We start from the raw sequence: 57,671 nt of genomic DNA, 5'->3' as shown, positions 1-57,671 counted from the left end.
TGAGGGAGATTCCGCCGGTGTCAAAGGTGATCCCCTTGCCCACGAGGGCAACCTTGGCGGTGGCCTTGGCGGGGGAGTATTCGACCTTAACCAGCCGCGGCTGCCGGGCGGAGCCCTTGCCCACGCCCATGATGCCGCCGAAGCCTTCCTTTTCAAGGCGCTTCTCGTCCCAGACCGTGACCTTGACGGGCAGGCCCTTGGCCAGGTCCTTGGCAGCCTCAGCGAACGATTCGGGGTAAAGGTGGCTCGGCGGGGTGTTGACCAGGGACCGGGTGGCGTTGACGGCCTTGGCTACCAGCCCGGCCCGCTTGAGTGCCGCTTCCAGCTCCGGGGTGCCGGCCAGTTCGGTGAAGATGACGGCGTTGCGCACCGGGTCCTTGAGTCCATCGGAGGAGGAGCGGAACTCGGTGAAGGAGTAGGCGCCCAGGGCGGCACCCTCGGCGACGGCCGCGACGTCCTGTACCGTCGCCGTCGGGAATGCCAGGGTGACCGTGGCCAGGCCGGCCAGCTGCCGGACGGCCGATCCTGCTGCCCGGCGCAGCGACTCGCCCGTGAGCGGCCCGGTGGCGGGAACCTTGCCGACGCCGGCCAGGACCAGGATGCCGGCCCCGGTTTCGGGCAGGCCCGGCAGGCGGACCAGCTGGTCGGCGGCGCCGGTTACGCCCAGCGCCTTGAGTGAGTCCCCGAGGGCCTCCGCGGACTTCGCCGTCAGGGGGTTGTCCAACAGGACCGGCCCGTCGGTTCCCTGGCCCACCCCGATGACCACTGCATCACTGGGGTTCTTCTTCAGGTCCCGCGCGACGGTACTAAGGTTGACTTCAGTATTCTTGACCACAGGGATGAGTCCTCAATTCTCGAAACGTTCGGGCAGGGATGCATGTTGGGCGCTCTGCCATGGTGGCCCGGATCCGGCCGTTCTGGACGGTCCCCGGGTGCGTGCAAGCCCGCCTGGCAGGCCAGTTCCGATCGTAGCCCTTCGCCGGCGCCGCAGGAGAATTTCCTGAGAGGTGCGCCACACCGGCCGATGGAATGCCCGGTAGCCCTGCCGCGTTATGAATGATGTCCACCCGCACCCTGAAAGGAACATGCCGTGCTTGAACGGATTTCCGGCTCCCTGCTGGACCCCGACGCGCTTTATGCCAGCAACATTGAGCTGTTCCACAGCCCCGAGCTCCAGGGGCTGAACCTGGTGATGGGTTTCACCGGGTTTGCCGATGCCGGCCACGTGGTGAAGCAGATCAACGCAGAACTGCTGGACTCCCTCGATGCCCAGCCAGTTGCGGTCTTTGATGCCGACCAACTGATCGACTACCGGTCACGGCGACCGCACCTGAGCTTCGTCGAAGACCACATCCAGGATTACCAGGAGCCCCGGTTGGCGCTCTACCGGCTGGTGGACGGGCTGGGGAAGCCGTTCCTCCTCCTGGCCGGCTTCGAACCGGACCTGCAGTGGGAACGGTTCGCCCGCGCGGTGGTGAACATCGTGGAGAAGCTGGACGTCAACCTCGTCACCTGGATCCACTCCATTCCCATGCCCGTGCCCCATACCCGTCCCGTCGGGGTGACGGTACATGGGAACCGGCCGGAGCTGATCGAAGGCATCTCGGTGTGGAAGCCCACCGTTGAGGTTCCTGCCGCCGTCGGCCACATCCTGGAACTGCGACTCGTGGAAGCCGGACGCAACGTGGCCGGCTACGTCATCCACGTGCCCCATTACCTCGCCGAGGCCGAGTACCCCACCGCCGCCGTCGCCGGGCTGGAATACCTCGGTGCCGCCACCTCCCTGATGCTGCCCACCGACCGGCTCCGCGAATCGGGCCGTGAGGTCAGCCGCCAGATCGCCGAGCAGATTGAAGCGTCGGAGGAAGTCCAGCAGGTGGTGTCCCGCCTCGAAACCCGGTACGACGAGAAGGCCGACGGCATCGTGCGAAGGTCTCTTCTGGCCAACGAGAACGATGAGCTTCCGGACGCCGATGACCTGGGCGCCGCCGTGGAGGCTTACCTGGCCAGGGAAAACCCGGGGCAGTAGCGCTGGTCACAACGCCCGGGAAAGCGGCGTCCCGCCGGGCATAATGAAGTGGTGACTGCACCCCGCGCCTGGCTTATCTGGACCATTGGAATTTTCGGGTACCTGGTGGCCGTCGCACAGCGGACCTCGTTCGGCGTGGTGGGCCTCGAGGCTACCGAACGCTTCCACGCCACGGCGTCGGCCATCTCCTTCTTCACGGTCCTGCAGCTGCTGGTCTACGCGGGACTCCAGATTCCCGTGGGCCTGCTGGTGGACAGGCTTGGTTCGCGCGTCATGATCGCCGGCGGTGCGGTCCTGATGGGGCTGGGGCAGCTGCAGTTGGCGTTTGCCGACAGCATCCCCGGGGGAGTCCTGGGCCGCGTCCTGGTGGGTGCCGGCGATGCGATGACCTTCATTTCGGTCATTCGGCTCATCCCGCTCTGGTTCGCCCCTGCCCGTGTCCCGCTCGTCACCCAGCTCACCGGCATGTCAGGCCAGCTGGGGCAGCTGTTCAGCGTCCTGCCCTTCGCAACGGTCCTGCACCTGTCCGGCTGGACCCCCGCTTTCCTGATGCTGGCAGGAATGTCCGGACTCGCCGTCGTACTGGTCGTCCTGCTGCTGCAGGATGCTCCCCCTGGCACCGAGCGGCCGCACGCCCGGCAGGGGCTTCGGGCAACCGGCGCCTCGCTGGCCCGTGCCTGGAGCCAACCCGGTACGCGGCTGGGAATGTGGAGCCATTTCACCATCCAGTTCAGCGGAACGGTCTTTGCTATGACATGGGGCTACCCGTTCCTGATTTCCGGGCAGGGCCTGGACGCAGGCACTGTTGCCGCCCTGATGGCGCTTTATGTCGCCGCGGCCATGGCAGCGGGCCCCTTCATTGGGCGTTTCGTTTCCCGCCATCCACTGCGCCGCTCCACCATGGTGCTGTTGATCGCCGGTGCCACTGCCGCAGCATGGGCCGCGGTACTGCTGCTGCCGGGGCGGGCGCCGCTGTGGCTGCTGGCGGGACTGGTGGTGGTGCTGGCCATCGGTGGTCCCGGTTCCATGATCGGCTTCGACTTCGCCCGGACCTTCAACCCGGCGCACCGGATCGGCACTGCCACCGGGATCGTGAACGTTGGCGGCTTCATCGCTGCCCTGGTGTCCATCTTCCTGATCGGCCTGGTGCTCGATGTCCTCTACGCCTCCGGGTTCTCGCAGGGGGTGCTGTACGGTTTGGATCCGTTCCGGCTGGCCCTGAGCGTCCAGTTCCTGCTCCTGGCCCTCGGCGCCGCCGCCATCGTGGCCTCGCGGCGGAAAGTGCGCCGGCAGATGGCGGAGCAGGGGATTGTGGTGCCGCCGCTGCGCAGCGCCCTGGCCCGGCAGCGCCGGGAAAGCCTGGCGCGCCGCCGCCAGCCCGCGCGCACCGACGACTGAGGCGTTCCCGTTCCTTCCTTTGCCACCGTTCCGCCTTTTGTCACTGTTCCTCCACCGGGCCGTTTGCCCACATAGCTGAACTTGCCCCTGCCCGCGGCAATGCCGGCGGCGAAAGCTGGAGCCATGACAGCTCCAGAACGATTAACAGTCCGCGGGCCGGAAGACATTCTTGGCTTCATCCCACACAGCTTGGGGTACTGGCCGGCATCCAGCCTGGTGGCCATGACCCTCCACGGCACCTCGCTTGGTGCCACGCTGCGGCTTGACCTTCCGGCACCTGACGGGCAGGGCGATCCTTTCGGGTTTGCCGGTGCCGTCCGCCGCTACCTTGAGTCGGACCAGGATGCCGACGGCTCGCTGCTGGCCGTCTTCACCAGTGATGCCGGAATGGTCCCGCCGAGCGCTTACGACCTCCTGATCTCCACAGTGCAGTGTTCCCTGGAACAGGCCGGGATGCCGGTCCGTGCTGCCTGGTTTGTGGGCGATGACTATTGGCGGGACGCCCTGTGCAGTGATGGTTCGTGTTGCCCGCTTCCGGGGCGTCCCGTGCAGGAGATACGGGACAGCATGCTTAACGCTGAAATGGTCTACCGGGGGAGCAGTGTCGGGCCCGCACCAAGGACCGGCAGTGTGCCGGAAGCGCCGGTCCCTGCCATGCACCTGGCCGCGGTCCTTGAAGCACAGGCCAGCTGGGAAGAGGAGTTGGGCGGGCGGTTCCGAAGCCGTGCACAGTTCAAGGCCGTGCTCGGCTTTTGGCAGATGCTGCTTGACCGGGCCTCGGTGGACGCCGGGGTGCCTGATATCGAAAGGGATGCCTTTCTTCGTGCCACGCTCCTGGTCCCCACGTGGCGGGACGCCGTAATGGTGATGGCCGCCGCGGGCAGGAATGCTGCGGAAGCCGGCGCCGAACGTTTCAACGTCTTTCAGGAAGGGGACGACGGGGACGGCGCCGATGAGTCCGTGGTGGTGCTGCCGCTGCTGCTCCCGCCGGCCGAATTCCCCCTCAGTGCCTCGCCGGTGGGCACACCCGGGACGGACATGGCAGGAAGAGGGGCAGCTGCCCTTCGGCCGCCGCGCCGGACCGTGGCCCGCTCCGGGTCCGTCCCAGCCGGCTACGGCGAGGTGCTCATGGGCCTTGCGCCCAGCGTCCCCGACTGGGCACGCCTGGAAGCGCTGGAGCGGGTCCTCGGGCAATTGGCTGTGCCGGGAGGGCAGGCCGCCGCCGCGGCGCTGACCATACGCGGCTGGGTGGCATGGTGCCGGGGCCGCGGTTCCTACGCTGCCGCCTACCTGCAGCAGGCCCTCGAGCTGGAGCCGGAATACCGGCTCGCGGAACTTCTGCTGGATCTCGTGGGCAGCGGAACACTCTGTGGCTGGGCGGCCCGCAAGGAGGCCGCCTGGCAGAAGTTCGGGGAGGACACTGCCGGGTGAAAGTGGCAGCTGTGGGGCGCGGCCGGTCAGCGTCAGGAGCGGGAAATGCCGGCCGGCATGGGCAAGACCTCCAGCAGATGGCGGGACCGGATCGAAGCAGGGAGGCCGGATTCGGCCAAATCATGAGACAATGGATGCCGAGACCCGGTTGGGTCCGTGTATCGAGTGCTTGTAGCGGTCCCTTCCAGGGAACAATACAGCTGCTCCGGGAGTTGTCTTAAGTGACTCTGCCGGCCGTGGTGGCGCTTGGTTTTCATCACGGACTTGACAGGGTCATAGTGGTGTTGCCCGTATGGTGATTCCACAGACCACCGCTAGAAAGGTTTTCTGTGACCCCGTCTTCCACGAAGAAGGATTCCGCCGCCCAGGATGTCTTGTCCCCTGAGGAGAAGCAGGCCGCGACCAATGCCAAGCGGGCAGCTACGCGGGCAGCCAACAAGGCTTCGGCCGGCGCGGCTCCAGCGGACGGCAAGCGCGAGCCCAAGAAGCGTGGGCCCAAGCCTGGCGCCAAGGCTGCAGCAGAGGCTGCAGGAAAGTCCGCCGTTGACGCGGACGAGGTTGAGGACGCTGAGGAAGACCTCGACGTCCTCGAAGGGCCGGACGCAGTAGAGGATGCCGATACCGACGCCGATCCCGTCAAGGGCGCAGTGGGCAGCGGCAAGGGTTTCGTCTACTCCGACGCAGATGATGACGATGCCCCCGTGCAGCAGGTCATGTCTGCCGGCGCCACGGCCGACCCCGTCAAGGACTATTTGAAGCAGATCGGTAAGGTGGCACTGCTCAACGCCGAGCAGGAAGTCGACCTTGCGCTGCGGATCGAAGCCGGGCTGTTCGCCGAGGAAAAGATCGCCGCCGACGACGGCTCCATGGATCCGAAGTACAAGCGCGAACTCGAATTCATCATCCACGACGGCAAGCGCGCCAAGAACCACCTGCTGGAAGCCAACCTCCGCCTGGTGGTCTCACTGGCCAAGCGCTACACCGGCCGCGGCATGCTGTTCCTGGACCTGATCCAGGAAGGCAACCTGGGCCTGATCCGCGCCGTGGAGAAGTTCGACTACACCAAGGGCTTCAAGTTCTCCACCTACGCCACCTGGTGGATCCGCCAGGCGATCACCCGCGCCATGGCCGACCAGGCCCGCACCATCCGTATCCCGGTGCACATGGTTGAAGTCATCAACAAGCTGGCACGTGTCCAGCGCCAGATGCTGCAGGACCTGGGCCGCGAACCCACGCCTGAGGAACTGGCACTTGAGCTGGACATGACCCCCGAAAAGGTGGTCGAGGTCCAGAAGTACGGCCGTGAACCCATTTCGCTGCACACGCCCCTCGGCGAGGACGGCGATTCAGAGTTCGGTGACCTGATCGAGGACTCCGAGGCTGTTGTTCCGGCTGACGCCGTGAGCTTCACCCTCCTGCAGGAGCAGCTGCACTCCGTTCTGGACACCCTCTCCGAACGTGAGGCCGGCGTGGTTGCCATGCGGTTCGGCCTCACTGACGGACAGCCGAAGACTTTAGACGAAATCGGCAAGGTCTATGGCGTCACCCGCGAGCGGATCCGCCAGATCGAATCAAAGACCATGTCCAAGCTTCGCCACCCCTCCAGGTCGCAGGTCCTGCGGGACTACCTGGACTAGGTCCACGGGACGAAGTAACCGTACGAACCTCCAGGGGCCGTGCCGGACCCACCTTCGGGTGGGTCCGGCACGGCCCCTGCTTTTGTGCTGCATTTCCACCGTAGGGTTTCGGGTGGCGTGCCGTTAAACGCCTGCGGGGCCCTTCCGTTGTGGAAGGGCCCCGCAGGGTTCGTTGTTACCGATGCCTCATCTAGTCGATTTCCACGGCAGCTTTCTCGTGAAGCTTTCCCGTCTCATCGTGCCAGTCGGAGCTCAAGGGCTTGAGCGTTGCCTCGACTGCACGGGCGTGGTGGCCGCAGAACAGCAGCTCACCGCCGGAGGACTCGAGTACAACCCGCACATACGCCTGGGCTCCGCAACGGTCGCACCGGTCGAGTGCGTTGAGTGTGCGGTCTGCCACTGCTGTTGTCATGTCGGCCTCCTTAGTAGATCAGTACATCTATATAACCAGCATTCGTATCCAAACCATCGCAAGGATGGGGCAAGTTCGCTGTGCGCGTATCCGCAAGGTTCAGTCAAGAAAGACCAAGTTTCGCCCGTCACGGGCGGTGGTGGCACGCCGCACAGCCGCTGGCGGGTGTGGCAAACGGCTCCAGCCGCCGCTGCCCACTACCCTAGAAGGTGCGGTCCCAGCGCCGCATCCACGTCCCTGAAGGAGTTCTTTACCAGTGGCACCAAGCTCTGAGTACACCGCCCGGCACCTTTCCGTCCTGGAAGGCCTCGAAGCCGTCCGCAAACGCCCGGGCATGTACATCGGCTCAACCGACTCGCGCGGCCTTATGCACTGCCTCTGGGAAATCATCGACAACTCCGTGGACGAGGCCCTGGCCGGATTCGGCCACGACATCCGCATCATCCTCCATGCGGACAACTCCGTGGAGATCCACGACGACGGCCGCGGCATCCCGATCGACAAGGAGCCCAAGACAGGTCTTACCGGCGTTGAGGTGGTCTTCACCAAGCTGCACGCGGGCGGCAAGTTTGGCGGCGGTTCCTACACCGCCTCGGGAGGCCTCCACGGCGTGGGCGCCTCGGTGGTCAATGCCCTGTCCTCGCGCCTGGACGTCGAGGTGGACCGCGGCGGCAAGACCTACAGGATGTCCTTCCGCCGGGGTGAACCCGGGCGCTTCAAGGACACCGGTTCCCGGCTGGACCCGGCCGCGCCGTTCACGCCGTTCGTCAACGACTCCGTCCTGGACGTGGTGGGCAAGGCCAAGCGCGGTGTCACCGGCACCAGGATCCGCTACTGGGCGGACCGGCAGATCTTCACCCCCGATGCCAAGTTCTCCTACGAGGACCTCGTGGCCCGCGCCCGCCAGACCTCCTTCCTGGTGCCCGGCCTCAAGCTCACCGTGCGGGATGAGCGCAGGCTCGCCGGGACGCCCGGGGAAGCCGGTCCCCACGAGGAGGTCTTCCACCACGACGGCGGCATTTCCGAGTTCGTCGAGTTCCTCGCCGCCGATCCTGCCGTCACCGATGTGTGGCGGCTGCACGGCTCAGGGAAGTTCAAGGAGACCGTCCCGGTCCTCGACGAACGCGGCCACAGCCAGCTGGCCGAAGTTGAGCGTGACTGCGAGGTGGACGTGGCGCTGCGCTGGGGCATCGGCTACGACAGCACCGTGCGGAGCTTCGTGAACATCATTGCCACCCCTAAGGGCGGCACCCACCAATCGGGGTTTGAACAGGCGCTGATCAAGACCTTCCGCAAGGCGGTTGAGGCCAACGCCCGCAAACTGAAGGCCGGCAACGACAAGATCGAAAAGGATGACATCTTCGCCGGTCTGACGGCGGTGCTGACAGTGCGCCTGGCTGAACCGCAGTTCGAGGGCCAGACCAAGGAGATCCTGGGCACCAGCGCCGTCCGCGCCATCGTGGCCCGCGTGGTGGAGAAGGAGATCTCCGCCAAGCTGTCTGCCAGCAACCGCAATGACAAGGCCCAGTCCGCGTTGTTGCTGGAAAAGATCGTCAACGAGATGAAGTCCCGCATCTCGGCGCGCGTGCACAAGGAGACCCAACGGCGCAAGAATGCGCTGGAAACCTCCTCGATGCCCACCAAGCTCGCCGACTGCCGGACGGACGACGTCGAACGTTCCGAACTGTTCATCGTGGAAGGTGACTCCGCGCTGGGCACTGCCAAGCTGGCCCGCTCCTCAGACTTCCAGGCCCTGCTGCCCATCCGCGGCAAGATCCTCAACGTTCAGAAGGCATCGGTGGGGGATATGCTCTCCAACGCCGAATGTGCAGCCCTCATCCAGGTGGTGGGTGCCGGCTCCGGCCGCAGCTTCGATATCAGCGCCGCCCGCTATGGCAAGGTGATCCTGATGACGGACGCCGACGTTGACGGCGCCCACATCCGGACCCTGCTGCTGACCCTTTTCTTCCGCTACATGCGGCCAATGATCCTCGAAGGCCGGGTGTTCGCCGCGGTGCCCCCGCTGCACCGCGTGGAGGTGATCAACGCCGGCCAAAAGGCCAACGAGATGATCTACACCTACTCCGAAGCCGAGCTGCACGTGCTGCTGGCCCGCCTGGCCAAGGAAGGCAAGCGCTACAAGGAACCGATCCAGCGGTACAAGGGCCTGGGGGAGATGGACGCCGAGCAGCTGGCGGAGACCACCATGGACCCGCGGCACCGCACCTTGCGCAAGGTGGGGATCGAAAACGCGCAGCAGGCTGAGGAGATTTTCGACCTGCTGATGGGCTCGGACGTCTCCCCGCGCAAGGATTTCATTATCGCCGGCGCCTCCAGCCTGGACCGGGAGCGCATCGACGCCTGACGGTGGCGGGCTGCCCGTGAATCGGGCAGCCGGCCGCCGGGGTCCGGCCGGCCCGGGAAACAGGGCGGCAGGCCCGGAAGGCAACAGCCGACGGCGGCAGGTCAGCCGAGCAGTCCGGGAACCACCAGGAGCGCGGTGGGCAGCGCGAGCAGCAGGACGCTGCCTGCCAGGACTGCGCTGCGGATGGCGGAAGGAAGCGGAGGCTGGGGCGTCAGGAGCCGGCTGACGCGGGAAGCTGCGGTACGGACAGCGTCCGAGCCCGTTCCCCCGGAGGCCGCTTCAAGCCCGGAGAGGGCCAACGTGGGCGAGGACGGCCGGACGCCCCCGGCGCCTGCCTCCGTGGCTGAACCGCTGGCCACGATGGCGATGGCCTTGATGAGGGTGGCTTTGCTCTCGGTCCGCAGGGCGACGTCATCGGCCAACATCTCGATGAGGGAGTTCACGGATTCCTGGGCAAGCCGGGTTGTGGGCAGCCACGGGAGGGCCTGCCGCCACGCAGCGAAGGCCCAGAGCAGGAGATGGTGCCGCTGGCTCAGGTGGGCGTTCTCGTGGATCAGCACGGCCCGGAGTTCTGCTGGTTCGAGGGCCGCCATCAGGCCGTCCGACAGGACCGTTACCGAACGCGCGCCGCCGGGCAGGCAGTACGCCACGGGGGAGTCGTGGCTGATGACCAGGGTCCCGGCGTCCTGGCCGGAGGGTGACGCCAGCAGGGCGAGCATTTCGCGGTGCCGCCGCCGCTGCCGCTGGATCTTGTAATACGTCAGCAGCAGGGTGAAGACCAGGTGCACGGTGAGCAGGGCAGCGGTGGACAGGGCAAAGATGTGCCAGAACCCAAGTGCCGTGGTGGGGGCATTGAAGAGCACCATGCCGGCAAGGCCGCGAAGGCCCGCGATGAGGTTGTCACCGATGGGTTCCAGGCCGTAGACCAGCATGGCGCCGATCATCGAGAGCCCGCCTGCAAGCGCGATCGCCTGCCACAGCAGCATGGCCGTGAACGGCGACCTGGCCGGCCATTGCGCCCGTGACAGGAGGATCGGCACCGGCCACGCCAGGATTATCGCAAGGACCGCCAGCAGGTATGAGGCCCAGAACATGGTGTGCTAGACGCGGCCCAGCAGTTTGCGCAGCGTCTCGGCTTCACCTTCGGACACCGACCCGATGAAGCGGGCCAGGACGGCCTCGCGGTCCGGGGCTGATCCAAGGACCTCATGCATGAGTTCTGCGGTGTGGTCTGCACGGCTCGACACAGCCTGGTAGCGGTGGGGGCGGGTGCCGCGTTCGCGTTCCACCAGGCCCTTCTTCTCCAGGCGTGAAAGTACGGTCAGCACCGTTGTGACGGCCAGTTCCTTGCCTTCATGGCCCGGCCCGCCCTGTGCCGCCGACGTGCGCGCCAGCTGGTCCCTCAGGGTATTGGCCGTAGCCGCTTCCTGGCCCGCCCAGAGCAGGTCCATGACCGCCCGTTCCAGTTCACCAAGACTAGCCATTTCACTTTTCCTTTATTTCCCCGCGCCGTGCACGTGGGTGCACGGTGACGTCACGCTGTTGTTCAACTACAGAACTAATTTACCCCGAAACCGGCCAACCTTCTACATGGAGTAGAACATCTGGCGCGCCGCGGCCCGGCGCGCGATCCTAGGGGAGGGCGGGAAGTTGCCATCCGCCGTCGAGGATGTTCTACACTTTGTAGAAGTTGGAGTTCTACGAAGCGTAGAAAACTGCATTGGCTAACAGTAGGGACCGCCATGGACGCCTTGGAAATTGCACGCTGGCAATTCGGTATCACCACCGTCTACCACTTCATGATGGTGCCGCTGACCATCGGCCTGGGCCTGGTGGTGGCCGTCATTCAGACCGCCTGGTACCGCACCGGAAAGCCCGAGTACCTGCGCATGACCAAGTTCTGGGGAAAGCTGTTCCTTATCAACTTCATCATGGGTGTGGCCACGGGCATCGTGCAGGAATTCCAGTTCGGCATGGCTTGGAGCGAGTACAGCCGCTTCGTGGGGGACGTCTTCGGTGCACCCCTGGCACTTGAAGCGCTCCTGGCCTTCTTCGTCGAGTCCACTTTCCTGGGCCTGTGGATCTTCGGCTGGAAGCAGCTCAAGCCGGCCATCCACCTCGCCTGCCTCTGGGTGGCCGTCATTGGCTCGGCGCTTTCCGCCTACTTCATCATCGTGGCCAACAGCTGGATGCAGCATCCGGTGGGTGTGGAAATGATCAACGGCCGGCCCGTCATGACCGACGCCTGGGCGGTCTTTACCAACAACACGGCCCTTGTGGCCGTCCCGCACACCCTGTTCGGCGCCCTCGCCGTGGCCGGCGGCTTCCTCCTGGGCATCGCCTGGTACCACCTGTGGCGGCGGCGGCACGACGGCGTGGACACGGTGGGTGCCGACGGCCGGGTGGTCCCGGGTGAAGACGCCCGCATCCCGGGCCGCGACCGCGCCGACCACAAGGTGTGGATCCGGTCCCTGCGCATTGGCGCCGTCGTGGCCATGATCTCCTTTGCCGGCACCGCTGTCACCGGCGACCTCCAGGGCAAGCTGATGTTCCAGCAGCAGCCGATGAAGATGGCCGCCGCGGAGGCTGCCTGCCACGACGGCACCGGTTTCTCCGTCCTGAGCGTCGGAAACGTCGGCTCAAAGAACTGCGACGATGTGGTGGCCGTGATCGAGGTCCCTGGCATCCTTTCCTTCCTGGCCAAGGGCGACTTCAGCACCGAGGTCAAGGGCGTCAACAGCCTGCTGCCCGAGTACAAGGAGAAGTACGGGACCAACCTCCCGGACAATCCGATCTACGGGGACCGCGCAGGGCAGGAGATCCAGTACGTGCCCGTCATGGAGGTCACCTACTGGGGCTTCCGGATGATGATCGGTTTCGGCGGCCTCGCCGCCCTGGCGGCACTGGTGGCCCTCTGGCTCACCCGCAAGGGAACGGTGCCGGAATCCCGGTGGCTCATGCGGCTGGCAGTCTTCGGCATCCTGGCCCCCTTCGGCGCCAACGCCGCCGGCTGGATCTTCACCGAAATGGGCCGCCAGCCCTTCGTCGTGGCGCCCAACCCGGATCCCAGCGGCATCGACCAGGTCTTCATGTTTACCGCCGCTGCGGTATCCCCGGGGGTCTCCGCCGGGGAACTCATTGCCTCGCTGGTGGCGCTGACCGCCGTGTACGCCGTCCTGCTGGTGGTGGAAGTCAAGCTGCTGGTCAAGTACATCCGCGGCGGTGTGGTGTCCGCGATGCCGGAACTCGCAGCCGCGCCGGCCGACGAGAACGAGGACCAGACGCCCGGCCCCGGCGGCAACAGCGAGTCCAAGCCTGCCGACGACGTCCTGGCCTTCGCCTACTAGCAGAGGAAACAAACAATGGAACTGCTTCCCACCATTTGGTTCATCGCCATTGCGGTGCTGTGGACCGGCTACCTTTTCCTGGAGGGCTTCGACCTGGGGGTCGGGATGCTGATGAAGCTCTTCGCCCGCAACAACACCGAGCGCCGGGTACTGCTGAATACCATCGGTCCTGTGTGGGACGGCAACGAGGTGTGGCTGCTGACCGCCGGCGGCGCCACCTTCGCAGCCTTCCCCCTCTGGTACGCATCGCTGTTCTCCGCGCTCTACCTTCCCCTGCTGGTGGTCCTGCTGGCCCTGATCTTCCGGGCGGTCGCATTCGAATACCGGGGCAAGGTGGACACGGACAGCTGGCGGAACCGGTGGGACTGGGCCATCGCGCTCGGTTCCTTCTTCGCGGCGTTCGGCGTGGGCGCCGCCCTGGCCCTCACCACCACCGGCCTTCCGCTGAACGCCAACGGCGACCGCGAGGGCGGCCCCATGGCCTGGTTCAGCGGTTACGCACTCCTGGGCGGACTCGCCGTCGTGGGTTTCTCACTCCTCCACGCCCTGGCCTTCCTGGCCCTCAAGACCGACGGCGAGGTCCGGCACCGTGCCCGCCAGTGGGTGGTGCGGCTCCTGCCGGTCCTGCTCCTGCCCATCGCGGCATGGGCCCTGGCCATCCAGTTCCTGGACGGCAAACCGTGGACCTGGGCCGCCGTCGTACTGGCCGTTGGCGCCGCCGCCACCGCCTGGCTCCTGGCCCGGAACGGCTCCGAAGGCAGGGCCTTCCTCGCCCTAGGTGCCTTCCTGGTCCTGGGCACTGCCTCCATCTTCGGCGCAGTGTTCCCGGTGGTGCTGCCCTCCACGCTGGACAGCGCCTTTGACCTCACCATCACCAACGCCTCATCCTCGGACTACACCCTGGGCCTGATGAGCATCGTGGCGGCCTTTGGGCTTCCCCTGGTGATCGCCTACCAGGCCTGGACCTACTGGGTGTTCCGCCGCCGCGTCAGCGCCGCGCACATTCCCGAAGCGCACAGCTTCCTCCCCGCGGTGGCCGCCAAGGCCTTCACCACCAAGGGCTGACGTGCGGCCAACCTTCCCCACCGGACCGGCAACCCGTTCCGCCATTTACTGGCTGGGACTGCTGGCCGCGCTCAAGGCCCTGTCCCTGGTCCTGATCGGGCAGGCGGTGGCCTCCGTCCTCGCGGGCATCGCCGCCGGGAACGAGGCCTGGGCGCAGCAGATCACCTTGGGTGCCGTCGGCGTCGTCCTCCGCTCCCTGACCGTCTGGGGGCAGGCCGTTGCCGCCCGCCGCGCGGCACTCGGGGTCAAGGAAGAGCTCCGCGCGGAGCTCCTGGAGCGGGCCCTGCGCAGCGGGGTGCGGGGAACCGGACCCGGCGATGGCGGCCTGGCCGTCCTGGCCACCCGCGGCCTGGATGCGCTGGACAGCTACTACACCCAGTTCCTTCCGGCGCTGGTCAACTGCGCCGCCGTTCCGCTGCTGCTGGGGGCCCGGATCCTCTTCGCGGACTGGGTCAGCGCGCTGGTCATTGTGCTGACGGTCCCTCTGATCCCGGTGTTCATGGTGCTGATCGGCCGGTACACCGAGGAGAGCGTGCGGGAGGCGCAGGCATCGCTGGCGCGGTTGTCCGGCCACATGCTTGAGCTTGCCAAGGGCCTGCCGGTCCTGGTGGGGCTGGGCCGGGCCACGGCGCAGCGCAAGGCCCTGGAGGAGATCTCCGAAGAATACCGGGAGCGCACCATGGGCACCCTTCGGACCGCGTTCCTGTCCGCCCTGGCCCTGGAACTCATTGCCACCATCTCGGTGGCCGTGGTGGCGGTCTTCATCGGTGTGCGGCTGGTCCATGGCGGCATGCCGTTGGAGGCGGGGCTGCTGGCACTCCTCCTGGCCCCGGACTGCTACCTTCCGTTGCGGGAACTGGGCACCGCCCACCACGCCAGCGACGACGGCCGGGTGGCGCTCGCGGAAACGGCAGCCATCACGGGCGCGCCCGAGCCAACGCCCCTGCCGGCCGCCAAGGCCGGCAGGCCCGGCGCCCCGCTGGAGGTCACCGCACTCACCGTGACTTATGCCGGACGGTCCGGTGCCGCCGTCGGCCCCCTCACCTTCACCGCACCACAGGACAGGATCACCGCCCTGGACGGTCCCAGCGGGGCCGGCAAGAGCACGGTCCTGGGCGTACTGGCCGGCACCATTGGGAACGGCGGCGGAACGGACGGGACAGGAACCACCATCACCGGGTCCATCAGTGGGCTGGACCGCCGCGCCGTGGCCTGGGTTCCGCAGCATCCCGTCATGGTGGCCAACACCGTCCTGGACGAGGTGCTGCTGTACCTCTCGCCGGATTCCACCCATGGCCCGGACCGGTTCGCCGCCGAAGACGCCGCCCGCCGTTGCCTGGAGCGCGCAGGAGCCGGCCACCTCGCCGGCAAGCACCAGGCGGAGCTGAGCCCGGGCGAGCTGCGGCGCGTGGCCCTGGCGCGCGGCCTGGCCCGGATCGACGCCGGCGCCACCCTCCTGCTCCTGGACGAGCCCACGGCGCACCTGGACGACGCCTCGGCCGTCATCGTCGAGAACGCCATCCGGCGGCTCCGCGGCCAGGCCACCGTCATCCTGGTGGCCCACAACCAGCGCACCCGGCAGCTGGCAGACCTGCTGGTGCCGGTGCGGCCAGCGGGCACGGCAACGCCGGATGCGGGCATTGCTGCCTTCCCGGCAGGCAGCGGCGACACAGGGCGCGCAAGGCCCACGGACACGCCCGTCACAGAGGCTGGTGTCGACGACGGAACGGAAGCCAGGCGTACCAGGGCCGTCGGCCCCGCTGCCACTGCCGCTCCGGGCGCCGGCCGGCTCCTGGCCGCACTCCTTGCCCCGGTCCGCGGCAAGTTCGCGGCAGCGGCCTTCGTGGGCACCCTGGCGGCGGTCTTCGCCGTCGCGCTTTCCGGCCTGTCCGGCTGGCTCATCATCCGGGCCAGCGAGCAGCCGCCCATTCTCTACCTCCTGACGGCCATTGTCGGCGTCCGGTTCTTCGGCATCGGCCGGGCGGTGTTCCGCTACTGGGAGCGGCTGCTGCTGCACGATGCCGTTTTCGCCGCCTTGACCCGTCTGCGCGGCCGGCTGTGGGAGTCCCTGAGCCGCAGGGCGCTTTCACTGCGCCGGCTCCTGCAGGGCGGCAACGTGCTGGGTACGGTGATCGACGACGTCGACACCGTCCGCGACCTCCTGCCGCGCGTGGTCCTGCCGCCCGTCACGGCGCTCGCGGTGTCCGTCCTGGCCGTGGCCGCTACCGGAGCCCTGGTGCCGGCCGCCCTTCCTGCAGTGCTTGCGGCAGCCGTCAGCGGCCTGCTGCTGGCGCCCGCGGCCGCCCTGTGGGGTGACCGGAAGTCCGCCAGCGCCGAACAGGCCCTGCGCTCCGGCGTCCTGCGCCGCGTCACGGCCGCCCTGGACGCGCGGGCTGAACTGCACGCCAACGGGGTGGCACCGCGCGTGCTCGACGCATTGCTGGTGGAGGACCGGAACGCCACCCGCGCCTCCCAGCGGTCCGCCTGGGCGGACGGGCTGGGACACGCCGTCGCCACCGTGGCCTGCGGTGCTGCCGCCCTGGCTGCGGCCTGGCTGGCAGGGCCGGAGGTCCTCGCAGCCCGGATAGCCCCGGCCACCGCGGCCGTGGTGGTCCTCCTGCTGCTGGCGCTGGTGGAGCCCTACGCTGCGATGACGACGGCGGTGCGCCAGTTCCCGGCGCTTCGTGCCGTCATGCGCCGGGTGGGGGAGTCGGGGGCCCTTGAGGGAGGCGGCGAAGCGTCTGCCGGGCTGCAGTCCGTTCCTGCCAGGGCCGGCGGTACCCCAGGCGTTGGGCTGGTGGACCTGGCCGCGGCCTGGCCGGGAGGCTCTCCGGTCTTCACGGGTGTGGACGCGGTGGCCGAGCCGGGGCGCTGGCTGGCGGTCACCGGGCCCTCAGGCTCGGGAAAGTCCACGCTGCTCTCGGTGCTGCTGGGCTTCCTGCCGCCCGCGGCCGGCCAGGTGAAAGTTACCGGCCGGGCGGCGTGGTGCCCGCAAGAGGCACACCTGTTCGATTCCACCATTCGCGGCAACCTGCTGCTGGGAAGGCCCTCCGGCGACGGGGCATCCCCGGCACATGACGAAGGGCTGCAAGCGGTCCTGGCCGCCGTCGGACTCGCCGGGCTGGTGGGGCGGCTGCCGGCGGGGCTGGACACCCGGATCGGCCCGGGCGGCGCCTTCCTGAGCGGCGGCGAGCGCCAGCGCCTGGCTGTGGCCCGGACCCTGCTGACCGGTGCCGACGTGATCCTGCTGGATGAGCCCACCGCCCACCTGGATGCGGAATCCGCCGCGGCCATGCTCGCGGACCTGCGTTCCGGCCTGCGGGACCGAACGGTGGTGCTGGTCACCCACAACCCAGCTGATATCCAGGCCGGTGACGGGCGCCTGGACCTCAGCGCCTATTCAGGACAGGCCCAGGCACCGCTGGCGCGTTTGCGCTGACTCTCCTCCCGCTGACGCCCCTCCCGCTGACCCTGGAAGGGGCGGGGCGACCGTGTCCCTAGCCGTTGACGTCGTGCAGGTGATGGACGACGTCGTGCAGGAAGTATTGGGAGAGCGTCAGGACGGTGAACTCGGAGCCGTTGCTGCGCAGACCCCTGCGCCCCCAGTCCTCTTCGGGGACACGGGCGAAGGACTCGGCCGCCTCGTGTCCTTCTGCCGCCAGTTCGAGGCCCACTTCCGACGGGTCGGCGTTGGCATAGTCCTTTTCGATCGCCGTCAGGTCCTGGTCCCAGTCCGCGAAGCGGGCATCATCCGACGTGAGCATCAGGTTCAGCCGCTGCACGAAGAGGGTGAAAACGTCCCGCACGTGGCAGGCGTACTCAACCGCAGACCACGTGTCGTCATCGGGGCGCTCCGCCGCATCCGGCCGGCGCAGGACGGCGAGCCACCGCGGGATCATGCTTTCGATGGAGCCCGGGACCGTTGCCGGTGTGGCGGAGGAGGCGTCGAAGGAGCATTCCGGGCAGGGGCGGGACAGGACCCAGGTCCAGTCCTTGGCATCAGGAACGATAGGCATGGGAGCAGTCTAAGCGGTGGGGCCGGGCCCGGCTGTGCCAGCCGAGCCCGGCCCTTCTAGGCCCCGGCGGATTCCCCATCGGGCCAGGCCATGGCCGGGCCCACCGCTTCCACGGCCTGGGAGAGCGGGACGCCTGAGCCGTCACGCCGGCCGTGCTCCTGCGGCAGCGAGCGCGCCACGCCGGCGGCAGACGATGCCTTCGCGGGGCCATGCCCTGCCCAGGCGAGCAGCAGCATGTCCTCGCCCTTCAGGAACCGGTGCGACCGGACCCCTGCCGTCGCGCGTCCCTTGGCAGGGTATTCGGAGAAGGCGGTGACCTTGGCCGTGCCTGGAGCGGTGCCGGGCAGGGCGCCGTTGGTGCCGGCGATGGTTACTACGACGGCGGCCTCGTCCTTGGGCTGCACGGCGCCGAAGAAGATGACCTGGTCGCCCGCGGCAAGCTTGATTCCCGCCATGCCGCCGGCGGTACGCCCCTGCGGACGGACGGCGGATGCCGGGAACTTCAGCAGCTGGGCTTCCCTGGTGAGGAACACCAGGTCGGCGTCGTCTGCGGCGGCCGGAGCGACGCCGACTACAACGTCCTTGTCCTTGAGCGTGATGACTTCCCAGTCTTCGCGGTTGAGGGGGTAGTCCGGCTGGACGCGCTTGACCACGCCCTGGGCCGTGCCGATGGCCAGGACCTCGTCCAGGCGCACGAACGCCACCAGGGACTCACCCTTCACCAGCGTGAGGAACTCCTTGGCCGGAACGCCGCCGGCGAGGTTGGGCAGTCCGGCCATGGGCGCCAGCACCGGCATGTCCATGACCTGCAGCCGGAGCATGCGGCCCAGCGAGGTGACCGCCGCGATCTCGCCGCGGGCCGAGGTCTTCACCACGGACGTGTACACGTCGTGCTTGCTCCGGGGCCCTGCCTCGGCCAGCGGCTCCTGGTTGCTGGTCCGCGCCACCTGCCCGGAGGCTGTGAGGATCGCCCAGCAGGGGTCGTCCGCGATCTCCAGCGACAGGGGTGCGGCCTTGCCCTTCTTGCCGTTGGCCCCTGCAAGCTCGGCCGCCACGGTGGGGGAGACGGCCTCGGATTCGAGCAGGACCGTCCGGCGCGGTGTGCCGTGTTCCTCGGCGATGGCGCCCAGTTCGTCGGAGACCACGGTGCGCAGCAGTTCCTCGGAGCCCAGGATTGCCTCGAGTTCTGCAATCTCGCGGCGCAGTTCGTCCTGCTCCTTCTCCAGCTCGATCCGGGAGTATTTGGTGAGCTGGCGCAGGCGCAGTTCCAGGATGTAGTTGGCCTGGATCTCGGTGAGGTCGTAGATGGACATCAGCCGCTCGCGTGCCGCGGCGGCCTCGTCCGAGGACCGGATGATCTGGATGACCTCGTCAATGTCCACGATGGCGATGAGGAGGCCCTCCACCAGGTGCAGGCGGTCCTTCTTCTTCCCGAGCCGGAAGACGGTCCGGCGGCGGACCACGTTGATGCGGTGGTTGACGTAGACGGACAGCAGGTCCACCAGGCCCAAGGTCTGCGGCTGGCCGTCCACCAGGGTGACGTTGTTGATGCCGAAGGAGTCCTCCATCGGCGTGTACCGGTAAAGCTGCTGCAGCACGGCGTTCGGGTTGAAGCCGTTCTTGAGCTCGATGACCAGCCGCAGCCCGTGCTTGCGGTCGGTCAGGTCAACGATGTCGCTGATGCCGGTCAGCTTCTTGGCGTTGACGGCGTCCTTGATCTTCTCGATGACCTTCTCCGGGCCCACCATGTATGGCAGTTCGGTGACCACCAGGCCGGTGCGGCGCGCGGACAGCTGTTCGATTTCCACCTTGGCGCGGGTCTTGAAGGAGCCGCGGCCGGTGGCATAGGCGTCCCGGATGCCGTCCAGGCCCACGATCCGGCCGCCGCTGGGGAGGTCCGGGCCCGGGACGAACCGCATGAGGTCGTCCAGGGTGGCGTCGGGGTTGGCGATCAGGTGGCGGGCCGCGGAGATGACCTCCACCAGGTTGTGCGGGGCCATGTTGGTGGCCATGCCGACGGCGATGCCGGTGGCGCCGTTGACCAGCAGGTTGGGGAAAGCGGCGGGAAGGACATCCGGCTGGGTGAGCTGGTTGTCGTAGTTGGGGACGAAGTCCACCACGTCTTCGTCGAGATGGCTGGTGAGCGTGAGGGCGGCGGGAGCAAGCCTGGCCTCCGTGTACCGCGGTGCTGCAGGGCCGTCGTCGAGCGAGCCGAAGTTTCCGTGCCCGTCGATCAGCGGCAGGCGCAGGGAGAAGTCCTGCGCCATGCGCACCATGGCGTCGTAGATGGCGGCGTCGCCGTGCGGGTGCAGCTTGCCCATGACCTCACCCACCACACGGGCGCTTTTGACGTGGCCGCGGTCCGGGCGCAGCCCCATGTCGCTCATCATGTAAAGGATGCGCCGCTGCACCGGCTTGAGCCCGTCCCGGGCGTCAGGGAGCGCGCGCGAGTAGATCACCGAGTACGCGTACTCCAGGAACGAGCCCTGCATCTCGGAGGTGACATCGATATCGACGATGTTCTCCGTGTAGTTCTCGTCTGCGATCGGGGCTGGACTTTGGCGGCGGGCCATGGGGTTTGGTGAATCCTTCTGGGGTTACTGCGCAGCGATTGGGGTGTGCTGCGGGAGTTTTTGACTAGGCTAAGCCTATGGTGGATCAGCCCGGGGACGGCGAATATCCGGAACATTGGGAAGCCGATGTCGTCCTGCGGGACGGCGGGACAGCGCATCTGCGGCCCATCCACCCGTCGGACGCGGAGGCTGTCCAGGCCTTCCATACCGGTCAGTCGCAGAATTCAATCTACATGCGCTTCTTCGCCTTCAAGGCCAGGCTGTCCGCCAAGGAGCTCAAGCGCTTCACCGAGGTGGACTACAAGGACCGGGTGGCGTTCGTCATCACCATCCGCGATGAAATCATAGGCATCGGCCGCTACGACCGCCTCCCCAACCCCACCGAGGCCGAGGTTGCCTTCAACATCGCCGACGCCCACCAGGGGAGGGGAATCGGCTCCATCCTGCTGGAACACCTGGCCGCCGCCGCGCATGAAAACGGCATCCGGAAGTTCACCGCCGAGGTGCTTCCGGAAAACCGGAAGATGCTGATGGTCTTCTCCGACGCCGGGTACGACGTCAAGCGCCACTTCGACGACGGCGTCGTCAGCCTCGAGTTCAACATCGACCCCACCGAGAAATCCCGGGCCGTAATGGAATCCCGCGAGCACCGCGCCGAGGCGAGGAGCGTCCGGGAGCTGCTGGCGCCGTCGTCCGTTGCCGTGATCGGTGCCAGCCGCAGGTGGGGGACCGTGGGGTACCAGCTGCTGGAGCACATCATCGAGGGCGGCTTCCACGGCTCCGTCTACGCCATCAATCCGGAAGCGCTGGAGCTTGCGGGCATGATGTCCTACGGCAAGCTCTCCGAAGTCCCCGAACCCGTCCAGCTGGCCATCATTGCCGTGCCCTACGAGGAGGTCACCGGGGTCGTTGCGGAGTGCGCTGCGGCGGGCGTCAAAGGCGTCGTGATCGCCTCGGCAGGCTTCGCGGACGACGGCGAACGCGGCCTGCTGCGGCAACGCGCCCTGGTGCGCCAAGCCAGGGCGAACGGCATGCGGGTGATCGGCCCGGCGTCGCTGGGCATCGCCAACACGCACCCGAACGTTGCGTTGAACGCCTCCATGGCCCCCACCATGCCGCTGCGCGGCGGCCTGGGCCTGTTCAGCCAGTCCGCGGCCATCGGCGTCTCGCTCTACGCCGCCTCCAGCCGGCGCCGGGTGGGAGTGTCCAGCCTCCTTTCGGCGGGCAACAGGGCGGACGTTTCCGGCAACGACATGATGCAGTACTGGGAGGACGACGCCGACACCTCCGCCGTGGGCCTGTACCTGGAGTCGATCGGCAACCCCCGCAAGTTCTCCCGCATTGCCCGCCGGCTGGCCCGCACCAAGCCCGTAATCGTGGCCAAGTCGGACACCATGGGGCTGCGGCTGCCGCCCGGGCATGCGGTCCGCACCACCCAGGCGCCGGCCGGTGCGCTGGATGCCATGCTGCGCCAGTCGGGCGTGATCCGGGTGGAGACTGTGGAACAGCTCGTGGACGTGGCCCAGGTGGTCTCCGGCCGGCCGCTTCCCGCCGGACCGGATGTTGCCGTCTTCAGCAACTCCGAGGCGCTGGGCAACGTAGTGGCGGACAGTGCCGTGGCGCACGGGCTGGGGGTGGCGCAGGTGGTCTCCGGACTGGACCTCGACGCCGGCCAGTCGGTGGCCCTGCCCGCACTGCGGAAGGCCCTCCTTGACGCCCTGGCCTCTGACGCCGTGCACGCCGCCGTCGCCGCCCTGCTGCCCGCCCGTGGCCTGACCGCCGACGCCGTGGCGCAGGTCCTGGCCGAATGTTCAGCCAGCGCCGGTAAGCCTGTGGTGGCAGCGTTCACCGGCATCCTGGACCCCGCCATCAACGTGGAAGGCCTGGTGGGCGCGGAAGGATGCACCGTCCCCTGCTATTCCAACCCCGGCGCCGCGGTGGCCGCGCTCGCAGCTGTAGTGCGGTACGCGGAATGGGCCGCCCGCGACCAGGGCCAGTTTGTGGAACCCGCAGGCTGCGATCCGCGGCAGGCGGAAGCAGAGCTCGACGGACTGCTGCTGGATGTCACCGGCGACCAGCTCAAGCAACTGGACCCGGCGGCAACTGCTTCCCTCCTGGGTCACTACGGCATCTCCGTCCTGCCGTCCCTGCCGTTCACCACCCCTGATGAGGCCGTGGCTGCCGCTGACGCGCTGGGCTGGCCCGTGGTGCTGAAGACCACAGCCCCGGCCCTTCGCCACCGGCTGGACCTTGGCGGGGTGCGCCTGGGCATCGAGGATGAACAATCGCTGCGGCTCAATGTGCAGCAAATGCGCCGGGCGCTCGCAGCCTACGGGGACCCTGCGCTCGAAGTGCAGGCGATGGCGCCGGTGGGGCAGGCGTGCACCTTCCGGGCCATCGAGGATCCGCTGCTGGGCCCGGTCATCTCGTTCGGCCTGGCCGGTGACGCCGTCAACCTGCTCGATGACTGGTCGCACCGGGTGCCGCCGCTATCCGCCGCGGACGTGCACGATTTCATCCGGGCCCCCCGGGCGTCCCGGAAGCTCTTCGGCTACCAGGGCCTGCCGGCCGTCGACGTGCCGGCCTTGGAGGACCTGGCGGCCAGGTTGGCTTGGATGAAGGACAACCACCCGGAGATCGCGCTGGTGGAGTTCAACCCGGTTTTGTGCGGCACCGCCGGGGTGACGATCCTTGCTGCCGACGTGCGGATCGGCAACGCCGCACAGCGCACGGACAGTGCGCGCCGGGCGATGCTGGGCTGACGCGGTTAGCAAGTGACCGGGCGATCTGTGAAAATGGGGGCATGAGCTTCCAGCCTCCCGCGTCGGCGCCCGAAACGCCCGGCAATGAAAACCAGGCCGTCCGCCAGCACAGCTCACACAACCACGGAGTGCAGGGCCAGAGCCTGGAAGACGCCCTGCAGAAGGCGGGCTTCTACCCGCGGCTGGTTTCTGACGTCGTGGACGATGCACTGGACGGCCGGGACTGCGTGGCCCACCTGGTGCACCTGGAAACCCACTTCGATCGCGCCGAAGTCCGACGCCACATTACGGTGCTGGTGCTTACTGCGGACATGCTGGTAATCACCCATGTGGACGACCAGCAGCTGGACGAGGCGGGGGAGCAGATCGTCGCCCAGATATCCACGGAGTCCGTTCCCGTGGCCCAGATCCGGTCCGTGGTCCTGAGCTACATGTACGCGCAGCCGCAGAACTATAAGCCGTCGGACCCCGTCCGCGAACTGACCCTGTCCATCGCCTGGTCCGGCGGACAGCGGCTGGACATGGGCCCGGCCAGCTGCGGCGATCCGCAATGCGAGGCGGACCACGGGTACACCGGAACCATCGCGCAGGAAGACATCGTGCTCCGCATCAGCGCCGAGGCCGATGGCCTGCAGGCCGTGCAGGATGCCAAGCTCTTCGCCCGGGCCCTGCGCGCGGTCAACACCGGTTCCGCTGCCCCCGTCTCCCACGCCCAGTCCATGGCCCCCCGGCCGCGCTCGGGAGTGTTCGGCAACCGGCTCAGCCGTGGGCACCAGCAGCGCTGAGATGCCGGAAGACCGCCACCACGCTGTAGAAGCCCCCGGACGTACCCCCGACCTTCCGCCCGCTCCCGCCTACGGACACCGCTCCATCGCCGAGGTCCTGACCAGCGCGGCAGCCAGCCTTGGCGTTGAGGGCTTCACCAACACCCTGGCGCTTCCTGCCGCCGCCAAAGTCTGCATAGTGCTTGCTGACGGCTTGGGCCGGAACCTCCTGAAGCAAAAGGCCGCGCACACTCCCTTCCTGCGCTCGGTGGTGCAGGCCGGCCAGGGGGAGGTCCCGGTGTGGCTGGACTCCGCCTTTCCGTCCACCACCGCTGCAGCACTGTCCAGCTTCGGAACCGGACTTCCGGCCGGGCAGCACGGCATGGTGGGCTACGACGTCCTGGACCCGGACCAGGACAAAGTGGTCAACCTGCTGGGAAACTGGGATCCCGGCGTCGACCCCTCCACCTGGCAGCCGTTCCCCACGGTCTTTGAACGAATCGCCGAAGAGGTGGATGTCACCACCGTCAGCCTCGCCCAGTTCGACAGCTCGCCCATGACCCGCGCAGCGCTGCGGGGTGGCAGGTTCATCTCCGGGACAACTTCCCACGCGCGAACCGCCGCCGCTGCCGAGGCCATGGCTGCCCCCGGACGGTCCCTGATGTATTTCTACGTCAATGAACTGGACAAGGCAGGGCACCGGCACGGCAGCAGGTCTGAACAGTGGGAACACCAGCTGGAAGAGCTCGACGCCACCGTCAAGCGGCTCTACTCCTCCCTGCCGGCCGGCACCACCATCCTGCTGACTGCGGACCACGGGATGCTGGACGTCCCCGAGTCGCAGCGCATTGATTTCTCCAAGGATCCCGATTTGGTGGACGGAGTCCGCCACACGGCCGGTGAACCACGCATGGTGCACCTGTACCTGGATGAGGGGCACGTGGAGTCCTCTCCCCGTGCCCGCGACCGGCTCCTGGCCGCGTGGAAAGCCCGGTTCGGTGACCGGGTGTGGGCCTTCACCCGGGAGGAAGCCGTTGCCGGGGGGCTCTTTGGTGACGTGCGGCCTGCTGTTGAAGGCAGGATTGGCGACGTGATGATCGCGGCGCGTGACGCCGTCGCACTTTACGACGGCCGGCGCATGCGGCCCACTGCCATGGAAGTGGTGGGCCAGCACGGCTCACTGACCAAGGCCGAGCGGGAGGTTCCATTGCTCTGCTTTACCGCCGAGGGAAGGAACCGCCGCCGTGGCTGAACTCATCTTCTTCTCGGGCACTATGGACTGCGGCAAATCCACACTGGCCCTGCAGATGGACTACAACCACCGGGCCCGCGGACGGGGTGGCGTACGGTTCAGCCGCAACGACCGCGCCGGTGAGTCCCGGATCTCAAGCCGCCTGGGGCTGGAGACGGATGCGGTGGAGGTGCTGGACAGCACGGACTTCTGGGACGAAGTGATGATCCGGCGCACCCAGGGCCAGAGGGTGGACTACCTGATCTGTGACGAAGCCCAGTTCTATACCCCCGAGCAGGTGGAGCAGCTGGCCAAGGTAGTTGACGAAATCGACGTTGATGTCTTCGCCTTCGGCATCACTGCCGACTTCCGCACCCGGTTGTTCCCGGGTTCGCAGCGCCTGATCGAGCTCGCCGACCGCGTGCAGGTGCTCCAGGTGGAGGCGCTGTGCTGGTGCGGGCGCCGGGCGACGCACAACGCCAGGACGGTCGACGGCGTCATGGTCACCGAGGGTGCGCAGGTGGTGGTGGGCGACGTGGACATGGTGGTCGAAGCCGCCGCCCCGGCGGCCGGACACGTTCCCGTAGTGGGATACGAGACGCTGTGCAGGCGCCACTTTATGCGGCGGGTCACGGCACACGGTGCTTCCTTAATGGCCCAGCAGGACCAGTTGCTGCCGTTCGACGTGGACGCGTGCCTGTGGCGCGGCTCCGGCGGCCCAGGGGAGAAGCGCGGGGGCGGCGAAGGCTGATTCCGTGGGCCCGCACCTGCCTTGCGCACCTCTCTTGCCGAAATGGCAGTCCAGGGCTCCGGGCTTGAGCTAGCCCGATTGATCGGGTTGGTGCATAAGGGAGGCTGAACCGTCGGCAGCCAGTGGTGGCTCGGATGATACAGCGGCGTCCTTGCGGGTGCGCAGTTTGAGCTCGCTGACGAGCGCGCCGACCACAATGAGTGCGGCACCGGCAACCGCGATGGGAGGAAGCCGGTCGCCCGCCATCCGGCCGATGATCGCAGCCCAAACAGGCTCTCCGGCGTAGATAATCGTTGCGTTTGTCGGCGAAACTGAGCGCTGGGCCCAGTTCATGGTGAGCTGGATGACGCAGCTCAAAACCCCCAAGGCGGCCGCCGCTCCCGCCCACACCCATGAAAAAGCAGGTAATTCCTCTCCGGCCATCGGCACGGCCACGAAGCCCAGTGATCCCGCGACGAGCAACTGCACCACGGTTACCCGGCCGAGGTGCACTTTGCCCGCAAACCAACCGATGAGGATGATCTCTGCTGCGATCGGAAGGGTGCTGGCTATCGTCGCGATCTCCCCGGAGCTGAAGGTGAAGCCGACACTCGCTGGGTCGGCAAGCAGTACGAGACCGACGAAAGCCAGCCCGGCCCCGACCCAGGTGGGAAGTTTTGGTGGCTTCCTGAACACCATCCACTGCAGGACCGGTACAAGCGGAACGTAGAGAGCCGTAATGAACGCGGATGTGCTGCTGTCGATCGTTTGAAGACCAACGGTTTGAAGCCCGTAGCCCAGGAAGATCATGACCCCGATTGCTGCGCCTGCCGCAATCTCCTTCACGGTCATGCCACGAAGGACACGCGCGAAAATGACGGCGCTGATGAGGCCTGCGGTCAAAAACCGCATGCCCACGAAGAACCACGGTCCGCTGTACTGGACGGCGACGTGGACGATCAGGAACGTCGCCCCCCATACGGCGGTGATGAGGACGAGGGCAAGTTCCTGCCGGGAGAACGGGATCCGCATGCCAGTGTGCAACATAATGCTCACCTTATGGTGCAAAATAGTGCACATGCAAAATGAGGAAGCAGCCGGGGTCCTGGACCACGTCAGTGCGAACGTACGGCGGTTTCGGGCGGCGGCACAACTCAGCCAAGTCGCCTTGGCTGATCGCGCCGGCGTCAGTCGACGTACAGTCGTCAAGCTCGAGGCTGGTGAGGCGAATATCAGCCTTACAGGTCTCGATCATCTCGCTGACGCGCTGGGCGTCACCTTCGTCGATCTCGTCGCAGCACCGGCCGCGCAACATGCAAACATCAGCGAAGTTGCATGGCGAGGAAACCAGCAGGGCAGCATCGCGGTGCTGCTGGCATCCGTTCCCGCTACCAAAGATGCCCAGCTGTGGGCCTGGACCCTGGAACCAGGCGACCGCTACGACGCGGAGCCTGATCCGCTGGGTTGGTCTGAAATGATCTTCGTCTCCGAAGGATCCATTCGGGTTGAACAAGAAGACGGGCCCACCGACCTCGATACAGGCGACCACCTAGCCTTCCCGACGTCCCAGCAGTACGCCTATGCAAACGTGGGCGACACCCGCGCACGCTTCGTGCGTGTCGTTGTCAATTAATTTGGCTGCCATAGGTCTAGCTCGTAACCGCAGGAGTGAACCGCCCCGTGATGGGGGCCAGCTTCTCGTTCAGTGTGATTGTCGTACCCCCTTGTCATGATTGGTTTATGGGGAAAGCGGCGGTGGTTAAGGCTTATGCGGACATCCGGGCTGCCCTTGCTGTGCTGACTGCTGAGGTTGGCGGGTGTGGTTCTGAGGCGTTTTCGGTGGCTGATCCGTTGGCTGGTTCGGCTGATGGGTGCCTGGACGTTCTGGCTGGTGCCCGGGAGGTTGAGGCCGGCTTCGCTGGTTTGAAGGCGAAGGCTGCGGTGACGTACGCGGAGAGCGCCTCTGTTGTTGCCGGGCCGGGTGTGCCGGTGCAGGCGCAGGAGATGGCGGTCGCGGCGGAAATTGGGTGTGTGTTGGCGTTGGGGCCGCGGGCTGCGTCATCGTTCCTGGCTACTTCGCACGCCGTTGTTTCGTGGTTGCCGCGAACCTTTGAGGGCCTGCAGGCCGGGTCCCTGTCGTGGCAGCATGCGGTGGTGATGGCGGATGAGGCGGCCAGCCTTGATGCTGCGGGGGCGGCTGCGTTGGAGGCGCATTTCCTGGACCCTGCGGCCCCGGATGCTGCGCGGGGGTGCCCTGCCGGTGAGATGCCGGCGCACCGGTTTCGGGCCAAGGCCAGGACGTGGCGGGAACGCCACCATGCGGAGAGCATTGAGAAGCGCCATGCCAAGGGGGTGGCGGAGCGGCGGGTGGAGTTCCGGCCGGAGCAGGACGGGATGGCGTGGCTGTCCGCGTGTCTGCCCGCGGCTCAGGCGTTGGCCGGGTGGAACCGGCTCACCGCAATGTCCCGGTCACTCCAAGGCCCCCAGGAGTCCCGCACCATGGCCCAGTTGCGGGCCGACACGTTCGCCGAGGCGGTCCTCGACAGTGGCAGTGGCGGCACCGCCCTAGGGGGTGGCACCAGCGTTCGGCGTGGGTCTGATGCTGATGCTGATGGCGGTGACGGGCGGACTGTTAGCGGCAGCGACGGGGCCGGTGCACGTGTCGGTGCCAGCGATGGGGCCGGTGACGTCGTTGGTGTTGGCGGTGAAGGTGCCGCCGCCGGGGCAGAACAGTTGTCTTCGCCGATTCGGGCGCAGGTTCTGGTCACGGTTCCGGTGTTCTCCCTGATGGGGTTGACCGATGAGCCGGCGATGCTGGACGGGTACGGGCCGATCCCACCATCGATGGCCCGGGACCTGGTCGCGAACGGAGCGGGGTCGTTCTACCGGGTATTTGTGGATCCGCGGGACGGTGCACCACTGGAGATCGGGCGGAAGAGCTACCGGGTGACCGGGGCGATGCGGGCCTGGTTGCGGATGCGGGACGGCAAGTGCCCGTTCCCGGGGTGCAGCAACACCTCCCTGGACAACGACGCCGACCACATCCTGGCCTGGGCCAACGGCGGCCCCACCGGGATATCGAACCTGGGACAGCCCTGCCCCAAACACCACAAACTCCGACACGCCACCGGCTGGAAACCCACCCCTGCCACAAAGAACGAACCACCCGGCTGGCTCTCACCAGCGGGCCGCCACTATCAAAGCGAACACCAGGACTGGGAACCCACCCACTGGCCACAAGGATTGGTGGCGGGCAGTGTGGACATCGTTCGGCAGAATGGGTCTCCATGGGAGGATGCCCTGGCGCAGTTCCTGCGCGCCCATGCCTAACCGTCTTCGCGTACCTTGGTATGGGCGACGTCAGCTGATACGGCGGTAGCGGATGTGGGTGGCGAGTGGGGAATGCAGCACCTCGACGGGTTCGAAGCCGAAGGACCCATTCCCCTCGAACATCCGCTCACCGGAACCGAGCAGAACAGGCGCGATATCCAGAGTGAGTTCATCGATCACCCCTGCTTTCAACGCCTGCCGGACGGTGGCGGCTCCGCCCGCGATATCCACCCCTTTGCCGTCGGCGGCATCGAGTGCTGCCGCGTACGCAGCATCGAAGCCATCGGTGACAAAGTAGAAAGTTGTCCCGCCCTCCATCTGGATGGGGTCGTGTGCATAATGCGTCAGCACGAACACGGGAGCGTGGTACGGCGGTTCTGGCCCCCACCAGCCGGTCCAGTCAGCATCCCACTCGCCGCGGATAGGACCATACATATTCCGGCCCATTATGTACGCTCCACGTGGGCGCATCAGCCATTCGGTGGCAGTCCTGTCGGCATCGTTGGCCCGGGGGTCGCCGATATGCCAGCCATGCAGTTCCAGCCCGCGCTTGCCCAAGGGGTTTTCGCGGCTCTGGTCAGGACCGGCGACGAAGCCGTCCAGGGACATGGACATGTGGCAGGTAGTATCCGGCACGGGAAACCTCCATAGTTACAGCTTCTGACCTGATGGCGTGCCGGGATATTAGCATGCAGTGCAGGCGGGACGACCCGTACGGAGGGAAGAAAAGCCCTTAGTCGCTCCGGGTGCCGAAGACGATTTCATCCCAGGACGGCACGCTGGACCGCTTCGGGCGGGCAGGCCGTTCCGGTGCTTCGGTTTCGGGCAGCTGACCGGTGGCAGGTGACGCATCGTCCTGCTTGGCGGAGCGGCGGGGATTGCTGCCCAGCAGCTCATCAAGCCCGGCGCCGCCGGAGCTTGTCCCCGGCTCGGAACCGGAGGGTTTCTGTGGGGACGCCGCAATGGTGATTTCCCTGGTATCCGTGCTGACGCCGTCGTGTAGCCGCAGGCCGTCGTCCTGGCCGTCGCGATGCGGCGGAAGAAGGCTGAGCCTCGAAAGCATCGACGGCCTGGTATCCCTGCGCCGGATGAAGGAATCACCCTGGGCGGCGGGCGCGTCCTGGTGGTCATCCTGTGGCTCTGGTTCCTGTGCCTCAGGTTCGGCAGCCACCTCTGAAGGGCGGGGATGGGCGGCAGGCACACCGTGGGTGAGGAGCAGCGCCAGTGCGTCATCGGAATCCTCGTCCACACCCAGCCGCTGCCCGCGCCGTGACCTGAGCATGTCCAGGAGGCCATCGGATTCCTTGCCGGCATCCTGGGCAGGGCCGGCCTGGCCGCCGGGAGAAGCCTTGGACGTATCCGCGTCAGTCTCGAAATCGAAGGGGCGGTCCGAAACCGCAGTGAGCCGGCGGGCGGGAACAGGGCCATCCAGCGGCTCGAGTTCACTCAGTTGCTGCGCCCAGCGGTTGGTGTTCTGCAACGACTTCCGGGCCGGGTTGAACGTCCAAAGCGCCGGAGGTTCCTCGCCGATTCCGGATGTCCCGCCGGCCTTGGCCTCGAAGCTTGCCGAGACAGTCCATGTACCGTCCTGGCGCCGCCAGGAATCCCATTCCACGGTTGCGGGGTCGACGCCATGCGCCGACAGCCGGTGGGCCACCATGTCATCAAGAGTTGCCGGATTGTCGCCGAACGCGGACCGGTAAATGTCATGGCCGGGGGAGGGGGCCGCGACTTCAACTTTCCGCGCCTGCTGGGCAACATACTCGCGCTCGGCGAGGACGGGGCCTTCGTAGCGCTCCACCTTGGCCAGCGGCATCCCGGACAACTCCGCGACGTCCGCAGCGGTGGCACCGGCACGGATGCGGGCCTGGATGTCCCTGGGGGACATGGGAACGGCAGCCCGCTCCACCCGCGGTTTTGCCGTAGACCGGCTGGCTGTCCTGAGTGCCTCATCGATCGGCAGCTGGAACATCTCGCCGCCGGCCCCGCTCAACAGGAGATGTGTCCCGTCGTCGTGCACGCCTACAAGCCGTAGATCCTGCATACAAATCCTCCACCCTGGCATTACTATCAACCGAAACTCTGCCACCCGGGGGCGCGGATTTGGCTCAAGGAGCAGGGCGCGCCGTGATTTTCCGCTGGATCCTCTGGGTTAAAGGGCAAGCGAATGGGGGTGAAGGGCCCGGTGCCGGGACCCCGCGGGCGTCACCGCTGGGCCAGGGCCGCTGTCAGCTGGTCCGGATGGCGGGTGGAGGCGAGCCAGTACGGGGTCCGGTCCGCCGGATCCGTGATCTCGATCTTCACCACGGGATCAATCCAGCCGCGGATGCACAGGTAGGCGAGACCGTTCAGCCGGGTGCCGCGCTCCGCCGTCGCCTCACCGGCAGTGAACTGCTGCACGCCGCCCACAAACCGGCGCTCGATGGTGGCCCTGCCGACGGTGAGCGCGTCCCCGGTCACCGTGATGGCGGGGGTTGAGACAACCAGGAGGACTGCGATGATCGCGAAGAGCACCAGCGCTGCGGTGTAACCAGCCGCCATGCTGATGGGGGCGAAGACCAGGATGCCCGCCGCCGAGACGCCGGCTGCGATGATCCAGATCCAGGCGTTGGGCCACAGTTTTTCCCTGTAGACAACAGGTGCCCCGGCTGAGGGCGTGCTGGGGACGGATGCGTGCGGGCTCGATTCGGGCATAGCTCAAGCTTTCCACCTTTGGCTGGGTATTTCACCTTGGGCCAGCCCTGGCCCCGGCCGCCCTGGACAGCCGGGGCCCAGCCGCACGGTCAAGGGCTGCCTAGGCTCGATTTGGGAGCGCGGGTTAGAGTGAGTGACTGTGACTGATCATCCCGCAACGGTAGACCTTGTCCCGGACGCAGCATCGCCCAATGCTGCCGCCCCCACCCTGCAGGTGCAGTTGAAGATGCTGGATCCGGAGCTGGAAGCGCCGTCTTACGCGCATCCGGGCGACGCCGGCGCCGACCTCCGCGCCCGCGAAGACGTGGTCCTGTTGCCGGGGGAGCGCAAGCTGGTTCCCACCGGCGTGGCCATTGCACTGCCTGACGGGTTCGTGGCGCTGATCCACCCCCGGTCCGGCCTGGCCACCAAGCACGGCCTCACGATCGTCAACGCTCCCGGCACCGTGGACGCAGGCTACCGTGGCGAGATTTCGGTAACCCTGCTCAACACCGATTCGACCCAGCCGATAGAGCTCCGGCGCGGCGATAGAATTGCCCAAATGGTCATCCAGCGGGTGGAGCATGCCCAGTTCATTCCTGTCAGTGAATTAAGCGGATCCGTCCGCGGCACCGGAGGCTTTGGATCCACAGGCGGGTTTACCGTCCCCGGAGCCTGACCCCGGCTGCATCCGCTGCCACGCCAGCATGTACGACGGCGGGACCTCCAAGGGACCGGCCGGCAGGTTTCAGAACTGGCACATTTGAAGAATTAAGGAGTCACCCATGGTCTTTGGGTTTGGCAGGAAAACGAAGAAGGACGAACCGGCGGAGCCGGTGGATGAGCTCACGCTCGCGGAGGCTGGCGAAGACGCCCCCGCCCCGGACGCCCGCCGCCAGCATGGCCCGTTCGACGAGTCCGAAATCACCAGCACCGACGGTTTCGTGGACCTGGGAGCCCTGCTGATCACGCCGAGCGAGGGCCTCCAGCTCCGGCTCGAAGTGGAAGAGGCAACACAGCGGGTGGTGGCAGTGACCCTTGACCTGAACGGCTCCAGCCTTCAGCTGCAGGCTTTCGCCGCCCCCAAGACAGAGACGCTCTGGGACGAGATCCGCGAACAGATCGGCCAGTCCGTAGGCGCCCAGGGCGGCCAGGTTGAAGAGGTTGAAGGCGCCTTCGGCACCGAGCTGGTGGCCAAGCTGCCCGCCGGGCTCCCGGACGGCAGCCAGGGCTATCGCGTGGCCCGCTTCATCGGTGTCGACGGCCCCCGCTGGTTCCTGCGCGGCGTCCTGGGCGGACCCGCGGCACTGGAACGTCCCGCTGCGGAAGCGCTTGAGGCCCTGTTCCGGCAGGTTGTGGTGGTCCGCGGTGACAGCCCCATGCCGCCGCGTGATCTTTTGCAGCTGCGGCTGCCCAAGGACGCCTCCGCCACTCCTCCGCCCGCCGCGCCCACCCTGGAGGAGCCCGAACGTGGTCCGGAAATCACCCAGATCGGCTGAGCCCAACCTCGACGAGGCAGGGACGGGCCTTGGCGGCATCACACCGTTGGGGCAGCTTCCCGACAGGGGACGTGTCCTGTGCCAGGGGCACATCGAATCGGTGACCTTCGTCCCGGCCGACCGCACCCCTGAGTACAGCGCCATCGTCACTGAGGACGACGCCGACCGTCCCGCAACAGCGTCGGGCCGGGGCAGGCCCCCAAGGCTCCGCGTTGTCTGGCTGGGCCGGCGGCGTGTGCCGGGCATCCAAGCCGGCGCCGAGATCCGCGTGGAGGGAATGCTGGCCCGCGGCAAGGACATGCCCACCATCTTCAATCCCCGTTACGAGATACTGTCCCGCCAGGAGAACGAATGACCGAGCACCAGCCCGACCAGCCATCCGGCACTTCACGCCGTGCCGGCGGGCCGGAGGAGGGTAGGCCGCAGGCCGCAGGACAGTCCCCGGTTGCCGGCCTCGCCGCAGAGTATGCAGCCAAAGCGGGCCTCCACCGTACCCACGACGGCCGCGTGGACGTTTTGCGCAGCGCGGGGGGAGTGCAGGGCATTGCCGAAAGCATTGTTCCCGGCCTGGTTTTCCTGGTGGCCTTCACCGTCACCCGCGAGCTGCCGTTGTCACTGGTGGCGGCCCTGGCGTCGGCGGCCGTGTTCACCGTGGTCCGCCTGGTGCAGCGCCGGCCCCTCACCCAGGCCCTGGCGGGCGTGGCAGGCGTCGGCATTTCGGCCTGGCTGGCCAACACCACCGGTAAAGCGGAAGACTTCTACCTCCCCGGCTTCTTTACCAATGCCGCCTACATTTTGGCGATGGTCATCTCGATCGCCGTCAAGTGGCCTGTGGCCGGGCTGCTCTTCGGCTTCATCCGGAATGAGGGCGTGGAATGGCGCAAGGAGCCGGACCGGGTCAAGGCCTACCGCCTGGGCACCTGGATCATCGTCGCCGTCCTGGCCCTCCGGCTCATCGTGCAGGTGCCCCTGTACCTCATGGGCACTGACGGCCTGGCCGCCCTCGCCACCACACGGTTGATTATGGGCGCACCCCTGTACATCCTCGGGATCTGGGTGGCCTGGCTCGTGACCCGGCCGGCTCCGGCCGAAACCGAAACCGAGGCCGGCCAGGCGGCCTGACGCCCCAAGCAAGCCGGCACCTCAGGGCGTACCGGATGCCGGACGCTTTAGCTGCCTGACGCCAAGCCTCCCGACGCCCAAGGCGGCACCGGAAGCCTAACCGTCGAAGCCGTCGTCGTCCGTGGCAGGCCCGTGGCCGGCGCCGGCGGGTGTGCTGCTGCCCGCCGGCTGGTGGCCGGCGTCGATGCTGCCGGGCGCGGAGGAGAGCAGTTCCCGGAGGCCGTCCTCAGCGGCGATGGTGGTGACGAAGAAGAGCTCATCGCCGCCGTCGATGACGTCGTCCCGGCTGGGGGTGATGGGGGCCTGGTCCCGAAGGATGGCCACCAGGGTGGCGTCCGCGGGCCAATGGATGTCTCCCACGGTCATGCCGATCACGTGCGAGTCATGCGGGACGGTGAATTCCACCAGCGACGCCACTCCGGTCTGCAGGGTCAGGAGCCGGACCAAGTCGCCAATCTCCACGGCCTCCTCCACCAGGGCGGTCATGAGCTGCGGAGTGTTGACGGCGACGTCCACGCCCCAGGAGTCGTTGAACATCCAGTCGTTCTTCGGGTTGTTCACCCGGCCCACGGTACGGCCAACGCCGAACTCCGTTTTCGCCAGCAGGGACACCACCAGGTTGACCTTGTCATCGCCCGTCGCGGAAACCACCACATCGGCGTCCTCCACCTTGGCGCCTTGGAGGGTGGAAAGCTCGCAGGCATCGCCTACCAGCCAATGGGCACCCCGCAGGCCGCTGCGGCCGATCACCTCGGGCTTGAGGTCGATCAGCAGGATCTCGTGCTTGTGCGCCAGCAGTTCCCGGGCGATGGATGACCCGACGCTGCCTGCGCCGACGATAACAACTTTCACTGGTACTCCTTGGCGGGGGCTTTGGCGAGGACCTGGGCGATCTGGGCGCTGCGGTCCACCTGCAGCATGGCGTGCACCGTGTCGCCGTCCTGGTAGGCGGTCCCGGCATCGGGAAGGATGCCCTCGCCGAAGCGGGTGAGGTAGGCAACGCGGACATCGGCGGCCTTTTCGATGCTGCTGATCCGGTGCCCAATCCACCCGGCGTCGAGGTCCAGCTCGGCCAGGACCAGGCGTCCGGACGGTTCACGGAAGTCGCCCGCCAGGTGCTGCTCGGGAAGGATGCGCCGCAGCACCTGGTCCGCGCTCCAGCGGACGGCGGCCACCGTGGGGATGCCCAGGCGCTGGTAGATCTCGGCGCGTCCGGGATCGTAGATGCGCGCGACGACGTGCGGCACGTGGAAGGTTTCGCGGGCAACCCGCGTCGCCAGGATATTGGAGTTGTCACCGCTGGAAACGGCAGCGAAGGCGTAGGCCTCGCCTACTCCTGCCTGCTTGAGGGTTTCACGGTCAAAGCCCACCCCGGTGACCTTCCGGCCGGTGAAGCCCTGGCGGAGCCGGCGGAAGGCGCGGTCGTCCTGGTCGATGATGGCCACGGAATGCCCGGCATCCTCCAGCGTGTGCGCCAGCGTTGCCCCCACCCGGCCACATCCCATGATCACGAAATGCGCCACCGTATCTCCTCTTTATGTATGTCAGGATCGTGCAGCTAGAACTCTACCGGCACGGTCCTGGTTCGGCCCGGCCGGGCCCCGTCATGACATCGCTCCCGAATCAGACTAGCTTTGTGGGGTGTTGACAATACTGAACGCCGTCAAACGCGTGCTGGTGGGCCGTCCCTTCAGGAATGACCGCCTGTCCCATACCCTGCTCCCGAAGAAGATCGCACTCCCGATCTTCGCATCCGACGCACTGTCCTCCGTGGCGTACGCTCCGGATGAGATCCTGCTGACCCTGGCCCTGGCCGGTGTCAGCGCCGTGGCCATCTCGCCGCTGGTGGGCCTGGCCGTCATGGTGGTGCTGCTCACGGTGGTGGCGTCCTACCGTCAGAATGTGCACGCATACCCCTCGGGCGGCGGCGATTACGAGATCGCAAATGAAAACCTGGGCAAGTACGCGGGGCTGACGGTGGCGTCGGCCCTCCTGGTGGACTACGTCCTGACGGTGGCCGTATCCATGTCCTCGGCCGCCGCCTACCTCACCACGGCTGTGCCGTCGCTGCACGGTGAGCAGGCCGTCATAGCCACCATCGGCGTCGTCATCCTTGCCCTGGTGAACCTGCGCGGCATCAAGGAAGCGGGCAGCGTCTTCGCCGTCCCTACCTATATCTTCATGGCGTCCATCCTTGGCATGACCGCGGTGGGCATGTTCCAGGCCGCCACCGGGCAGCTGGGGCAGGCGCCGTCGGCCGCGTTCACCATCGTTCCGGCGGAGGGCTTCGACCAGGGCCTGGTGGGCCTGGCCGGTGCCTTCCTGCTGCTGCGGGCCTTTTCCTCAGGCGCTGCGGCGCTCACGGGCGTGGAAGCGATCAGCAACGGCGTTCCCAACTTCCGGCACCCCAAGAGCAAGAACGCGGCCACCACGCTGCTGCTCCTGGGCGTGATCGGCGCCGCCATGCTGGCCGGCATCATCTACCTGGCCAACGCCACCAAGGTCCACATCGTTCTGGACCCCGCCAAGGAATTCCTTCTGGACGGGAAACCGCTGCCGGAGGGCTACGTCCAGAACCCGGCCATCTCCCAGATCGCGCAGACCATCTTCGGCGCCGGCAGCATCCCGTTCTACATCGTGGTTGCCGCCACCGGCGTCATCCTGGTGTTCGCGTCCAACACCGCCTTCAACGGCTTCCCGGTGCTGGGCTCCATCCTGGCCCAGGACGGCTACCTGCCACGCCAGCTCCGCACCCGCGGCGACCGCCTCGCGTTCAGCAACGGTGTGCTGGCCCTCGCCGCCGGCGCCCTGGTGCTGATCATTTCGTTCGACGCCGACGTGACCAAGCTCATCCAGCTCTACATCGTGGGGGTGTTCATTTCCTTTACCCTGAGCCAGCTGGGCATGATCCGGCACTGGGGGCGGGAACTGAAACTCGCCAAGGACAAGGCCGTGCGGCGCCGGATGATGAAGTCCCGCACCATCAACACCATCGGTTTCGGCATGACCGGCCTGGTGCTGGTGATCGTCCTCATCACCAAGTTCGAGCAGGGCGCCTGGATCGCCCTGCTGGCAATGTTCATCCTGTTCCTGATCATGTGGAGCATCCGGGCGCACTACGACAACGTGGCGAAGGAACTCGCGGTGGACGAGGATTCCTCCCCGCGGGCACTGCCGACACGGGTGCACGCGGTCCTGCTTGTCTCGCACGTGCGCAAGCCGGTCCTGCGGGCCCTGGCCTACGCCCGCGCCTCCCGTCCGTCGCGGCTTGACGCCATCACGGTGGACATCGACCCGGAGGAAACAGCGCACACCATTGCCGACTGGGACAAGCTCGAAATCCCGGTCCCGCTGACCGTCCTCGCCAGCCCCTACCGGGAAACGGTCACGCCCATCATGGACTACGTCAAGCAGATGCGCCTGGACTCCCCGCGGGACCTCATCGTGGTGTACATCCCCGAATACGTGGTGGGCAAATGGTGGGAGCAGTTGGTGCACAACCAGACGGCACTGCGCATCAAGACCCGCCTCCACTTCGAGCCCGGGGTCATGGTGGCCAGCGTTCCGTGGCAGCTCAAATCATCCGAAGAAGCAAAGAACCTCCAGGACGTGCAGTGACCAGCAGGACCCCCAGCGCCACCCAGCCCCAAACCCTTGACGCCGGCCACACCGGCGGGGAGGCGGTGCTCGACGTTGGTCCCGTGGCCCACGGCGGGCACTGCGTGGCGCGCCATGAGGGCCGCGTGGTCTTTGTCCGCCATGCCATTCCGGGCGAGAAGGTCCGCGTCCGCCTGACCGACGCGGGGGACAGCGCCAAGTTCTGGCGGGCGGATGTCATCGAGGTGCTTGAGGCCTCGCCGGACCGGGTGGAGCACTTCTGGCGCCCGGCGGATTCCCTGCGCGCCTGGAGCCACGGCCACCCGCCGGTTGGCGGCGCCGAGTTCGGCCACATGAGCCTGGCCCGGCAGCGGAGCCTGAAGGCGGACGTGCTGGCCGAGCAGCTCACCCGGCTGGCCGGCTTCGAACAGACGCCGTCCGCGTGGACCGGCAGCGTGGAAGCAGTGGGGGAGAAGAACGACGACGGCACCGGCCTTTGGTGGCGCACGCGCGCCAGCTTCTCGGTCACGCCCGCCGGCAGGCTGGGAATGCACGCCCACCGTTCCGACCACATCATCCCGGTGCGGGAAATGCCCCTGGCCAGCGAGGCGATCAACGCCCTGCACCTGTGGGACCTGGACCTGCAGGGGGTGGAGCGGGTTGAGGTGGCCGCGCCTGCCAACGGCTCCCGCCCCCTGGTACTCCTGGCCCCGGCTCCCGGAACCAAGGAAAAACGGTTGCGCGCCATCGCTGCCGACGTGCCGGGGGAGGCGTCCGTCGCTGGCTTTGATCCGCTCACCGGGCAGGTGAGCCAGCTCCGGGGACGCACCTGGGTGCAGGAATCCGCCGTCGGGCACGAGTACCGCGTGACCGGCGAGGGCTTCTGGCAGATCCACCGCGACGCGCCCGGGACCCTTGTGGGGGCTGTCACTGAATTCCTGGGGCAAGGGGACTTCCTCCATCCCGGCGCGGTGGTTGCGGACCTCTATGCCGGTGCCGGGCTCTTTACCGCCGTCCTGGCCGATGCAGTAGGGGAGACGGGATCCGTGCTCTCCGTGGAAGGGGCGCCCGGAACCAGCCGCGACGCCCGGAAGAACCTTCACTCCGCTGCGCAGGTGGAGGTGGTCCAGGGCCGGGTGGAGCGGGTCCTGCGCCAAAAGCCGCGGAGTTTCGACGCCCTGGTCCTCGACCCGCCCCGGGCAGGTGCCGGGAAAGCCGTTGTTGGCCAACTGGTCGAATCGCAGCCCCGGGCCATTGCCTACGTGTCCTGCGACCCGGCGTCGTTTGCCCGTGACCTCGGTTACTTCCGCCGCTCAGGCTGGCAACTCACAGGCCTGCGCGCCTTCGATCTCTACCCCCATACCCACCACCTTGAGACGGTGGCACTGCTGACTCCGGGTCGGTGATGCGTCCGGGGTTTTGGACTACGATGGCGGTAGTAGTCCCACGTCGCGCCCGAATTCTCGGCCGGCCGTGTGCAATTTTCGGGCCCTGGAACTACTTAGGGCGTCCTAACTAGCAGGCGGTCAACCGCGCGACAAAGATGAAACTGTTGCGAGAGGAGTCCTGCGATGAGCACTGTGGACAGTTTCGGTTCAAAAGGCAAACTTAATGTTGCCGGAACCGAATACGAGATTTTCCGGCTGAACTCCGTTGAAGGTGCAGAAAACCTTCCGTTCAGCCTCAAGGTATTGCTTGAAAACCTGTTGAGGACCGAGGACGGCGCGAACATCACTGCCGATCACGTTCGCGCTTTGGCAGGCTGGGATCCCAATGCGGAGCCCGATACAGAAATCCAGTTCACGCCGGCGCGCGTGATCATGCAGGACTTCACCGGCGTTCCCTGCGTGGTCGACCTTGCCACCATGCGTGAAGCGGTCAAGGACCTCGGCGGTGACCCCAAGCGGGTCAACCCGCTGGCACCGGCCGAGATGGTGATCGACCACTCCGTGCAGATCGATGCCTTCGGCAACTCCGGCGCGCTGGAGCGCAACATGGAGATCGAGTACCAGCGCAACGGTGAGCGTTACCAGTTCCTGCGCTGGGGCCAGACTGCGTTCGACGACTTCAAGGTGGTTCCTCCGGGAACCGGCATCGTGCACCAGGTCAACATCGAATACCTGGCCCGCACCGTCATGACCCGCGAGGTGGACGGTGTGCTCCGCGCATACCCTGATACCTGCGTGGGCACCGACTCGCACACCACCATGGTCAACGGCCTGGGCGTCCTGGGCTGGGGCGTTGGCGGCATCGAAGCCGAGGCGGCCATGCTGGGCCAGCCCGTCTCCATGCTGATCCCGCGGGTTGTCGGCTTCAAGCTCAGCGGCAGCATCCCCGCCGGCGCCACCGCCACGGACGTCGTGCTGACCATCACCGAAATGCTCCGCAAGCACGGCGTTGTGGGCAAGTTCGTCGAGTTCTACGGCGAAGGCGTGGCCGAGGTGCCGCTGGCAAACCGCGCCACCATCGGCAACATGAGCCCCGAGTTCGGTTCCACCGCCGCGATGTTCCCCATCGACGACGTCACCCTGGACTACCTGCGCCTCACCGGCCGCTCGGAGCAGAACGTCGCCCTGGTGGAGGCCTACTCCAAGGAACAGGGCCTGTGGCACGATCCTTCCCGCGACATCAAGTTCTCCGAGTACCTGGAACTGGATCTGTCCACGGTTGTTCCGTCCATCGCCGGCCCCAAGCGCCCGCAGGACCGCATTGAACTGACCGAGGCCAAGGACGAGTTCCGCCACGACCTCAAGAACTACGTGCAGCACGATGCCAACGCGGGCACTTTGGACGAGTCCCTCGAAGAGACCTTCCCGGCCTCCGACGCCCCGTCCTTCACCACCGGCGCAACCCACGTCTCGGACACCGACCGCGAACCGCCGAAGTACTCGGCAGCGCACGGCGGCGCCGGACGGATTTCCAGCCCGGTTCCCGTGAAGATGGCCGACGGGCGCGAATTCGAGCTGGACCACGGCGCGGTCACCATCGCGTCCATCACGTCCTGCACCAACACGTCCAACCCCTCGGTCATGCTGGCCGCCGCGGTCCTGGCCCGCAACGCCGTCGAAAAGGGCCTCACGGCCAAGCCGTGGGTCAAGACCTCCGTTGCCCCCGGTTCGAAGGTTGTCACGGACTACTACGAAAAGTCCGGCCTGACCCCCTACCTGGAGAAGCTCGGCTTCTACATCGTGGGTTACGGCTGCGCCACCTGCATCGGCAACTCCGGTCCGCTGGAGGCAGAGATCTCCGAGGCCATCCAGGCCAACGACCTCGCCGTCAGCGCCGTCCTGTCGGGCAACCGCAACTTCGAAGGCCGCATCAACCCGGACGTCAAGATGAACTACCTGGCGTCCCCGCCGCTGGTCATCGCCTACGCCCTGGCCGGATCCATGGACTTCGACTTCGAATCCGACCCCCTGGGCAAGGATGAAGCCGGCAACGACGTCTTCCTGAAGGACATCTGGCCCAACCCGGTTGAGGTGCAGCAGGTCATCGATTCCTCGATCGACAAGGACATGTTCGCCAAGGGCTACGAGGGCGTCTTCGAGGGCGACGACCGCTGGAAGGCACTGGACACCCCCGCAGGCGACACGTTCGCCTGGGACGAGAAGTCCACCTACGTCCGGAAGCCCCCGTACTTCGAGGGCATGCAGGCGAAGCCGGAACCCGTCCAGGACATCAGCGGCGCCCGCGTGCTCCTGAAGCTCGGCGACTCCGTCACCACCGACCACATCTCCCCGGCCGGTTCGTTTAAGTCGGACACCCCTGCCGGCCAGTACCTGCTGGCCAACGGCGTGGAGCGCAAGGACTTCAACTCGTACGGCTCGCGCCGTGGCAACCACGAAGTGATGATCCGCGGCACGTTCGCGAACATCCGCATCAAGAACCAGCTCCTGGACGGCGTTGAAGGCGGCTTCACCCGCGACTTCACGCAGGCAGACGGCCCGCAGGCCTACGTCTACGACGCCGCCCAGAACTACCAGGCAGCCGGCACCCCGCTGGTGGTCCTGGCAGGCAAGGAGTACGGTTCCGGTTCGTCCCGCGACTGGGCCGCCAAGGGCACCGCGCTGCTGGGCGTCAAGGCCGTCATCGCCGAGAGCTACGAGCGTATCCACCGCTCCAACCTCATCGGCATGGGCGTCCTGCCGCTGCAGTACCCGGCCGGCGAGAACGCTGCCAGCCTGGGCCTCACCGGCACGGAAACCTTCTCGGTTGAGGGCGTCACCGCCCTGAACGAGGGCACCACGCCCAAGACCCTGAAGGTCACCGCCACCGCAGAGGACGGCTCAGCCAAGACGTTCGACGCCGTCCTGCGCATCGATACCCCGGGTGAAGCGGACTACTACCGCAACGGCGGCATCCTGCAGTACGTGCTGCGCCAGATCTCCGCCAACTAGCGGGGCCCTGCCAGCAGGCAGCATCCTCCCCGAAGCCCCGGCCGGTCACCGACCAGCCGGGGCTTCGGCTTTTGAGCCACGTCCGGCGCTGCGAACCGAGGCGTTAGAGTTAAACGGCACGTCTACCATCCGAAGGAGGGGTCATTGGGAATCTTGGACACCATCCGGAATCCGCAGGACCTGAACGAGTTGACCGAGGAACAGCTGGAACAGCTGGCTTCGGAGATCAGGGAATTCCTGATCACTAACGTCTCCCAGACGGGCGGCCACCTCGGGCCCAACCTCGGCGTCGTGGAACTGACGCTGGCCGTGCACCGCATTTTCGAATCTCCCCGTGACAGCATCGTCTTCGACACGGGCCACCAGTCCTACGTCCACAAGCTCCTCACCGGACGCCAGGACTTCAGCACGCTCCGCCAGGAAGGCGGCCTCTCCGGCTACCCGGCCCGGGCCGAATCCGAACACGACATCGTGGAAAGCTCGCACGCGTCGTCGTCCCTGTCCTGGGCCGACGGGATCTCCCGCGCACGCCAGCTCACCGGCGAAGGCGACCGGCACGTCGTGGCCATCGTAGGTGACGGCGCCCTCACCGGCGGCATGGCCTGGGAGGCCATCAACAACATCGCCGCTGATAAGAAGCGCCGCGTGGTGATCGTGGTCAACGACAATGGCCGCTCCTATGCACCCACCGTGGGCGGATTTGCCGACTACCTTGCCTCGCTGCGCCCCACCATCGACTCCTTCCGCGCCGCCCCTGCCTACGAGGGCGCCCTGGACTGGTGGAAGAAGAGGCTGCAGAACGGCGGGCCCGTGGGCCAGTTCACTTACAAGAGCCTGCATGCCATGAAAAAGGGCATTAAGGACTGGTGGGCACCGCAGGGCATGTTCGAGGACCTCGGGATGAAGTACATCGGCCCGGTGGACGGCCACAACCTGCAGGCCATGGAGAATGCACTTTCCACGGCCAAGAATTATGGCGGCCCCGTCATTGTCCATGCCATGACCGAAAAAGGCCACGGTTACGCTCCGGCCCGCGCCCATGAAGCCGACCAGTTCCACGCGGTTGGCATCATCGATCCCGAGACGGGCGAGCCCACCGGCACGGGCGGCGCACAGTCCTGGACATCAGTGTTCGCGGACGAGATCGCCGCCATCGCCGACGAACGCGACGACATCGTCGGTGTCACCGGAGCCATGCTGATCCCGGTAGGCCTGCATAAGTTCGCGGCCAAACACCCCAAGCGGGTCATCGACGTCGGCATCGCCGAACAGCACGCGCTCACCGCCGCCGCGGGTATGGCCTTCGGCGGGCTGCACCCCGTGGTGGCCGTCTACGCCACGTTCCTGAACCGTGCCTTCGACCAGCTGCTCATGGACGTCGCCCTCCACAAAGCCGGCGTCACCATCGTCCTGGACCGCGCCGGGGTCACCGGCCCGGATGGGGCCAGCCACCACGGCATGTGGGACATGGCCATGGTGCAGATCGTTCCCGGCCTGCACCTGGCGGCACCCCGTGACGCCACCCGGCTTCGCGAGGAACTCCGCGAGGCCGTGGCCATCAGCGACGCCCCCACAGTGGTCCGGTTCTCCAAGGGATCGGTCGGCCCGGCAGTGGAGGCATTGGAACGGCTGAGCGATGGCGTGGACGTCCTTGCCCGCCGCCCCTCCGGCTCCACCGAAAACGACGTACTGATCGTCAGCGTCGGCGCCATGTCCGAACTGGCCCTTGACGTTTCCAACCGGCTCGGTGCACAGGGCATCAGCACCACCGTGGTGGACCCGCGCTGGGTTCTTCCGGTCCGCCGGTCCATCATTGCCCTGGCATCGCACCACCGCCTGGTGATCTGCATCGAGGACGGCGTCCGCGCCGGCGGCGTGGGCTCGCGCATCCGGCAGGAAATGCGCGCGGCAGGAGTGGACACCGCACTGAACGAGGTGGGCCTGCCCGTTGAGTTCCTGGAGCACGGCACCAGGAACCAGGTGCTGGAGCGCGTTGGGCTTACCGCCCAACAGATCACGCACGACGTCGTGGCCCAGGTCCTGGGCACGAAGGTTCCGTTTGCGCGGCCCTTGCCCGGGCAGCAGCACCCCACCACCGGCAGCCTTCCGATCCTGTGAGGGACGAGGATGAACTGAAGTACCCCGGGCCTGCCGGGGAATCCGGACCGGTACTGCACACCACCACCACACGCGTCCCCAACGGACTGGAGCCGGGCCAGTTGGTGGTTTCCCGCAACCGCAAGTGGAATGGCAAGGCCCACTGGGTGGTGCCCGGGCGGTACATCGGCGAAGACCAGCACGGTTGGTGGATCTTCCAGGGCACCAACGAGTTCTGTTCCCGCCCCGGTGCCGCCTTCTACACGCGCTCGGACGCGGTGCTGCTGGTGCCGCGCCAGGGTGACTGGGTAGCCACGTTCTACGACTCTGCCCACCCCGGCGGCGTGCGCGTTTACATCGACCTCGCGGTCGGCCACGAGTGGACGCACATCCGGCCCGCGGTGACCGAATTCCATGTGATCGACATGGACCTGGACGTCATCCGCACAGCAGGCCGCGGCGTCTTCATCGACGACCAGGATGAATTCGCGGAGCACAGCGTGTCCATGCACTACCCGGAGCGGCTGATCCAGGACATCCAGGCCGCCGCGGACGATCTCTACCACGCAGTAAAGGCGCAGCAGGCGCCCTTCGACGGCACCGACGTCGACTGGTTTACCAAAGGACGCAACACATGAGCGGCATTATCAGGGTCTACAAGCGCGACGACGAAGGCGCCCTCCAGTTCAGGGAAGCCTGGTTCGACGAGGACTACTCCCAGTTCGTGATGAACTTTGGTGCCGTGGGGCACCAGAGCAAGACTGAGGAGACCGACGTCCCCGATGCCGCTGCTGCCGACGGACTCCTGGACGCCTTTGCGGCACAGTGCGCGGAGGATGGCTACGCCGAGATCCCCAGTGACGAGCAGTTCTGGGTAGTGGCCCAGTTCGCCCTCAAGACCAGGGAGGGCACGGAACGGGACCGCTACCTGGAGCAAAAGGCCAAGGACGCGCTGATCAGCCACCTGGCGTGGCGCGGCCTGGGCACGGTGGAACGCTCCGGGTTCACCGACTTCAAGCTCAACATCTTCTGCCTGTGCCCGGATGTGAACAAGGCGGTCAACGCCATCAAGGTCTGTATCCGCGGCGAGGACCTGGACTTCACCAAGCTCAGTATCGGCGCCGCGCCCTACAAAGACCCGGACAATTTCAAACTCAAGCACTCAGCCAAGCCCGCCGGCAGCTTCAGCCTTTAGGAGACAGCCTTGACCAGTTACCGCCGCCTCGGAAAATCAGGCCTCACCGTCTCCACCGTGGGACTCGGCTGCAACAACCTGGGCCGGGCGAATACCGCCACCGAGTCCCAGGACGCAACTGACGCCGTCGTCCATGCCGCGATCGACGCCGGCATCACCCTGTTCGACGTCGCAGACACCTACGGCCGGGAACCGGGCCTCAGCGAGACCATGCTCGGCAAGGCCCTCGGCGGCCGGCGTGGCGACGTGGTCCTGGCCACCAAGTTCGGGATGGACGCCCAGGGCGCCAACGGTCCGGACTTCGGTGCCCGCGGCTCCCGGCGGTACATCATGCAGGCGGTGGAAGCCTCGTTGCGCCGGCTGGGCACCGATTGGATCGACCTGTACCAGTTCCACACCCCGGACCCGCTGACCCCCATCGATGAGACCCTGGCAGCGCTGGACACCCTGGTCCGCAGCGGCAAGGTCCGCTACATCGGGCACTCCAACCGGTCCGGCTGGCAGATCGCACAGGCGGAGTACGTGGCCCGCGAACTGGGCACGGAGCGGTTCATCTCCTCGCAGAACCACTACAACCTCCTGGACCGGCGTGCCGAACTCGAAGTGACCCCGGCCGCCGAGGAGTTCGGCCTGGGCGTGCTGCCGTACTTCCCGCTCGCCAACGGGCTGCTCACCGGCAAGTACGCCCCGGGCCACGCACCCGAGGGGTCCCGCCTCAGCCACACCCGCACCAACCTGGTGAACGACGCCGACTGGGACCAGTTGGGCAGCTTCAGCGCCTTCGCCAAGGAACGCGGCCTGACGGAGATCGAGGTGGCGTTTTCCTGGCTCGCCGCCCAGCCTTCGGTGGCCAGCGTCATCGCCGGCGCCACCAGGCCGGAGCAGGTCAGGCAGAATGCGGAAGCGGCCAACTGGGCCCCCACGCCCGAAGACCTTGCCGAACTGGACGGGATCTTCCCCGCAGTGCCCAAGGTGGCACTCTTCTAGGCAGCCGTGCCCGCCTACCTGCTGGACGTCGATACCGGCATCGACGATGCCCTGGCGCTTGCCTACCTTGCCGCCCTCCCGGAGACCGAGTTCGTGGCGGTGACGGCCACACCGGGGAACGTGGACGCGGACCAGGTGGCCCGCAACACCCAAGCGCTGCTGGAACTGTGCGGCCGGCCTGGAGTGCAGGTGGCAGTCGGTGCCCGCAAGCCGTTGTCCATTCCGCTGCTCACCACACCGGAAACCCACGGACCCCAGGGCATCGGCTACGCGGTCCTGCCTGAACCGTCCGGCCAGCTCAGCCCGCGGGACGCGGTGGACCTCTGGATCGAGCACGCCAGGGCCCGCCCGGGGGAGCTCACCGCGCTTATCACGGCCCCGCTGACCAACTTTGCCCTGGCGCTGCGGAAGGAACCGGAGCTTCCCGACCTCCTGGCCAAGGTGGTGATCATGGGCGGTGCCTTCTACCACCAGGGCAACACCACGCCCACGGCCGAATGGAACACGCACGTGGATCCGCACGCCGCCAAGGAGGTCTACGCAGCCTACCGGGGACGGCCGGAGGAGAAACTGCCCATCGTCTGCTCGCTGGACACCACGGAGCGCATGGAACTGCACCCTGCCCACGTCCGGGCGCTTGCCGAGGCCGCCGGGGCCACCGTCCCGGAACTGGTGCTCCCCGAGGACCCCGAGGGCCGGCGCAGCACCTCCGACAACACGCTGGTCAGGCACCTGTCGGACGCCCTCCGCTTCTACTTCGAATTCCACCGGCACTACGACCAGGGGTACCTGGCCCACGTCCACGACTTTTTCGCCGCCGGAGTGGCCGCCGGCACGCTCGAGTACGCCGCCCGGCCCGCCACCGTGGACGTCGAAACCGACTCCCCGCTCCTCATGGGAACAACCGTGGCCGACTTCCGCGGACTCTGGGGCGCGCCCCCCAACGCCCGGGTCGTGTCCGGAAACAACCCCCGGCAGGCATTCCGGGAGCTGGTGTCCGCCGTCGGGAACCTTGCACGCCGCGTGGGATAGCAGGTCCCGCACCGCGAAATGGCCGGTAGAATGGGCTCCGGACCGGCCCGGCGCAGTTGCCGCCGGCTGCTGCCGAGGTGACATAGGCAGCCACACTCCGGCCCGGCACTGCCGGGCTCCTGCCTGCACCCCAAAGGAACATTCCCCATGTCATCGCCCTCTTTGACGCTCCCGTCACAGGAACGCATCCCGGCCAGGCGCCGGTTGCTGGAGATCCTCGGCGCCCTGGCCATCGCCGCAACCTACATCTACCTGGTGCTCAACCAGCCCGCCGACATCACCGGTGGCCCGGGCAGCGCGTCAGCCCTGATTGCCCTCACCGGCTTCCTGGCGGGGGCCGTCCTACTGATCGTCGCCGTCCTGCCCACCCTGCCGGCATCCACTCTGGTGCTGATCCCGGTGGCGTTGGTCCTGAACATCGTGCTGGGCCAGTTTGTCGGCAGCACCCTGGTGCCCTTCTACCTCGACGCCATTGGCACGGTGCTGATCGCCGTGCTGGCAGGACCGGCAGCCGGCGCCGCCACCGGTGCGCTCAGCAGCATCGTCTGGTCCTTCTTCAACCCCACGGTGCTGCCGTTCGCCGCGGGCGCCGCGCTGATCGGTTGCCTGGCAGGATTGGCAGCGCGCTACGGCCTGTTCCGCCGTTTCTACCTGGCGCCGGTAGCCGGCTTCGTCACCGGGATTATCGCGGGCGTTGTTTCCGCGCCGGTAGCCGCCTTCGTCTTCGGCGGAACCTCGGGTGTTGCCACGGGCGCCATCGTCAGTGCCTTCCGGGCCATGGGCGATACCCTCCTCGCCGCCATCACCAAGCAGGCGCTGATTTCCGACCCCATGGACAAGGCGATCGTGTTCACCATCGTGGCCATCCTGGTTTACGCGCTGCCCCGCCGGGCACGCCAGCAGTTCCCCTTCATCCGGCGCCACCGGGTCCTGGCCGGCAACACCCCGGCGGCAGAGGCCCGGGTGGACGCCCCGGCCCAGGGCACTGCCCAGACTCAGGTCCCGGGCACTGCCCGCGATTCAGCCCCCAGGGGCTGACCGCACCCTGTGACAGCATCCCCGGCAGGCAGGACTGCAGCGTGACCAGGCGGACGCGGCTTAATCCCCTGACCTGGCTGGCGGCTGCCGGCAGCACGGCGGCCGTCACGACGGCGGCCGCGAGCTGGCAGCTGTCGCTCGCCGTGGTTGCCGCGTGCCTTGGCCTGTCGCTGGCAGCCGGCACGGCCCGCCGTGTGCTGCCGGCTGCCGCCGCCGTCCTGGTCCCGTTTGGGTTGTCACTGCTGGTGCTGCACGGACTGTTCTTCCCTGAAGGCCGGACTGTCCTGGCGGAGTGGGGACCTGCCCGTGTCACTGGCGAGGGCCTGGAGTTCGCAGGCCAGCGGATCCTGCTGTTGGCCGCCGTCGTCATGGCACTGACGCTGTTCTCCTTCAGCATCAGTGTTCCTGACCTGGTGGCGGTGTTGTCCGCGCGCGGCGTGCAGGGCCGGTTCGCATTCGTGCTGGCGTCCACCCTGACCCTGCTGCCCGCCATCGCAGCACGGGCACAACGGATCCGGCACGCCCAGGAATCACGCGGCCTGGTGGTCACCCGCAGCCTGGTGTCCCGGGTTGGCGCGTTCCGGCTGCAGGCCGTCCCCCTGGTCCTGTCCCTTATCGAGGATGCCGGCACCCGGGCGGCCGCTTTGGAGGCGCGCGGACTGAGCAGTCCCGGCCCGCGCACCAGCTACCGGGAGGTTCCTGATTCCAGCCTGCAGCGGACGGCGCGCGCGGTCCTGGTGCTGCTGGCCGTGGCAGCGGTGGTGCTCCGTCTGGTGCAGGCAGGCGCGGGTGGCTGAGCGCATGGTCACGAGCGGCCCACAGAACAAAGGCAATACTGGCAGTGACAGTAATGCCCCCGCGGCCGTGCTGGCTGCCGGGATCCGGCATTTCACGTTCCACGACGGGCACGTCCCTGCGCTGCGGGACGTGGCTGTTTCCTTTCCGGCCGGGTCCTTCACAGCCATCCTGGGCGCGTCCGGAAGCGGCAAATCCACCCTGGGCCGCCTCCTGGCGGGGTGGCTGCCACCGGGCGGCCACGGTGCCCTGTCAGGTTTCCTCGAGCTGTCCGGCACCCGGTTGGAGTTCGACGGCGGCCCGGGGGACCCGCGGATCAACCCGGCGGAGTGGGGCCGCCAGGTGGGCTTCGTCCCGCAGGACCCCACCACCGTCCTGTCCACCGTCCGTGCGACGGTGGCCGAGGAGCTGGCGTTCGGGTTGGAAAATGCCGGGATGGAGCGCGGAGCCATGGTGGCGGCGGTGGAGCGCACCGCCGGGCTGCTGGGACTGCGCAGCAAGCTGGGCCAGGACCCGGCGCGGCTCTCCGGTGGCCAGCTCCGCCGCCTGGCCATTGGCTGCGCGATCATCGCAGGCCCCCCGGTGCTGGTCATGGATGAGCCCTTCGCCTCCCTGGATGCGGCAGGGACGGCGGAGCTTGCCGCCCTGGTGCGCGACCTCCTGGACGGCGGCACCGCCGTCGTGGTCCTCAGCCAGACGGTTGATCCCCTGCTCACGGAAGCCGGCACCTGGGTGGTGCTGTCGGACGGCACAGTCACCGCCAGCGGCCCGCCTGCCGGCTTGGAGAGCAGTTCGGGGGCGCTCCCGGCAGCGATCCGGCGCCGCGATGCCACGCAGGCTGCAGCGCGCGCCCTGCCGCAGGCCGCCGGAATAGAGCCAGGGCCGCCTGCGCTCCAGCTCCGGAATATTTCCTTCGGGTACCGGGAAGCACCAGCCCGGGGCAAGCGAAAGAGGAAATCTGCCCAGGCAGGCCAGCCGAACCACCCCGCCTTGGTCCTGCGCGACGTCGACCTGACAGTCCATCAAGGTGAGATCGTGGCCGTGACCGGCCCCAACGGTGCCGGGAAATCAACCCTCCTGCGGCACTTCAATGGCCTGCTGCGTCCGTCATCGGGCAGCGTGGCGGTCGGCGGCGTTGACATCGCCGGAGCGCCGGTGGGGAGGACCGCGGCCTCGGTGGGCCTGCTGTTCCAGCAGCCGCGTGATCAGTTGTTTGAGCGGACCGTTCTCCGCGAGGTCAGCTTTGGGCTGGACCGCCTGGTGGGCCCGGCAGCGGCAAAGGACCGCGCTGCAGAGGCCCTGCGGAAGGTGGGCCTGGCCGCGGCGGCTGAAGACCATCCCGCCGAGCTGCCGGCATCCGCCCAGCGCCTCCTGGCGCTGGCCACCGTCCTGGCCCGCAAGCCCGCCGTCATGGCCTTGGATGAGCCCACCGTGGCACTGGACGGGGACGGGCTGGCCATGCTTGACGCCGCCGTACGGTGGGCAGCGGCGGAGGGCGGCGGCGTCGTGCTGGTCACCCATGACCTGGGCTACGCACGCTCGGCGGCGCACCGCATTCTGGCGCTCGACGGCGGCCGGCTGGTACCGGCCTGACCGCACGTGCCGCCTGGCCTTGTGGGGCCAGACGGCACGTGGCTGCCTAGCCTTGTGCCGGTGAGGCGACGCCGGGGGCCAGGAAGCGCTTGCCGTTGACCCGTTCCGAGGCGCCCACGCGGTCCAGGTACGGCGTGATGCCGCCCAGGAACATCGGCCAGCCTGCACCCAGGATCATGCAGAGGTCGATATCCTCGGGCCCTGCCACGACGCCCTCGTCCAGCATCAGGCCGATTTCCTCGGCCAGGGCATCCTGGACGCGGCGCAGCACCTGCTCTCCGGTGGAGGGGCTGGTACCGAAGGACATCAGTTCCAGGGTGGAGGCCGGGATGGCCCGCGAGCCGTCCGGTGTGGTCTCCCACAACGCCTTGACGTTGTTGTCGATGAGCTTCTTCAGGTTGTCGGACACTGGGAACCGCTCCCCGAAGGCGGCATGCAGCGATTCCTGGACGTGCTGTGCCACCGGCAGGCCAACCATGGCCAGCAGCGTGAAAGGCGTCATGGGCAGGCCCATGGGACGCAGCGCCGAGTCTGCCACCTCTGCCGGGGTGCCTTCATCAAACGCGGCCGTCACCTCGCCCATGAGCCGGAGCAGGATGCGGTTGACCACGAAAGCGGCGGCGTCCTTGACCAGTACGCCGGTCTTCTTCAGGGCCTTGGCCAGCTCGAAGGCCGTGGCCAGTACGGCGTCATCGGTCCGCGGGGCCCGGACGATCTCCAGCAGCGGCATGACGGCCACGGGGTTGAAGAAGTGGAAACCCACCAGCCGCTCGGGGTGCTGCAGGTCGGCGGCCATCGCAGTCACCGACAGGGAGGACGTGTTGGTAGCCAGGATGCACTCCGGCGACACGATCCCTTCCAGCTCGGCGAACACCTGCTTTTTGATGTGGAGTTCCTCAAAAACGGCCTCGATCACGAAGTCGGCGTCCGCGAACACTTCCTTGGAAACCGATCCCGTCACCAGGGCCTTGGTGCGGTTGGCTGCGTCCTGGCTGATGCGCTTCTTGCCCAGCAACTTGTCCACCTCGGCGTGGACGTACGCCACGCCCTTGTCCACGCGTGCCTGGTCGATGTCGGTCAGGACCACCGGCACCTTCAGCTGGCGGGCAAAGACCAATGCCAACTGGCCGGCCATCAGGCCGGCGCCCACCACGCCCACCTTGGTGACGGGGCGGGCCAGTTTGCGGTCGGGGGCCCCTGCCGGGCGCTTGGCACGCTTCTGCACCAGGTCCAGGAAGGCGTAGACCGTGGAGCGGAACTCGTCGGTCTGCATGAGCTCTGCCAGGGTTTCGCATTCCAGCACCGCAGATTCCGCTGCGGTCATGGTCCGGTTGGCCTCGAGGAGTTCCAGCACCTTGGCCGGGGCTGGGGAGGCGTTGGAGGTCTTGCCCTCGACGAACTTCCGGCCGGCTTGAACTGCCGCGGTCCAGCGGGCCTCAGCGTCCGGGGAAGAGGGGTCGACGGCGTTGGGCCGCTCCGGGACCACCTCGCCGGAGATGACGCCGGCTGCCCAGGCCAGCGACTGTTCCAGGAAGTCGGCGGGTTCGAAGAGGGCATCGGCAATGCCCAGCTTGAAGGCCTGCGTGCCGGAAAGGGTGCGGTTGTTGCTGAGCGGGTTTTCGATCATCACCTTGACCGCGTTTTCCGGGCCCACCAGGCGGGGGAGGATGTAGACGCCGCCCCAGCCGGGCACCAGGCCCAGGAATCCTTCGGGCAGGGCCAGGGCGCCCGCGCCGGTGGACACCGTCCGGTAGGTGGACTGAAGCGCGATCTCCAGGCCGCCGCCCAGGGCGGCACCGTTAATGAAGGCGAAGCTGGGGACGCCCAAGTTTGCCAGCGTGGCGTAGACGTCGTGGCCCAGCTGTGCCATCCACAGCCCGTGCTCGCGCTGCTCCAGGGACTTCACGGCGGAAAGATCCGCCCCGGCCACCAGGTAGTGCGGCTTGCCGGTCACGCCGACGCCGACGATTTCGCCGCGCGCTGCCCTGTCCCGCAGGCCTTCCAGCACGGTGCCCAGCTCCACCAGGGTGTTGGGGCCCAGGGTTGTGGGCTTGGTGTGGTCCATGTCGTTGTCCAACGTGACCAAGGCAAAGATGCCGGTGCTTGGCTTCCCCGCGGTGCCCGGGAGGACGATGTCCTGCACGTAGGAGTGGGTCACGGTTTCGTTGGGGAAAAGGTCGGCCAACTTGCGGAAATCTGCGGCGCTCATGCCAGGGCTCCTTCGGAAACGGTAGCGGCGGTCCCGCCGGAGGGGGTTCCACTGTAGTCGGGGTGGTGCGGGTTTTCCCAGATCACGGTGCCGCCCATGCCCAGGCCCACGCACATGGTGGTAATCCCGTAGCGCACCGACGGGTCTTCCTCGAACTGGCGGGCCAGCTGGATCATCAGCCGGACACCGGAGGAGGCGAGCGGGTGGCCCACCGCGATGGCGCCGCCGTACCGGTTGACCCGGGGGTCGTCGTCGGCAATGCCGTAGTGGTCCAGGAAGCTTAGGACCTGTACGGCGAACGCCTCGTTGATTTCGAACAGGCCGATGTCGTCGATGGTCAGCCCGGCGTTCTGCAGCGCCTTCTCGGTGGCCGGAACGGGACCGATGCCCATGACCTCCGGCTCCACGCCGGCGTAGGCGTAGCTGACCAGCCGCATCTTCACCGGCAAGCCCAGTTCCGCGGCGGCGTCGGAGGACGCCAGGACGGCTGCGGTGGCGCCGTCGTTAAGGCCGGCCGCGTTACCGGCCGTGACCCGGCCGTGGGCGCGGAACGGCGTGCGCAGGCCGGCAAGGTCGGCCGTGGTGGTGCCGGGCCGCGGCGGCTCATCCTTGCTGTGGACGGTCCAGCCCTCGCCGGGCTTGCGGGCAGCGACGGGCACCAGGTCCGGCTGGATCTGCCCCTCCTGGTATGCGGCTGCCAGCTTGTCCTGGGACGCCACCGCATACGCGTCCGTGCGCTGCTTGGTGATGGCGGGGAAGCGGTCGTGCAGGTTTTCTGCGGTGTTGCCCATGTTCAGCGCGGCCGGGTCCACCAGGCGTTCGGACATGAACCGCGGGTTGGGGTCCGCCCCGGAGCCCATTGGATGGTGGCCCATGTGCTCCACGCCGCCGGCAATCACAACGTCGTAGGCGCCGAAACCGATGCCGCCCGCCGTCGTCGTGACAGCCGTCATGGCACCGGCGCACATACGGTCGATGGCGAAGCCGGGGACGGTGCGCGGAAGGCCTGCCAGCAGGGCGGCGGTCCGGCCCAGGGTGAGGCCCTGGTCGCCGGTCTGGGTGGTGGCGGCAATGGCCACCTCGTCAATCCGCTCCGGCGGAAGGGAAGGATTGCGGCGCAGCAGGCCGCGGATGCATTTCACGATCAGGTCGTCGGCCCGGGTTCCGGCGTAGATTCCTTTCTCGCCGGCCCTGCCGAAGGGTGTGCGGATGCCGTCCACAAAGACGACGTCGCGGACAGTGCGCTGGGATGCGCCGCTTCCGTGCTGGCTCACGTGTAACTCCTCATCGAGACGTAACGCGCCGGTGCATGCCGGAGGGCAGCAGCCTGACGTGGGTCACCTCGATGTTACTCGTGAGTAACTTAGCCTGCAAGGGCTGGAATCGTGCGCGTTACTGGCCAGCCGCTGCTGCGGGCGCCTTGGACTCCTTGGGCGGCAGCGGCTGGGGGTTCAGGAAGGCACCGGCGATCAGGGGAGCGGTGAGTTCCACCTGCCACTTCCGGGCGCCGAGTTCCAGCAGTTCGGCGGAGATCGACTCCTCCGTGACCTCCGCGGGCGGCCGCCACGCCACCCGCCGGAGGTAGTCCGGCGTCAAGAGGTTTTCCAGCGGCAGGTCCAGTTCCTCGGCCTTTGCCTGCAGCAGGGGCCGCGCCGTGGCCAGGCGGGCGGCGGCTTCCGGGTCGCGGTCGGCCCAGACCCGGGGCGGCGGCGGAGCGTTGGTGGCCAAGTGCAGCGGCGGCAGTTCCTCCAAGGCGCGGGCCGCAGAGATGCAGCGCAGCCAGCGGGGGGCTTCGCGCTGCGCGGCGCGGCCGTGGAACCCCTTGGTGGTGAGTAATTGCGGGACGGTGGCGGGCATGGCCTTCGCCGCTGCAACAAGGGCGGAATCGGGAAGCAGTCTGCCGGGCGCCACGTCGCGTTTTTGCGCCAGTGAGTCGCGTTCCAGCCAGAGCTCACGTACCGCGGCGAGCTGGCGGCGGTCCCGGATCTGGTGCAGGCCGGAGGTCTTGCGCCATGGGTCCACGCGCGGGGGAGCGATGCCTGCCGCCAGGATGGCTGCGAATTCCTGCTCGGCGTACTCCAGCTTCCCGTTGGCCTGCAGCAGTTCGATGAGTTCTTCGCGCAGCTCGGCCAGGACTTCGACGTCAAGTGCGGCGTAGCGCAGCCATGGTTCGGGCAGCGGGCGGGTGGACCAGTCGGCCGCGGAGTGCTCCTTGGCCAGCCCGAACCCCAGCAGCTGCTCGATGACCGCGGCCAGGCCCACCCGGGGCAGGCCCGCGAGCCGCGCGGCGAGTTCGGTGTCGAAGAGCTTGTCCGGCCACATGCCCAGCTCCGACAGGCAGGGCAGGTCCTGGCTGGCAGCATGCAGGATCCACTCGACACCGCGCAGGGCGTCGTTGATGATCTCCAGGTTCCCGAACGGCTCCGGATCGATCAGCCACGTACCGGCGCCCTCGCGCCGGATCTGCACCAGGAAGGCGCGTTGCCCGTAGCGGAAGCCGGAAGCGCGCTCGGCGTCCACACCCGCGGGTCCGGTCCCTGCAGCAAGGGCGGCTGCGCAGCGCTCCAGGCCGGACTGCGTTTCGATGACCAGCGGGACACCTTCGCGTGGAGCGTCAAGGTCAATGATTTCGGGGATGGGGCTGTCAAAGCCCTCCACGGTGATGTGGGGTGCGGCAGCAGCAGCCGGGACGCCGGCTGTGGTGTTTTCCGGAGTGTTTAGGGTCATGATGCCCCCAGTTTACCGGGCTGTTCCATAACCGTTCTGTTGGCTTCGGCGCCGGGGCGGGAGTGCGGTGACGCCGTCGGGCAGCGGCGGGAGGCCGGCGAAGGTGCACACCATGTCGGACCAGGCCTCGAGATGGGCCTGGACATCGGAGGAATCGGGTGTCCAGGAGGCCCGAAGTTCGATGTCGATCGATCCCGGGCGCTCCGCCAAGGTGCCGAAGCTCTCGGAGAGGACCCGGGTGGCGGTGCCGCCCGCTGCCCGGTAGCCGGCCTTGTGGTTCTCCAGCGCCTCCACCAGCCAGGTCCACGCCACGGTTCCCAGCATCTGGTCGTTGCCCATCTCCGGTTCCAGCTCGGCCCGGATATAGGTGACGATGCGGAATTCCCCGTCCCACACGGCCGAGCCCTCCGGGTCGTGCAGCAGGATGAAGCGCCCTGTGGCAAGCTCGGTTTCATCCTCATCCGCCGCCGGACCCGCCGTTCCGGAGGCGGCGGCAAATGCCAGTGCCGCCGGCCCGTGCATAGGGGTTGAAGGCGCACCGGCGCCGGGCACCATCACTTCGGCGCCCAGCGCGACGGCGAAGGGTGCCAGGCGCGCAGGGGCAGGGATTTCCGCGAGCCGCAGTTCCTTGCGGCAGCGGGCTTTCCTGAGGGTTCCCAAGGCATGGAGAAAATCCGGGGGAACCTGGTCAAGTGCGTTCACCTTGGCAGATTACGGTGTGGGACCGGGCGGGGCAGGAAGGCTCGCCGTCAGGGGGCGGTCAGCCGGCCTGCGTGTCCCGATAGTCCCGGAGCTCATGGCGGATCGCGGCGGCAAAGGCATCAACATCTTCCTCCGTGGTGTCAAAGGAACACATCCATCGGACTTCCCCTGTGGCTTCGTCCCAGTCGTAGAACCGGAAGGAGTTGCGCAGCCTGTCCGCCACGCCGGGAGGCAGGATGGCGAAGACGCCATTGGATTCGGTCTTCTGGGTGGGCCGCACGCCGTCGATCGTGTCGACGGCAGCGCGGAGCCGGGCAGCCATGTCGTTGGCGTGCGAGGCCGAACGCAGCCAGAGGTCGCCTTCCAGCAGGGCGATGAACTGGGCAGACATGAAGCGCATCTTGGAGGCGAGCTGCATGTCCATCTTGCGCAGGTAGAGCAGGCCGTGGGCTGCCTCCGGGTTCAGTGCCACCACTACTTCGCCGAAGAGCAGTCCGTTCTTGGTGCCGCCGAAGGACAGGATGTCCACCCCGGCATCCCGGGTGAAGGCGCGAAGGGGTACGCCCAGGTGGGCGGCCGCGTTGGCCAGCCGGGCGCCGTCCATGTGCAGCTTCATGCCCTTGGCGTGCGCATGGTCGGCAATGGCGCGCACTTCTTCGGGCGTGTAGCAGGTGCCCAGTTCAGTGGTCTGGGTGATGGACACGGCCAGCGGCTGGGCGCGGTGTTCATCACCCCAGCCCCAGGCCTCACGGTCGATCAGTTCGGGGGTCAGCTTGCCGTCCGGGGTGGGAACGTGCAGGAGCTTGAGGCCGCCGATGCGTTCCGGAGCCCCGTTCTCGTCCATGTTGATGTGGGCGGTGGAGGCGCAGACCACCGCACCCCAGCGGGGGAGGAGGGACTGCAGGGACAGGACGTTGG

At 67.4% G+C, this 57,671-nt stretch carries 46 protein-coding genes (2 of these 46 running past the window's edge); 29 read left to right on the top strand and 17 right to left on the bottom strand.

Annotation, left to right across the window (positions count from 1 at the left end):
- A protein-coding gene (locus FBY30_RS19135; RefSeq protein WP_142134275.1) for a leucyl aminopeptidase crosses the window boundary here: on the bottom strand, positions 1-835 show its 5' portion. It extends 689 nt beyond the left edge of the window; the window shows 835 of its 1,524 coding nt (coding positions 1-835); its start codon is at positions 833-835; the stop codon falls past the left edge of the window.
- A 255-nt stretch (positions 836-1,090) separates the two neighbouring features.
- Between FBY30_RS19135 and FBY30_RS19130 the strand changes: the two genes are divergently transcribed.
- From FBY30_RS19130 to FBY30_RS19115, 4 genes are all read left to right on the top strand, one after another.
- Positions 1,091-2,029 carry a proteasome assembly chaperone family protein gene (locus tag FBY30_RS19130; RefSeq protein ID WP_142134273.1) on the top strand — a complete coding sequence of 313 codons (939 nt, stop codon included), beginning with the start codon at positions 1,091-1,093 and terminating at the stop codon, positions 2,027-2,029.
- Between the two features lie 51 nt (positions 2,030-2,080).
- Positions 2,081-3,427, top strand: coding sequence for an MFS transporter (locus FBY30_RS19125; RefSeq protein WP_142134271.1), 1,347 nt, complete (start codon positions 2,081-2,083; stop codon positions 3,425-3,427).
- 123 nt (positions 3,428-3,550) lie between these two features.
- Positions 3,551-4,858: a DUF4192 family protein gene (locus FBY30_RS19120; protein ID WP_142134269.1), complete on the top strand. Its 1,308-nt coding sequence runs from the start codon at positions 3,551-3,553 to the stop codon at positions 4,856-4,858.
- 329 nt (positions 4,859-5,187) lie between these two features.
- Positions 5,188-6,495, top strand: coding sequence for an RNA polymerase sigma factor (locus tag FBY30_RS19115; RefSeq protein ID WP_142134267.1), 1,308 nt, complete (start codon positions 5,188-5,190; stop codon positions 6,493-6,495).
- 190 nt (positions 6,496-6,685) lie between these two features.
- On the opposite strand, the gene FBY30_RS19110 is transcribed toward FBY30_RS19115, so the two are convergent.
- The gene (locus tag FBY30_RS19110; RefSeq protein ID WP_013600696.1) at positions 6,686-6,907 is read right to left on the bottom strand and encodes a DUF7455 domain-containing protein; all 222 of its coding nucleotides are present in this window, start codon (positions 6,905-6,907) and stop codon (positions 6,686-6,688) included.
- 256 nt (positions 6,908-7,163) lie between these two features.
- Between FBY30_RS19110 and FBY30_RS19105 the strand changes: the two genes are divergently transcribed.
- On the top strand, positions 7,164-9,272 hold the full coding sequence (locus tag FBY30_RS19105; RefSeq protein ID WP_142134265.1) for a DNA gyrase/topoisomerase IV subunit B: 2,109 nt from the start codon (positions 7,164-7,166) through the stop codon (positions 9,270-9,272).
- Between the two features lie 101 nt (positions 9,273-9,373).
- Here FBY30_RS19105 and FBY30_RS19100 read toward each other — a convergent pair whose 3' ends face one another.
- A complete protein-coding gene (locus FBY30_RS19100) occupies positions 9,374-10,366 on the bottom strand; it encodes a M56 family metallopeptidase (protein ID WP_142134263.1) in 993 nt (330 codons plus the stop codon).
- 6 nt (positions 10,367-10,372) lie between these two features.
- A complete protein-coding gene (locus FBY30_RS19095) occupies positions 10,373-10,756 on the bottom strand; it encodes a BlaI/MecI/CopY family transcriptional regulator (RefSeq protein ID WP_142134261.1) in 384 nt (127 codons plus the stop codon).
- Between the two features lie 258 nt (positions 10,757-11,014).
- On the opposite strand from FBY30_RS19095, the gene FBY30_RS19090 reads away from it, so the two are divergent.
- From FBY30_RS19090 to cydD, 3 genes are read left to right on the top strand one after another with little or no spacing between them, the layout of a single operon-like run.
- A complete protein-coding gene (locus FBY30_RS19090) occupies positions 11,015-12,619 on the top strand; it encodes a cytochrome ubiquinol oxidase subunit I (RefSeq protein ID WP_142134259.1) in 1,605 nt (534 codons plus the stop codon).
- Positions 12,620-12,634: 15 nt separating this feature from the next.
- Positions 12,635-13,684, top strand: a complete 1,050-nt coding sequence (gene cydB / locus FBY30_RS19085) for a cytochrome d ubiquinol oxidase subunit II (protein WP_142134257.1) — start codon at positions 12,635-12,637, stop codon at positions 13,682-13,684.
- A 1-nt stretch (position 13,685) separates the two neighbouring features.
- Positions 13,686-17,123 (top strand): thiol reductant ABC exporter subunit CydD, encoded by a 3,438-nt coding sequence (gene cydD / locus FBY30_RS19080; RefSeq protein WP_142134255.1) that lies wholly within the window; start codon positions 13,686-13,688, stop codon positions 17,121-17,123.
- A gap of 58 nt (positions 17,124-17,181) precedes the next feature.
- Here the strand turns inward: cydD and FBY30_RS19075 are convergent, their stop codons facing one another.
- Complete coding sequence (locus FBY30_RS19075; RefSeq protein ID WP_142134252.1) at positions 17,182-17,700, bottom strand: DinB family protein; 519 nt, start codon at positions 17,698-17,700, stop codon at positions 17,182-17,184.
- Between the two features lie 56 nt (positions 17,701-17,756).
- Positions 17,757-20,273 carry a DNA gyrase/topoisomerase IV subunit A gene (locus tag FBY30_RS19070; RefSeq protein WP_142134250.1) on the bottom strand — a complete coding sequence of 839 codons (2,517 nt, stop codon included), beginning with the start codon at positions 20,271-20,273 and terminating at the stop codon, positions 17,757-17,759.
- A gap of 77 nt (positions 20,274-20,350) precedes the next feature.
- Here FBY30_RS19070 and FBY30_RS19065 point away from each other — a divergent pair, with 77 nt between their 5' ends.
- Genes FBY30_RS19065 through FBY30_RS19050 form a run of 4 tightly spaced genes read left to right on the top strand, consistent with a single transcriptional unit; the run spans position 20,351 to position 25,781 of the window.
- Entirely contained in the window at positions 20,351-23,035 is a 2,685-nt protein-coding gene (locus tag FBY30_RS19065; RefSeq protein WP_142134248.1) for a bifunctional acetate--CoA ligase family protein/GNAT family N-acetyltransferase, read from the top strand.
- A 41-nt stretch (positions 23,036-23,076) separates the two neighbouring features.
- A complete protein-coding gene (locus FBY30_RS19060) occupies positions 23,077-23,820 on the top strand; it encodes a DUF5998 family protein (protein WP_142134246.1) in 744 nt (247 codons plus the stop codon).
- A 1-nt stretch (position 23,821) separates the two neighbouring features.
- Positions 23,822-25,051: an alkaline phosphatase family protein gene (locus tag FBY30_RS19055; protein WP_142134243.1), complete on the top strand. Its 1,230-nt coding sequence runs from the start codon at positions 23,822-23,824 to the stop codon at positions 25,049-25,051.
- Complete coding sequence (locus tag FBY30_RS19050) at positions 25,044-25,781, top strand: thymidine kinase (RefSeq protein WP_142134241.1); 738 nt, start codon at positions 25,044-25,046, stop codon at positions 25,779-25,781. The genes FBY30_RS19055 and FBY30_RS19050 overlap by 8 nt, the downstream gene beginning before the upstream one ends.
- Before the next feature lie 69 nt (positions 25,782-25,850).
- On the opposite strand, the gene FBY30_RS19045 is transcribed toward FBY30_RS19050, so the two are convergent.
- A complete protein-coding gene (locus FBY30_RS19045; protein ID WP_142134239.1) occupies positions 25,851-26,807 on the bottom strand; it encodes a DMT family transporter in 957 nt (318 codons plus the stop codon).
- Positions 26,808-26,838: 31 nt separating this feature from the next.
- Between FBY30_RS19045 and FBY30_RS19040 the strand changes: the two genes are divergently transcribed.
- Together FBY30_RS19040 and FBY30_RS19035 are read left to right on the top strand one after the other, a co-directional pair.
- Positions 26,839-27,393, top strand: a complete 555-nt coding sequence (locus FBY30_RS19040; protein WP_142134237.1) for a helix-turn-helix domain-containing protein — start codon at positions 26,839-26,841, stop codon at positions 27,391-27,393.
- A gap of 107 nt (positions 27,394-27,500) precedes the next feature.
- A complete protein-coding gene (locus FBY30_RS19035) occupies positions 27,501-29,090 on the top strand; it encodes an HNH endonuclease signature motif containing protein (protein WP_142134235.1) in 1,590 nt (529 codons plus the stop codon).
- A 30-nt stretch (positions 29,091-29,120) separates the two neighbouring features.
- Here FBY30_RS19035 and FBY30_RS19030 read toward each other — a convergent pair whose 3' ends face one another.
- The 3 genes from FBY30_RS19030 to FBY30_RS19020 form a co-directional block, all read right to left on the bottom strand.
- Positions 29,121-29,726 (bottom strand): dihydrofolate reductase family protein, encoded by a 606-nt coding sequence (locus FBY30_RS19030; protein WP_142134233.1) that lies wholly within the window; start codon positions 29,724-29,726, stop codon positions 29,121-29,123.
- 97 nt (positions 29,727-29,823) lie between these two features.
- On the bottom strand, positions 29,824-31,134 hold the full coding sequence (gene sepH / locus FBY30_RS19025; RefSeq protein ID WP_142134231.1) for a septation protein SepH: 1,311 nt from the start codon (positions 31,132-31,134) through the stop codon (positions 29,824-29,826).
- 161 nt (positions 31,135-31,295) lie between these two features.
- Complete coding sequence (locus tag FBY30_RS19020; protein ID WP_142134229.1) at positions 31,296-31,784, bottom strand: DUF3093 domain-containing protein; 489 nt, start codon at positions 31,782-31,784, stop codon at positions 31,296-31,298.
- Between the two features lie 139 nt (positions 31,785-31,923).
- On the opposite strand from FBY30_RS19020, the gene dut reads away from it, so the two are divergent.
- The 4 genes from dut (at position 31,924) to FBY30_RS19000 (ending at position 34,384) form a co-directional block, all read left to right on the top strand.
- The gene (gene dut / locus FBY30_RS19015) at positions 31,924-32,442 is read left to right on the top strand and encodes a dUTP diphosphatase (protein WP_142134227.1); all 519 of its coding nucleotides are present in this window, start codon (positions 31,924-31,926) and stop codon (positions 32,440-32,442) included.
- Between the two features lie 106 nt (positions 32,443-32,548).
- Positions 32,549-33,262: a DUF3710 domain-containing protein gene (locus tag FBY30_RS19010; protein ID WP_142134225.1), complete on the top strand. Its 714-nt coding sequence runs from the start codon at positions 32,549-32,551 to the stop codon at positions 33,260-33,262.
- Positions 33,263-33,308: 46 nt separating this feature from the next.
- Positions 33,309-33,617 carry an OB-fold nucleic acid binding domain-containing protein gene (locus FBY30_RS19005; RefSeq protein WP_142135457.1) on the top strand — a complete coding sequence of 103 codons (309 nt, stop codon included), beginning with the start codon at positions 33,309-33,311 and terminating at the stop codon, positions 33,615-33,617.
- On the top strand, positions 33,614-34,384 hold the full coding sequence (locus FBY30_RS19000; protein ID WP_142134223.1) for a DUF3159 domain-containing protein: 771 nt from the start codon (positions 33,614-33,616) through the stop codon (positions 34,382-34,384). Before FBY30_RS19005 ends, FBY30_RS19000 begins: the two co-directional genes overlap by 4 nt.
- Positions 34,385-34,480: 96 nt before the next feature.
- Here the strand turns inward: FBY30_RS19000 and FBY30_RS18995 are convergent, their stop codons facing one another.
- A complete protein-coding gene (locus tag FBY30_RS18995; protein WP_142134220.1) occupies positions 34,481-35,236 on the bottom strand; it encodes a potassium channel family protein in 756 nt (251 codons plus the stop codon).
- Positions 35,233-35,907 (bottom strand): potassium channel family protein, encoded by a 675-nt coding sequence (locus tag FBY30_RS18990; protein WP_142134218.1) that lies wholly within the window; start codon positions 35,905-35,907, stop codon positions 35,233-35,235. Before FBY30_RS18990 ends, FBY30_RS18995 begins: the two co-directional genes overlap by 4 nt.
- Positions 35,908-36,025: 118 nt before the next feature.
- Between FBY30_RS18990 and FBY30_RS18985 the strand changes: the two genes are divergently transcribed.
- The 11 genes from FBY30_RS18985 to FBY30_RS18935 all read left to right on the top strand — a co-directional run bounded on the left by FBY30_RS18985 (position 36,026) and on the right by FBY30_RS18935 (position 51,115).
- Positions 36,026-38,002, top strand: a complete 1,977-nt coding sequence (locus FBY30_RS18985; protein ID WP_142134217.1) for an APC family permease — start codon at positions 36,026-36,028, stop codon at positions 38,000-38,002.
- Entirely contained in the window at positions 37,999-39,387 is a 1,389-nt protein-coding gene (locus FBY30_RS18980) for a class I SAM-dependent RNA methyltransferase (protein ID WP_142134215.1), read from the top strand. The genes FBY30_RS18985 and FBY30_RS18980 overlap by 4 nt, the downstream gene beginning before the upstream one ends.
- Before the next feature lie 165 nt (positions 39,388-39,552).
- Positions 39,553-42,378 (top strand): aconitate hydratase, encoded by a 2,826-nt coding sequence (locus FBY30_RS18975; protein WP_142134213.1) that lies wholly within the window; start codon positions 39,553-39,555, stop codon positions 42,376-42,378.
- A gap of 144 nt (positions 42,379-42,522) precedes the next feature.
- Complete coding sequence (gene dxs / locus FBY30_RS18970) at positions 42,523-44,496, top strand: 1-deoxy-D-xylulose-5-phosphate synthase (protein WP_142134211.1); 1,974 nt, start codon at positions 42,523-42,525, stop codon at positions 44,494-44,496.
- Entirely contained in the window at positions 44,493-45,113 is a 621-nt protein-coding gene (locus tag FBY30_RS18965) for a DUF402 domain-containing protein (protein WP_200830725.1), read from the top strand. The genes dxs and FBY30_RS18965 overlap by 4 nt, the downstream gene beginning before the upstream one ends.
- Positions 45,110-45,670 (top strand): hypothetical protein, encoded by a 561-nt coding sequence (locus FBY30_RS18960; RefSeq protein ID WP_142134210.1) that lies wholly within the window; start codon positions 45,110-45,112, stop codon positions 45,668-45,670. Before FBY30_RS18965 ends, FBY30_RS18960 begins: the two co-directional genes overlap by 4 nt.
- 9 nt (positions 45,671-45,679) lie before the next feature.
- A complete protein-coding gene (locus FBY30_RS18955) occupies positions 45,680-46,657 on the top strand; it encodes an aldo/keto reductase (protein WP_142134208.1) in 978 nt (325 codons plus the stop codon).
- 6 nt (positions 46,658-46,663) lie between these two features.
- Entirely contained in the window at positions 46,664-47,689 is a 1,026-nt protein-coding gene (locus FBY30_RS18950) for a nucleoside hydrolase (RefSeq protein ID WP_142134206.1), read from the top strand.
- A gap of 147 nt (positions 47,690-47,836) precedes the next feature.
- Positions 47,837-48,727 carry an ECF transporter S component gene (locus FBY30_RS18945; protein WP_142134204.1) on the top strand — a complete coding sequence of 297 codons (891 nt, stop codon included), beginning with the start codon at positions 47,837-47,839 and terminating at the stop codon, positions 48,725-48,727.
- 41 nt (positions 48,728-48,768) lie between these two features.
- Positions 48,769-49,524: an energy-coupling factor transporter transmembrane component T family protein gene (locus FBY30_RS18940; protein ID WP_200830724.1), complete on the top strand. Its 756-nt coding sequence runs from the start codon at positions 48,769-48,771 to the stop codon at positions 49,522-49,524.
- The gene (locus tag FBY30_RS18935) at positions 49,517-51,115 is read left to right on the top strand and encodes an ABC transporter ATP-binding protein (protein ID WP_327437018.1); all 1,599 of its coding nucleotides are present in this window, start codon (positions 49,517-49,519) and stop codon (positions 51,113-51,115) included. Before FBY30_RS18940 ends, FBY30_RS18935 begins: the two co-directional genes overlap by 8 nt.
- 46 nt (positions 51,116-51,161) lie before the next feature.
- Here the strand turns inward: FBY30_RS18935 and FBY30_RS18930 are convergent, their stop codons facing one another.
- The 5 genes from FBY30_RS18930 to FBY30_RS18910 all read right to left on the bottom strand — a co-directional run.
- On the bottom strand, positions 51,162-53,324 hold the full coding sequence (locus FBY30_RS18930; RefSeq protein WP_142134200.1) for a 3-hydroxyacyl-CoA dehydrogenase NAD-binding domain-containing protein: 2,163 nt from the start codon (positions 53,322-53,324) through the stop codon (positions 51,162-51,164).
- Positions 53,321-54,598 (bottom strand): thiolase family protein, encoded by a 1,278-nt coding sequence (locus FBY30_RS18925; protein WP_142134198.1) that lies wholly within the window; start codon positions 54,596-54,598, stop codon positions 53,321-53,323. The genes FBY30_RS18930 and FBY30_RS18925 overlap by 4 nt, the downstream gene beginning before the upstream one ends.
- A 118-nt stretch (positions 54,599-54,716) precedes the next feature.
- Positions 54,717-56,051: an HRDC domain-containing protein gene (locus FBY30_RS18920; RefSeq protein WP_142134196.1), complete on the bottom strand. Its 1,335-nt coding sequence runs from the start codon at positions 56,049-56,051 to the stop codon at positions 54,717-54,719.
- 12 nt (positions 56,052-56,063) lie between these two features.
- Positions 56,064-56,753 carry a DUF3000 domain-containing protein gene (locus tag FBY30_RS18915; RefSeq protein ID WP_142134194.1) on the bottom strand — a complete coding sequence of 230 codons (690 nt, stop codon included), beginning with the start codon at positions 56,751-56,753 and terminating at the stop codon, positions 56,064-56,066.
- 58 nt (positions 56,754-56,811) lie between these two features.
- Positions 56,812-57,671, bottom strand: partial view of a threonine aldolase family protein gene (locus FBY30_RS18910; protein ID WP_142135448.1) — the 3' portion only. The gene runs 238 nt beyond the window's last position; the window shows 860 of its 1,098 coding nt (coding positions 239-1,098); its start codon lies off the right edge, out of view — the gene reads right to left on this strand; its stop codon occupies positions 56,812-56,814.

This window comes from Arthrobacter sp. SLBN-83, from assembly GCF_006715285.1.
In the GTDB taxonomy this organism is placed as follows: domain Bacteria; phylum Actinomycetota; class Actinomycetes; order Actinomycetales; family Micrococcaceae; genus Arthrobacter.
This window is presented reverse-complemented; position numbering and strand designations above follow the sequence as displayed.

Bases quoted from the DNA above. Each gene is read 5' to 3' on its own strand.
- FBY30_RS19120 (WP_142134269.1), top strand. From the start codon at position 3,551: ATGACAGCTCCAGAACGATTAACAGTCCGCGGGCCGGAAGACATTCTT.
- FBY30_RS19110 (WP_013600696.1), bottom strand. From the start codon at position 6,907: ATGACAACAGCAGTGGCAGACCGCACACTCAACGCACTCGACCGGTGC.
- FBY30_RS19100 (WP_142134263.1), bottom strand. From the start codon at position 10,366: ATGTTCTGGGCCTCATACCTGCTGGCGGTCCTTGCGATAATCCTGGCG.
- FBY30_RS19095 (WP_142134261.1), bottom strand. From the start codon at position 10,756: ATGGCTAGTCTTGGTGAACTGGAACGGGCGGTCATGGACCTGCTCTGG.
- FBY30_RS19090 (WP_142134259.1), top strand. From the start codon at position 11,015: ATGGACGCCTTGGAAATTGCACGCTGGCAATTCGGTATCACCACCGTC.
- cydB (WP_142134257.1), top strand. From the start codon at position 12,635: ATGGAACTGCTTCCCACCATTTGGTTCATCGCCATTGCGGTGCTGTGG.
- FBY30_RS19075 (WP_142134252.1), bottom strand. From the start codon at position 17,700: ATGCCTATCGTTCCTGATGCCAAGGACTGGACCTGGGTCCTGTCCCGC.
- FBY30_RS19070 (WP_142134250.1), bottom strand. From the start codon at position 20,273: ATGGCCCGCCGCCAAAGTCCAGCCCCGATCGCAGACGAGAACTACACG.
- FBY30_RS19065 (WP_142134248.1), top strand. From the start codon at position 20,351: ATGGTGGATCAGCCCGGGGACGGCGAATATCCGGAACATTGGGAAGCC.
- FBY30_RS19060 (WP_142134246.1), top strand. From the start codon at position 23,077: ATGAGCTTCCAGCCTCCCGCGTCGGCGCCCGAAACGCCCGGCAATGAA.
- FBY30_RS19055 (WP_142134243.1), top strand. From the start codon at position 23,822: ATGCCGGAAGACCGCCACCACGCTGTAGAAGCCCCCGGACGTACCCCC.
- FBY30_RS19045 (WP_142134239.1), bottom strand. From the start codon at position 26,807: ATGTTGCACACTGGCATGCGGATCCCGTTCTCCCGGCAGGAACTTGCC.
- FBY30_RS19040 (WP_142134237.1), top strand. From the start codon at position 26,839: ATGCAAAATGAGGAAGCAGCCGGGGTCCTGGACCACGTCAGTGCGAAC.
- FBY30_RS19035 (WP_142134235.1), top strand. From the start codon at position 27,501: ATGGGGAAAGCGGCGGTGGTTAAGGCTTATGCGGACATCCGGGCTGCC.
- sepH (WP_142134231.1), bottom strand. From the start codon at position 31,134: ATGCAGGATCTACGGCTTGTAGGCGTGCACGACGACGGGACACATCTC.
- FBY30_RS19020 (WP_142134229.1), bottom strand. From the start codon at position 31,784: ATGCCCGAATCGAGCCCGCACGCATCCGTCCCCAGCACGCCCTCAGCC.
- FBY30_RS19010 (WP_142134225.1), top strand. From the start codon at position 32,549: ATGGTCTTTGGGTTTGGCAGGAAAACGAAGAAGGACGAACCGGCGGAG.
- FBY30_RS19000 (WP_142134223.1), top strand. From the start codon at position 33,614: ATGACCGAGCACCAGCCCGACCAGCCATCCGGCACTTCACGCCGTGCC.
- FBY30_RS18975 (WP_142134213.1), top strand. From the start codon at position 39,553: ATGAGCACTGTGGACAGTTTCGGTTCAAAAGGCAAACTTAATGTTGCC.
- FBY30_RS18960 (WP_142134210.1), top strand. From the start codon at position 45,110: ATGAGCGGCATTATCAGGGTCTACAAGCGCGACGACGAAGGCGCCCTC.
- FBY30_RS18945 (WP_142134204.1), top strand. From the start codon at position 47,837: ATGTCATCGCCCTCTTTGACGCTCCCGTCACAGGAACGCATCCCGGCC.
- FBY30_RS18930 (WP_142134200.1), bottom strand. From the start codon at position 53,324: ATGAGCGCCGCAGATTTCCGCAAGTTGGCCGACCTTTTCCCCAACGAA.
- FBY30_RS18920 (WP_142134196.1), bottom strand. From the start codon at position 56,051: ATGACCCTAAACACTCCGGAAAACACCACAGCCGGCGTCCCGGCTGCT.